Here is a 55932-nt window from a genome sequence, read left to right on the forward strand (position 1 = left end):
GCGACCGCGCCGGCGCGGGCGGCCACGTCGTCCGGCAGGACCGCGAGCGTCTTCCGGGCAGCGGTCCTGGCTGCCTGCCGGAACGGACTGCGCTGCAGCGCGCTGAGGCCGATCAGCACGGCGACGGCCTCCTCCACCGTGAATCCGGCCGGCCCGAGGGTCGCGGACGCGTCGATGACGTAGCCGCCCGTGCGGCCGGGCTCCGCCCAGATCGGCAGACCCGCCTGCTGCAGCGCGGACAGGTCCCGCTCGATGGTCCGCACCGACACCTCGAACCGCTCGGCGAGACGGCGCGCGCTCCGCGGCCGGGGCGAGACCGCCCGCAGCTCCTCGACGAGCCCGTACAGACGATCGGTGCGGTTCACCCGACCATCATCCGCCCGGGCCTTCGGGGTGGCGTCCGTCGCCGGACTCACTGCGGCGAGATCTCCGCGGCAGCGGCCGCCGCGGGGCGGCTGCGGGAGGAGCCGTCATGACGGTGGGCCGCCCCTGGGAGTCGCCCGTCTACTCCGCGAGCGCGCGCAGGTGCACCGCCGCCCAGGAGCGGAACGGCGTCCACGTCTCGGAGATCTCGTCGATCGACCGGTCGTCGCCGTAGCGCTTCGCGACTTCGTCGCTCAGCCTGCCCTCGTTGCGCGGCAGGACGTCGGGGAAGTTCGCGCCGCGGATCACGACGAGCTCGGCCGAGAAAGGCCCCATCCCCCGGATGCTCTGCACCTGGACGAAGGCCTCGGCCGGCTGGAGCGAGCGCAGGTGGGAGCCGGAGAGCTGTCCGTCGAGGGCGGCCTCGGCGATCGCCTGCAGGTACTCCGCCTTGCGGTCGGGCAGGTCGAGGGACGCCGCACGCAGGACGGCCGGGGACGGGAAGGCTCCGTCATCACCGAGCTGCTGCGCGAGACGCGTCCTGACCGCCGCCGCCTGCCGGATCTGCAGCCGACGCGACAGGACCGTCCAGACCGCCGCCTCGTAGGGCGAGAAGAAGCCGCACGGCCGGAACCCGGGGAGCCGAGCCTGCACGTCCGCGATGACCTCGTCGCGCGCCGCGACCCCGGGCCAGCCGCGCCCGTCGCTGGCGAGGGCCAGCAGCCGCCGGCCCTGCTCGGTCGCGGCGTCCAGGTCGCCCGGGCCCTCGACCACGATGCGGGCGGACGGCCCGTCCTGGGTGACCGCGACGTCCACTCGCTGCCAGTCGGCATCGCAGAGGAGGGCGGAGCGGATGCCCGCGGCCTGCGGCTGCGACGCGAGCCGGTTCGGGGTGAAGCCCTCCCAGAACCGCTGGGTGGTGGCCAACGACCAGGGCCCGAGGATCTCGTGAACGGTCTCGAGTCGAGTCACGGTCGGGCCTCGGGGCTCTGAGCGGCGGCAGGACCGTCGGTCCCGGAGGGGGTGGACGAGCCGTCGGGCGGTTCATCGGCGGGTGCCGCATCGGTCGACCGTTCTCCGAAGAGGAAGGCCTCGCCGTCGGAGTAATGGCTGTTCACGCTCACGTGCTCGGCGAAGCGCTCGTCCCCGAACGCCGCTGTCAGGTCGTCGGCCGAGCGCCACTGCACCTACTCGATGATCCGATCGCTCCGGAGGTCGCGGAAGAAGCTCGTCGAGACGAAGCCCTCGAGCGTTCTGATGTGACCGCGCGTCTCGCTCTCGTTGTACTCGGCCATCCATGCCTGCTTGCCCGCGACGGGCGCCAGTCGGATGATCTCGTGGGCCGCCGTCGGGGCAGCGCGCACCGGATCGACGGGAGTCGCGTCGTCCGGGCTCGCCGTCGCCGAGGTGGTGAACCGGTAGATCCCCTCGTCCACGACCCACGACGGTTCAGCGCGGCTCAGTTCCGCCGCGAAATCCTCGGCGTCGCGGCGGCTGCGCCAGAAGAGCAGCCCTAAGAGGAGCTCGGTGCCGGGGAAGGAGGGCGGGCCGAGCACGCGGCCCTGCGCCAGCCGGATCGCTCCGCCGTACCCCGTCCTCGGACGTGCGAGCGCTGCCGGCAAGGTGACCGGATCGGACCGTTCCGACCCCGCGCCGCTCGGGTGCACTTCTGCGCTGACCACGACGACGAAGGGGGACGCGTCACCGTCGACGGTGGTGCTTCGTGGGGACACTGACATGGGAGGACCTCCGGGCTTCGAGGACGCCGGAGGTTTTCAGCCCCGGATCGACACCGCCGGTGAGACGGGTCGACCACTCCGATGAGAATCGGTCAGGCGATGACGGTACACCACTTCCCTCCCGCCGCCCCGATCCCGGACGCCCGATTCGCATCCCTCGGGTGAAGCGGTCGGTCCCGCTCGGCGGTGACGGGGACAGCCGCCCGACCGGCGACCGCGGCTCAGTACTGCGCCGGCTCGTGCACCTCGACGGAGCCGTAGAGGGGGGCGCGGCGGGCGTACCGCACGGCGTCGTCCCGGGTCGGGCAGTCGAGCAGGTAGTAGCCGACGAGGGCTGACCGCTCCTCCGCTCGGGAGGGGGCCGGAGTGCCGCTTCCTCTTCGCGCCGCGGTCAGATCCGTCTCGACGGAGACGTCCCCGGAGGCGTCGGCGAAGCGTCCGGAGTCGACGAGGACGCCGTCCGCCTTCAGCGACGCGTCGTAGTCCGCCCAGGCCGCGTAGTCCTCGGGCGCATCGCCCCCGGCGTAGCTGCCGTCCGACCGCATCACGAGCATGATCTTCATCGCGCCTCCTGGTTCATCCGACCACCGTTCCCCCGGCGGCCGCCTCCGCGGTCGGATCGCCCCCGGGAACCGGCACGCCGAGCCTCCGACCATTCCGGGTCGAGGCGACCGTGCAGGGAAGGGATCGCTACGGAGCGGGATCGTCCGCGTCGAGGGCCTGCTGGAGGAGCCGGAGCGCCTTCGGCCCGACTCCGTGGAGGGTTGCGAGACGGTTGAGGCCCACCCGCCTCACGTCGTCCACATCGTGCACGCCCGCGTCCTCGAGCGCACGGGTGGCCGGGGCGCCGACGGCGGGAAGCGGTCGCGGATCCATACGTCCGACACTACGAACCGGACGACCGTGCGCCGTCACGACAGCAGCGGCGGCGAAGGCGACCATCGTGCCCAGCCCGTCGAGCAGCGCTCCGAGCCCCACTGCGCCCACGGCCTGTCCGGCGATCAGCACCACGAAGAGCAGGGCCGTGCCGGTCGCCGCGCGGTCCGAGTCGAGAGCGGCGGTCCAGGCGATGAGCGACCCGGTGGCGGCGGTGCATCCCCATCCGAAGAGCAGGCAGGCCGCGAGGGCGGACGGCGTGCCGGCGGCGAGCGCCAGGCCCAGGGTTCCCGCGGCGGCGGTCGCGGTGGTGATGGTCCACGCGGTGCGAGGCGACAGGGTACTGGTCCAGCGGGCGGTGGCGATCGTGACGGCGGAGCGCGAGCCGCTGCGTCGAGCGAGACCTGTCGTCCGCCCGGCCCGTGCTCGTGGTGCCGGAAGGCCGTCGACCGTTCCGCCGATCGGAGGTCGGCACGACGCTCCGGAGGGACTCGAGAACGAGGGACGGAGAAGACCACTGTCTCGATAGCCTCTGGATCGAGACGCCCGGTCTCACGCCCTCCTCCTGCCACCGAGGCAGGGCCCTGCAGCCCCGAGAGGACCGCTATGAGCTTCCCGCCTGTCGACTACGCCACGTACCAGGCCCTGCGTGACGAGGACATCAGCCATCCCGATGTCGAGGGAGGGGGCTGGAAGCTCGGGCACGCGACGTCCTGGGCGAGGTGGGGCGAGCGCGGTGACCTGGCCGGCCCCGTCACGGCGAGCAGTCCCGAGGAGTTCGTCGAGCTGCAGCCCATGACGACATCCGTCGTGCTGTTCGCGATCAACTGGGGCGGGAAGAACCCTCCCTCCGACCCGACGTTCTGGCAGACCTTCCATTCGCCCGGTCATCGGGGCGACGGCGCACTCCGGAACAGTGTGCGCGCCGCCTACGACGAGGTCCTCGACTCGAGTGCGCCTGTCGCCTACATGTCGGACGTCTTCAAACTGGTTCCGACCCGTGACGCGGGGGCTCTTCGGACGACTCTGCGCGACGAGCAGCAGGCGGGCAGGGACCACGTCGAACGCTGCGCCGAGCTGCTGACCTGGGAGCTGACCACCTGTCGCGAAGGAGCCGACGGCCGGACGCCGGTGGTGGTCGGCATGGGCGACGCCGCGTTCGAATGGCTGTCGGGCACAGGACCGGACACCCGGATCGCCGAAGCACTGGAGAAGGCTCTCGGACCCGACGCCCGGTCGTTCGTGAGGAGGATGCCCCACTACACGTTCGGATCGGCCACCAACCACGAGAGGACGACAGCGCTGACCCGCATCCTTCGGGAGGTTCTCGACGACCTCTGAATCCGCGGCTGATGCTCTCGCTGGTCGCGACTGCTGCCGGACTCCGGGGTCCCGACGCCCTCCTGCGGTCCGGTGCCGACGCCTCGTGGTCGTGGTCCCGGGTGGAGGGAGAGGGCGCCCGGGCGAGGTCGTCCGCTCAGGCCGCGGGAGTCGGACGCGGAGGCGCCGTACTGCCGCGTTCGACGATCTCAGGGCCGAGGAGGCGCACGACGTACGCCTCCTCGGTGTCGGTCGCGCCTTCGATCCGGCGGACGAGCTGACGCACCGCCATGCTCCCGAGCCGGTCGGGTGCGCTCTCCACGAAGGAGTAGGGGAGCGAGAAGGTGCGCGCGAACTCCTCCGAGAACCGGCCGAGCACGGAGACGTCCTCCGGGCTCCTCGTGCTCCGTGCTCCCAAAACGCTCGGAAGTGCCGCTGCGGCCGCCTCGTTGTTGACGAGCAGGCCCGTCGCCCGCGGGTGCGCGTCGAGCAGGTCTCCGAGCGCTCGGCCGACGTCCGGCTGGGTGGAGGGCGCGAACGACGTGTGCAGTCGGATGCCGTGGGCGTCGGCGGCCTCGAGAGCGGCGTCCTGCAGGCGCCAGACGTAGGCACCGCCGCGATCGACGACGTGCTGGGGCGGGGACACGAGCACGAGCTCCCGATGCCCGAGGGCGTGGAAGTGCTCGATCATCGCGCGACCGGTCTCCTCGAAGTCGAGGTCGAAGACGTCGACGCCGGAGCAGTCCCTCGGCAGGCCGACGAGGGCGCCCGGCTGCCGGGCGTTGCGCAGGATGTCCAGCCGCGGATCGTCCACGGCGACGTTGAGCAGGACGATCCCGTCGACCATGCGGGAGTCGCTGATGCGTCGCAGTGCGCTCGTGCCGTCCGCGTCGGTGACCAGCAGGATGTCGTATCCGAGCTCGCGGGCCATGTTCGAGACGCCGAGGGTGTACTGCAGCATCGCGGGGGCGAACTCGTCCTCGAGGAACTGTGCCAGCAGGCCGATGACCCGGGTCTGCGAGGTCGCCAGCGATCGCGCGCCCGCGTTGGGCGTGAACTCCAGGCGACGAGCCGCAGCGAGCACTCGCCGGCGCACTTCGGCCGAGATCGGGCGGTTGCCCGAGAACGCGTAGGACGCGGTGCTGCGGGAGACGCCCGCTTCGCGGGCGACGTCTGCGATGGTGGCCACTGTCGTTCTCCTCGGAGGCTGTCGGACGGCGAGGACCGGTCGGACTGCTGCCGGCTCTCCGCTCAGGTGCAGGAGAGCACGCGGCGGTCGCACCTCATGCTCCTGCATCCAGGGGCCGCTGCCGGTCCGGGTGGGGGGCGCCCCAGCTGCGCCCAGCCTGCCGTGGCATGCCCCGCACACGCTCGAGGCGCCCCGTACGGATACGGGGCGCCTCGAGGTCCGGGTCAGTTCAGGGTGAACTGGACGGTGGTGGTGTTCCCGGCGACGTCGTGGACGACCATGGTGTTGGCACCCTTGACCGCGCCGAAGACGCCCGGCTTGATGAAGTTCACGTCGGACCACGCGTTGTCGGTGAGATCCTTCACGCGACCGTTGATGACCGCCCTGTCGATCCTGCCCGCGTCGTACAGCTTGAAGCTCACCTGGTCGTAGACGCCCTTCTCACCGGTGGTGAAGGAGGGCTCGGTCTTGACCGTGGCCGTCGGCGCCGTGCTGTCCAGCGTCACCGCGAAGGTCTTCGTGGGCGCGATGTTGCCCGCGAGATCCTCCGCGTTGTACTTGACGGTGTAGTTCCCGTCGGGCAGCTGCACCGTGGCCGAGTGCGATCCGGTCCTCGCTCCACCGGCGACCGGGGACTGCGTGCTCGTGACGAGCTTGCCGTCCTTGTAGATGTTGGCCACGATGCGCTTCAGTCCGCGGTCGTCCGTCGCGTCGACCTGGACGGCCAGTGCGGAGAAGGGGCCCGCCGTGGTGGGCGACACCAGCGTGACCGCCGGCTTGGTCGTGTCGGCGACGGCGACCGGCGTGAGCGTCCAGAACCGGTCGGCGGTCTGGGCGTCGGTCGCGGTGCTGGTGGTGGCTCCGTCGGTTCCGAGCACGATGGTCCCGTTCCGGTTGTTCCCCGAGGAGTCCTGGAGCGCGGCTCCGGACGCCTCGTCGAACGCGTACTGCGCGACGGTGCCCGCCGCCGCCCGGCCGCCGGCCAGAGCGGCCACGTCGGCCGCGGACAGTGCCCGGTCGTAGACGGCGAAGTCGTCGATCGCGCCGTCGTAGGCCGGGTCCCCGTACTGCGACTTGCCCAGGTAGTTCCGGTTGGTGTTCCCGAGAGCCGACGGCTTCACCGTCATGTTCGGGTTCGTGGCGACGACCGTGCCGTTGAGGTACATCGTGCCCTGCGTGCCCGAGACGGTGACGACCACGTTCGACCACTGGTTGAGCGGGAAGTTCTGACCGCCGTAGGTCAGTCGCTGCTCGCCTCCGGCGCCGGTGTTCGTGATGGCGAACCGCGGTCCGGCACCCCCGGCGTTGAGAGTGAGGAACATGTTGACGTTCTGGCCCGTGCCGAAGTCGAAGACGCGGGAGTAGTTCGTCAGCGACGCCGGCTTGATCCAGGTCGAGACGGACCAGTCGCCGGTGAGTCCGCTGACGATTCCGCTGGGGAGCGACCCGTACGACGCCGTCTTGCAGAAGTCCAGTGCCGTGCCGAACCTGCCCGGCTGGCGGGCTCCGCTGACCTGGCAGTTGGAGGTCGGTGCGCCGTCGGACCACTGGATGACCGCAGCGCCCGCGTCCTTGCTCAGGTTGAGGACCCCGAGCGTCTTGCCCGTCGCGTAGTTCGCGAGGCGGACCTTCCCCTTCCCGTCGGGGATGAGCTGCCACAGCTGCTCGTCTCCGCCGTTCGCGTCGGCGATCACCGCGGCTGCTCCGTTGGACGCTGCGGCGCCGGCGATGGTCAGGGCGCGTCCGCTGGGGGTGTGGACGACGCGGTAGAGGCCCTGGCCCGCTGCCGTGATCCTCCACGCCTGTCCGGTCGCGGTCGCGGAGTCGGCCTGGACGACCGGCGTCCCGTTCGCGGTCGCGCCGCCCTGCGTGGCGAGCTGCAGACCGGAGTTCGCGTTGCCCACGGTGTAGTCGCCCGCCAGGCTGGTCGGGCTCTTCTCCGGGGTGACGATCACCTGGTAGCCGTAGGTCGGATTCATCACGATGGGCACCGTGATCGATCCGTCGGCGGCGACCTCGTAGGTCGTGTTCGAGATGGTGACCGGGCCGTCGGTCTTCACCGTGCGGCCGTAGGAGGCGGTGAAGTCCACCTGGACGTCGACCTTCGAGCCGAGCGACAGCTCGTCGAGCCCGTTGACCTTGATGGACGTGGCTCCGGTGTTGCCGCCGGCGATGACGCGCACTTCGTCGCCCTCGTCGCTGACGGAGGCGGCGCCGTCGAGCGGGCTCTCGTTCGACGGCGGCGTGGTGGTCACCATCTGGCCGGTCATCTGGGCGTACCAGGTGTAGAGCCAGTACGCGCCGTTGGGGTCGCCGTTCCGTCCGGTGAGGAGGTCGCCCAGGGCGCCCGACTGGTTCCAGAACGGGAGCTCGGCGCGGGTGATCCCGTAGCGCTCGAGCTTCGCGATGTACCCGACCAGCGGGCCGGACAGGCCGACCTCGGCGGGTGCCGCGTACTCGGTGATGTCGATGGGCGGCTCGGGGAGGTCGAGGTCGTCGAGGATGGCCCGGACCTTCTCGACGTCGCCCTTGATCTTCGAGGAGCGGATCAGCTCGTGCCACTCGAGGACGTCCGGGAGGGTGTCGGTCGCCTTCGCGTGCTCGTAGAACGCGCGCATGTTCGTGATGTTGTCGGAGTAGGCGGGGCCCTGGATCGGCATCTCGGGGTCGAGGGTGCGGATCAGACGGTAGGTCTCGGTCCAGAGATCGAAGAAGGAGCCGTTCGACGCCTGCCAGGTGATGTCGGGCTCGTTCCAGATGGCATAGGCGACGATGTTCGTCTTGCCGGATGCCTGCGTGTCCTCGACCATTTTCTCGACGGCCGGGAGCCAGGAGGCCTTGTCGTATCGATAGGGCCAGCCGGGCAGGTAGTCCACCAGGCGGACGACGACGCCCGCACCGGCCGACTTCGCGGTGTCGGCGACCGACAGGGCGTCACCGGTCGGCTGCTGGGTGCCCCCCTCGGGCTTCTGCACGAAGGTGTGCGGCTTGATGGGAAGGATCTTGTCGAGGGACGGGACGCCGGCGCTCGCCAGTCCGTACAGGGACCCGCTGGCCATGTGAGTGACGGGACGGAAGGGCTGGTCGGCCTCCACGACGAGCGTGGCTGCGGCTCCGGGTGCCGCTTCCGCGGGAGCGCCTACGGCGAGGACGCTCCCCGCTGCGACGACCGCCGCTGAGACGACTGCTGCGAGGACACGACGCCCGCGGATCCGACGGCGCTGTCGCCGGTCGGCATCCGTGGGAGGCGTCTCGCGTAGAGCGATGGATCTGTTCATCTGCTGTATCTCCATTGATCGAGCGATTGGTCGAACCTGTCCGCCCAGTGCTGCATAGATCATCGAACCGGTTCGATGTGGATTAAAGCATTAACTGGCCGAGGCCTCAATACCTCTGAGCTCTTCGAGCCTTTTGCGCCTGATGCGACATGATGCGTTCGTATCTTTCCGACACCTCTGCACCAGAAGTTGCGAAAGCTTATGCGGACCGTCGAGTGACGCAGGAAAGAGCTGTTGACGGCGTCTCGTCCTGGGCGCGTCTCACGGGGAGGACCGTGCGGGAGCGGATCCTGGCTGTGCCGCATCGTCGAAGGTCTCGACCCGGTCCGTTCACCGGGGCGGGGTCGAGGGAGAAGCCCCTCCGCCGCGACGAGCGGCAGAGCAGCGACCCTCAAGCGGTTCGGACCTCTACCGTTGCACCCGTGCCTCTCCTTCTCGCCGACCTGCTGTCGTGAGAGCGCTCGTCGCCTGGCTCGAGCGCCGCCAGATCCCGCTCTACCTCGCCGCGATCGCCGCCGGCGCCGCTCTCGGACTGCTGCTGCCCGCCGCGCACCACCTCGAGGTCGCGATCGAACCGGTGCTCGCGCTGCTGCTGTTCGCCACGTTCCTCGGGGTCCCGTTCGCCGCGATCGGACGATCTCTGCGCGACGGCCGCTTCCTCGCCGCGGTCGGGGTGCTGAACTTCGTCGTCGTGCCGCTCGTCGCCTACGGGCTGTCCCGATTCGTCGCCGACACTCCGGTGCTGCTGTTCGGGGTCCTCCTGGTGCTCCTGACGCCGTGCATCGACTACGTGATCGTGTTCGCCGGGCTCGCCGGAGGGGCGTCCGACCGACTGCTCGCCGCCGCACCGCTGCTGATGCTCGCGCAGATCCTCCTCCTCCCCGTGTATCTGCTGCTCTTCATCGGTCCTGCGGGGGTGGCGGTGGTCGACGCCGGTCCGTTCGCGCGGGCGTTCCTGCTGCTGATCGTGGTGCCGTTGTCCGCGGCCGGGCTGGTGCAGGCCCTCGCGCGCCGACACGTGTCCGGCCGGATCGTCGAGTCCACGATGCTCGGGCTCATGGTGCCGCTCATGACGGCCACGCTCTTCACCGTCGTCGCCTCCCAGGCCGGCGCCGTGGGCGCCTCGGCCGGCCGGCTTCTCGTCCTCGTCCCGCTCTACGCGGGATTCCTCGTGGTCATGACCGCTCTGGGGCTGGGTGCTGGACGCGTCTTCCGACTCGACGTGACCGCGACGCGCGCCCTCGTGTTCAGCGGCGCGACCCGCAACTCGCTCGTCGTGCTGCCCCTCGCACTCGCGCTCCCGGCACCGCTGTCGCTCGCGCCCGTCGTCGTCGTCACGCAGACCCTCGTGGAACTCGTCGGCATGGTCGTCCTCGTCCGACTGCTCCCTCGGCTCGCCCGAGACCGAGCAGTGCGGGCCGGCCCGGTCTGACGCGGACTCACCAGCACCCGAGACGACTCGGGCCTGCAGAAGGGCCGCCCGGGGAGTCGCCCGGGACGTGCTCGCTGGTCAGTCCTTCTCCGGTCTGCCCGCAGTCCCCGCGTCAGCGGGCTCATCGGCCGGGGCGACAGGAGCTGCGGACTCGACCGCGGTGGGCTGGACCTCGGCTGATCTCGCATTCCTGGCGGCGAGGCGCTTCTTCTGGGACTTGCCGGTGCTGAACGGGCTCACCCACAGCCAGGAGAAGCGCCGCAGCGACTGGAAGATGAACAGCGACGCCCAGAGGGAGAACACCGTCAGGGCGACCGGGAAGACCGTCGCCGGAAGGGGTGGGACATTCGTCTCGCCGAGCAGGGGGACGAATGCGACGACGACCGCGATCACGAAGAGGTGCAGGAGGTAGATCTGGAAGCTCTGCTGCCCCATGGTGACGAAGATCTTCAGTGCGCGGACCTTGACGAGGTACTGGGAGCCGGCGATGCCCGCGATGATCGCGACCGAACTGGCGATCAGGATGACGCCCGGAATGCGGTTGGCGTCGAAGGCGACGATCACCGCGATGATGCCGAGGTAGGCCACCGCGAGCGCGAGCGCCTGCCAGAGCTTCACGCGAGCGGCGAAGCGGTAGAACGTGCGGGGGATGAACATCGCCACGAGGAAGAAGATGAAGTTCTGGAGCACCCGGTCCCAGCCGATGTTGTCGGTGTCCAGCAGGCCGGTGGTCGTCGCCGCGACGGCCAGCAGCCCGGCCACCGAGAGCTGGATCCACCGGGGCACCTTGCGGATCAGCCAGGCGAGGATGCTGAAGATCGCGAGAGCCCAGATGAACCAGTAGCTGCTCGACGGCAGGATGGGGAGCACCAGCACGTTGAGCGGGTCCGTCGGCGACGTCGCCTCCGACCGTGAGAACGGGACGATGAGGTAGAAGACGACCCGGATGAACGACCACAGCAGGTAGAGGTACACCAGCGCGAGAACTCGGCGGCGCCACAGTTCGGCGAACGTCCACGTCAGCATCCGGGCGGCCGTGAGGCCCGCGATGAAGAAGAACACGGGCATGGGGAAGTAGAGGAGCACGGTCCGGAGCTTCGGGACGTACCCCGCGAGGTCGAAGAATCCGAGGAACAACGACGAGTGGTAGAGCACGACGAGGCTGATCGCGACGCCCTTGGCGAAGTCGATCCACTCCCGCGACTCGGGGCGCTTCACCACGGCGCCGGTCGCACTCGACCCGGTCATCCGCCGCTCCTCGCGTGGGCGCACACGGCGCGATCACTGTTCACCGATTGCTGCGGATCCATTGCGCCCCCAAGATGTCGAATTCGAACCGGATGCGGATGAGCCCCCGGTTCATTCCCCGTACGGGTCCTGAGAGTACGGGAAAGTTTCCGATCACGGACGAGTCGATGGAGTATCGAGGCGGCAAGGGAAGTCCGGACGCCTCGCCGCCGCCTGTCCGCGGAGATCGCCCGTCCGATCCCGGAGTCGCTCGGTGGATCGGGACGGGCGGCGGAGGATCGCAGACGAATGGACCGTCGAGAGACCCGCAGACGGCGCTTTCGTCCAGCCCCGGGGGTCGCGGACCCGAAGAACGAGACGAAACCGGCGTGCGGCCAGGACACCTCGACCTCTCCGGCATACTCCATGACGTGAACGACGCCACCACCGCCCCCAGTCTCGACGGCCGCGAGTTCGTGATGACCTCCTCGACCAACAGTGCGGTCGACCCGGAGTCGCCGTCGCGGTTCCACTACTCCGAGCGCGACGGAGTGGTCTGGGGCGACTACGTCGGCGACACCGTGACCTTCGGCCGGTTCGTGGGCACGCGCACCGGCGACGCCCTGCAGGTCTCGTTCGTGCACCAGCTGATCGACGGCGGGACCGTGGTCAGCGGCACCGGCGGCAGCCGCGTCGAGCTCGACGGGGAGGGCCTGCTGCGGCTCGTCGAGGAGTTCGAGATCGACGGCGACGACCACGTCAGCATCTGCGTCGAGGTCTGACGCTCAACGCGCCGCGTCGCGGCCGTTCCCCGCGGTGGTGAACCGCGTCATGCCGAGCCGGTTCGTCGATCCGGAGCGGTCGGGGATGTCGGAGGGCAGCAGGTAGGCCTTGCGCACCACCTCGTCGAGCACGACGACCGAGACCACCGACTTCACCTCGGGCCGGGCCGCGACCACGCCGGTGACGAAGTCGTGCACGCCGCCGATGTCGAGCGAGCGGACCAGGAGCATCGCGTCGTGCTCGCCGGTCGTGATGCAGCAGTACTCCACGTCGGGCATCTGGAGGATGCCCTCGCGGAACCGGTGCCACGACTGCGGATGCACCGTCACGAACACCAGGGCGCAGACGTCGAGCCCCACCTTTCCCGGATCGACCAGGGCCGAGAATCCAGTGATGACGCCGGATGCGGTCAGCTGCTCGACCCGGTTGTAGACGCTCGCCCGCGAGACGTTCACCCGCTCGGCCAGGGCGGACATCGAGATGCGCCCGTTCTCGCGCAGGACGGCGAGGATGCGCAGATTGAGGTCGTCGAGCCCGCCCGCGCTTTGTCCAGCGACCGCACCGGCGGCCGGATCGGTGATCGACATAATCCACTCCTTCGTCGCTGCCGGTGGCAGTTCGTCCACGATAGCGGCCCTCTGGAAACGGAGTGCGTCGCGATGTGCCATCGTTTCGCAACACGTCCAGCCGAACCCTCGCCAGGAGGCCTCCATGGTTGTCCGCTCCACCCGCACCCCGCGCTCCGCCCCGACGCGAGTGGTGATCGCCGCTGCGGCGGTCTCCCTCGCCCTTCTGGTGGCGGGCTGCTCCTCGGGCCGCGTCGACACCGCCGACGGCAGCAGCGCGACGCTCACCATCAACAAGGCGTTCGACCTCAAGACCGCCGACCCGGGCCGCATGTACGAGCCGACCGGCCAGATGGTCGACAAGGCGCTCTACGAGACCCTCCTCACCTTCGAGGGCGGCGACGTCTCGCAGGTCGTCGACGGCCTCGCGAGCCTCGAGCAGGCCGACGACGCGAAGACCTTCACCCTCACCCTGAACGGCGAGCACACCTTCTCGGACGGCACCGCGATGACCGCCGACGACGTGGTGTTCTCGCTGCAGCGCGTGATCGGCCTCAAGGGCAACCCCTCGTTCCTCCTCGACGGCGTCACCGTCACGAAGAAGGACGACACGACGGTGGTGCTGACCACCGAGAACCCCACGCCCGCCCTGCCGGCGATCCTGGCGAACCCGGCGCTCGGCATCCTGAACTCGAAGGTCGTGAAGGAGAACGGCGGCACCACCGACGAGACCGACACCGCCGAGACGTTCCTCAACACCACCTCCGCCGGCTCCGGCCCGTACGTGCTCGACACGCTCGACCTCGCCTCGCAGGTCGTGCTGACCGCGAACGAGAACTACGACGGCGACGCCCCGGGCTACGGCCGCGTGGTCATCCAGAACGTCGAGGGTGCGACCCAGAAGATCAACGTCGAGGGCGGCAGCGCCGATGTGGCGCTGGACCTCTCGGGCACTCAGGCGGAGGCGCTCGGCGACTCGGTCGCGGTGACCAGCGACCCGTCGGCGAACGTGATCTTCCTGCTGCTCAACCAGAACCCGAGCGTCTCGGCGATCACGTCGAACCCCGACTTCGTGAAGGCTGTGAAGGAGGCCGTCGACTACGACGACCTCGTCTCGATCGCAGGCAACGGCACCGCCCAGGCGTCCGGCGTCATCCCGAGCATGCTGCTCGGCGCCCTGCCCGAGAGCGGCGCGCTCACCCAGGACCTCGACGCCGCGAAGGCTGACCTCGCGAAGAGCGGCTACGCCGGCGAGTCCGTGACGCTCAACTTCCCGAGCGACATCAGCCTGAACGGCATCGACTTCCCGACCATCGCGCAGCGCATCCAGTCGCAGCTGAAGGACGCCGGCATCACCGTCGAGCTCGCCCCGGCCCCCGTCGCCACCGAGCTCGACGCCTACCGCAACGGCACCGAGACCATGGGCCTCTGGTACTGGGGCCCGGACTACCCGGACCCGAGCGACTACCTCGTCTTCACCCCGGGCGACGTCGTGGGTCTCCGCTCCGGCTGGACCGACGGTGCGGCCCCCGCGATCTCGGCGCTGGCCGACGCCGCGGCCACCGGCGGCAGCGACGACGAGCGCCAGTCGCGCTTCGAGGAGCTGCAGACCGCGCTGAACGCCGACGGCCCCTTCATCCCGCTGCTCCAGCCCGGCAACAACATCGCCGCGGCGAAGGACGTCTCGGGTGTCGTCTACAACGCGGTGTGGACCATCGACATCGCGGCCCTCACCGCGCAGTAGCCCGTGTCCACCACCACGACGGCCGTCCGGACCCCGCGTCAGCGCGGGGGCCGGGCGGCCCACCCGTTCCTCCGCTACGCGCTCCGCCGCGTGCTCACCTCGCTGCTGCTGGTGGTGGGCGTGACCCTCGTCACCTTCATCCTGACCAACCTCGTGCCGGGCGACCCCGTGGCGGCCGCTCTCGGCCAGCGCGCTGCGGAGGATCCGGAGATCGTCGCGCAGTTCCGCGCCCAGTACGGTCTCGACCAGCCGCTCGTCGTGCAGTACTTCACCTATCTCGGCAACCTGCTGCACGGCGACCTCGGCGTCTCCACCACCACGCACAACCCGGTGGTCGCCGACCTGGCGAAGGCGCTGCCGGCCAACCTCGAGATCGCCTTCGGCGCCATCGTGCTCAGCGTGATCGTCGGCGTGCTGTTCGGCACCGTCGCCGCCTACCGGCGCGGCAGGGCCTCCGACCACGTTCTGCGCGTCGTGTCGCTGGCCGGCCTCAGCGTGCCGACCTTCTGGCTCGCGCTGGTCCTCTACTACGTCCTCTACTTCCAGCTCCGGATCGCGCCGGGATCCGGCCGGCTGAGCAGCGACTTCACCACGCCGCCGACGGTGACGGGCCTCTACACGGTCGACGCCCTGCTCGCCGGCCAGCTCGACACCTTCCTCGACGCGGCGTCGCACCTCTTCCTCCCCGTCCTCGTCCTGACGCTCTACACGGTGGGCCTGCTGACCCGGTTCGTGCGCACCGCGGTGCTCGAGATCCTCGACCAGGACTACGTGCGGGCCGCCCGCGCGAAGGGGCTGCCGAACCGCGCGGTCACCTTCTCCTACGTGCTGCGCGGGGCGAGCATCCCGATCCTCACCGTCGTGGGCCTCGCCTTCGGCAGCCTGCTCAGCGGCACCGTGCTCGTCGAGGCGGTCTTCGGCTGGCCCGGGATCGGCTCCTACGCCTACCAGGCCGCGTCGCACCTCGACCTGCGCGGCATCATGGGCGTCGGCCTGCTCATCGGCGTGATGTACCTGCTCGTGAACCTGATCGTCGACCTGCTGTACGGCGTGCTCGACCCGAGAGTGAGGCTGGCCTCGTGACGGATCCGCGAACCACCCGGTCCGATCCGCGCGACGGCGCTCCGGCCGGTCCGCGCGACGGCGTCGGTGCCGGAGTGCTCGACCCGGTCGCCGCCCCCGGCCTCCGCCTGCGCCGCCCCCGCCTGCGCCTGGGCCGCTGGTCGGCGCCGCTCGGACTCCTCGGCGCCGCCGTCGGCGTGCTCTGGATCCTCATCGCCGTGCTCGCCCCCGTCATCGCCCCGCACGATCCGCTCGCGCAGGACCTGCCCCTCCTCCAGGCGCCCGGCGAGGGCACGCTGATGGGGACCGACGCGCTCGGCCGGGACGTGTTCTCGCGGGTGATCTGGGGTGCCCGGGTCACGATCCCGCTCGCCCTGCTGCTCGTCGTGATGTCGGTGCTGATCGGCGCGATCGTCGGATCCGTCGCCGGATTCCTCGGCCGTGCGGTCGACGAGGTCGCGATGCGCATCACCGATCTCGTGATGGCGTTCCCCACGGTCATCCTGGCGATGGTGATAGCGGCCGCGCTCGGAGCGTCGCTCCTGAACGCGGTGCTCGCGGCGCTGATCGTGTCATGGCCGTCCTACGCCCGGCTGACCCGCGGTCTCGTCCTCGGCCTCCGCTCGTCGAACTACGTCGTGTCCGGCCAGCTGCTCGGCTTCTCGCCGCTGCGCTCCCTCGTCCGCGACATCGCGCCCAACATCGTCGGCCCGGTGCTCGTCCTCGCGAGCCTCGACATCGGCACGGCCATCCTCCTGCTGTCGGGGCTGTCGTTCCTCGGGCTCGGCGCGAAGCCGCCGACCGCCGAGTGGGGCTCGATGGTGTCGGACGCCATCCAGAACTTCGATGCGTGGTGGATCGGGGTCTTCCCGGGCCTGGCCATCCTCACCGTCGTCATCGCGTTCAACTTCGTCGGCGACGCCCTGCGCGACGCCCTGGACCCGCGGTCGCAGACGATCCGCGGAGGAGGCGCCACGCTGTGAGCGACGCACTGACCATCAGCGGGCTGCGCATCCGCACCCGCAGCCACGCCGTCGTGGACGGCATCGATCTGGCGCTGCGCCGCGGCGGCATCCACGGTCTCGCCGGCGAGTCGGGCTCGGGCAAGACCATGACCGCCCTGGCGGTGCTCGGACTGCTGCCCGGATCGATGACGGCCAGCGGGAGCATCCGCCTCGCCGACGACACCGGCGACGGCACGACGGAGCTCGTCGGCGCGTCCCGGCAGGTGCTCGGCACGGTGCGCGGACGCCGGGTCGCCATGGTCTTCCAGGACCCGTCGACGAGCCTGCACCCGCAGCTCACCGTGGGCCGCCAGCTCACCGACCACCTGCGCCACCACCTCGGTCTCGGCAAGGAGGCCGCGCGGTCCAGGGCCGAGGCCCTGCTCGAGCGGGTGCGGGTGCCGGACGCCCGGGCCTCCCTCGGGCGCTACCCCCACCAGTTCTCCGGCGGTCAGCGGCAGCGCATCGCGATCGCGGTGGCGCTCGCGTGCGAGCCCTCGGTGCTGCTGGCCGACGAGCCGACGACCGCGCTCGACGTGACCGTGCAGGCCGGAGTGCTGCAGCTGCTGCGGGAGCTGGTCGACGACGGCGGGCTGAGCATCCTGCTCGTCACCCACGATCTCGGCGTGATGAGCGCCGTGGCCGACGAGGTGACGGTGATGCGCCGGGGGCTCGTCGTCGAGTCGGCTCCGCGGGAGCGGCTGTTCACCGCGCCCGAGGACGAGTACACGCGGGCGCTGCTCGCGGCTCTGCCCGGCTCGAGCTTCGAGGAGAGCCCGGAGGAGCTGGTCGCCGAGCTCGTCGAGGGGCACGAGAGGGCCGCCGCCGCGGACGATCCGGGCGCGGCCACGGCAGGCGACGTCGAGAGGGGTGCGCGATGAGCGCGGGAGTGGTTCTCGAGGCCGACGGCATCGTCGTCGAGTACGAGCGGAGACCGCCGCTGCGTGCCGTCGACGGGGTCGGCTTCCGGGTGGCGGCCGGCGAGGTCGTGGCGCTGGTCGGCGAGAGCGGCTGCGGAAAGTCGAGCCTCGCGCGCGCCGTCGTCGGCATCGAGAAGCGCCGCGGTGGCGACGTGCGCCTGAACGGCGTCGACGTGCCCGCGCTCGGACTCCGTCGGCGCAGTCCGGTGATGACCGGCATGCAGATGGTCTTCCAGGATCCGAACTCCTCGCTCAACCCCCGTCGCCGCATCGGCGAGCAGATCGGCGACGGCGTCCGGGCGGCGCTCGCCCGGGGCGCCGAGGGCTCGGATCCGGCCGACTGGCTGCGCCGCGTCGGGCTCGACCCGGCGATGGCGAGCCGGTTCCCGCACGAGTTCTCCGGCGGCCAGAAGCAGCGCATCGCCATCGCGCGGGCCCTCGCGGCGCGGCCGCGGATGCTCGTGGCCGACGAGCCGATCTCGGCCCTCGACGCCTCGACCCAGACGAGCGTCGCCGCGCTGATGCGCTCGCTCAGCGTCGAGGCCGGCGCGGGCATGCTGTTCATCTCGCACGACCTCTCGGTGGTCCGGCGCATCGCCGACCGGGTGCTCGTGATGTACCGCGGCCGGGTCGTGGAGTCGGGGGACACCGAGACGGTGTGGCAGAGCCCGCTGCACCCGTACACGCGAGCGCTGCTCGCGGCGATCCCGCTGCCGGACGGCCTGGGGCGGCTGCCGCTGGCTCCACTCGACGCCGACCGGGCGGCCTGGCTCGAGGAGCTGCCCGACGCGCTGGAGCGGACGGGCGCGTGAGCGCGGTGGAGGAGGCCCGGGCAGAGGAGTCCGCACTCTGGAGCATGCCGAGGGCCGTGAACCGCAGCCCGCTCCCCGGGGACGGCGCGTTCATGACCGCCGGCTGGGCCGATCCGGAGCCGGTGATCGACCCCGACGACCCGGTGCTCGCCTACACCGCGGAGCGCCGGTCGCGACTGGCGCAGGCGCTGCCCGCCGAGCTGCTGATCATCCCCGCCGGCCTGCCGCGGGTGCGCTCGAACGACAGCGACCACCGCTTCCGCCCGGGCACCGACCACGTGTGGCTGACGGGCAACGGAGTCGCCGAGAGCGTGCTCGTCGTCGACACGACGGGAGGGGAGGCCGGCTCGATCCTGTACCTGCGTGCTCCCTCCGGCCGCGACGGAGACGAGTTCTGGCAGAACGACGCGCTCGGCGACCTCTGGGTCGGGCCGCGGCCGTCGCTCGCCGAGACGCAGGCGGCGCTGGGCATCGAGACCCGGCCGCTGGCCGACTTCACCCGCGACGTGGAGCGGGCCGCGCGGCGGGCCCGGCGCATCCGGGTCCTGCCCACCCTCGACGAGAGCGTCGACGAGCTGGTGCGGAGCATCTGCGGGCCGGAGCTCGGACCGCACCTCGTGCTCAAGGCGACGCTCGACGAGCTGCGCCTGATCAAGAACGACTGGGAGATCGGACGGCTGCAGCTCGCCGTCGACGGCACGGCGCGGGGCTTCGACGACTGCCTCGAGGCGTGGCCGGTCGCCCGCGCGATGCCCCGCGGCGAGCGCTACCTCGAGGGCACCTTCGCCCGCCGCGCCCTGGTCGAGGGACAGGGGCCGGCCTACGGATCGGTCGTCGCCTCGGGAGCGCACGCCACGACCCTGCACTACACGCGGAACACCGGGCCCCTCGCCGAGGGCGATCTCGTCCTGATGGACATGGGGGTCGAGCTGCACTCGCTCTACGCCGCCGACATCACCCGGACCTTCCCGGTCAGCGGGGAGTTCACCCCGCTGCAGCGGGACGTGTACTCGATCGTGCTGCGCGCGCAGCAGGCCGGCATCGACTCCCTGCGCGCGGGAGTGCGCTTCCAGGACTACCAGGACGCGTGCGGGCGAGCCCTCACCGAGGGGCTGATCGACCTCGGCCTGATCCGCTGCTCCGTCGACGAGGCCATGGCCCCGTCCGCGTCGTACCACCGCCGGTGGAGCATCTCCCGCGCCGGGCACATGCTCGGGATGGACGTGCACGACTGCAACCACGCTCCGCACGAGACGTACCTCGGCGGAGTGCTCGCGGCCGGCCACACGCTCACCGTGGAACCGGGCCTCTACTTCCAGCCGGGCGACCTGACGGTCCCCGCCGAGCTGCGGGGGCTGGGCATCCGGATCGAGGACGACCTCGTGGTCACGGAGACGTCGTCGATCCTGCTCTCGGCGGCGATGCCGCGCACGCCCGACGCGGTGGAGGAGTGGATGGCGAGGTTGGCGGGCTGAGAGATCGGGCCCTCGACGCGATCGGCCGACGCGGCCTACGGGAGCTGCGGGGGCGCGATCAGTTCGAGGAATCCGCCGAGGGCACCTTCGAGGTAGATGATGCGCGTGCCGGCTCGGGCGCCAGCGGTCATCCGGTGAGGTGTCCCGACCGGTCTCCAACCGTGTCCAGCGCAGAGCTCGAGGACACGATCGAGGTCCGAGACCGTGAGCGCGATGTGCACCGTGCCGACCTGTGCGGGCGAGCCGGCGGACTCGAGCTGTCGGGGCGGGTCGTACTGCAGCAGCTCCACACGGTGGGGGCCGAGGGTCACCGTCGCTGCGCGGATCACGGCTCCACGGACGCCGGTGGTCGCCGCCGTGACCTCCACGTCGAGCGTGAAGGTGCGCTCGAGCACGAACCCGAGACCGGAGCACCACAGCACCAGCGCGTCGTCGAGGTCGGCCACGGTGAGACCGGAGTGAGCGACGTCGGAGACGAGCGGTGATGCCATGACATCAGTATCGAGCTCCGACACTCCTGCCTGCGGATGTGCGGCGATCCTCACCCTCCCTGGGTGAGGCCGGTGATGAGGTTGATGGCGACGGCGACGACGAAGGTGCCGAAGAAGTAGGACAGCAGGGCGTGGGCCAGGGCTACGCGGCGTGAGGGGGTGGAGGACTGGGTGATGCTGCTCGCGCTGTAGGCCATCCCGATCGAGAACGCGGTGTAGGCGAAGTCGCTGTAGGACGGGTCCTCGTCCTGGTCGAAGTCGAAGCGGTGGCGGTCGTCGAGGTAGTACATGCGCGCGTACTTGAAGGCGTAGACGGTGTTGACGAGCGCCCAGGCCGCGACGACCCCGACGACCGCGAGGATCGCGGCCGCGGATCCGACGGGGTCCTTCTGCTGGCTGCGGAGGAGTGCGACGACCACGAGGACGAGGCTGAAGAAGGTGGCGGCGATGATGAGCGAGTCGACCAGCTTCCGGGACCGGTCCTCGTGGCGGGCGAGGTCGCGGGTGCGTTCCGGGCCGGCCGGCCACGCCGTCGACCAGGCCCAGACGAGGAACACCGCCGCGGCGATCGCCCAGCGGAGCAGAGGCGACAGATCGGGGACCGCAGTGGACCCTGAGCGCTCGGGCCGGAGATCCTTCAGACGGGCACGATCGGCCCCAGCACATTGAGCGCGACGACGGCCACCAGCTGGACGACGCCCGCGGTGACCAGTCGACCACCGAGGTGCGACGTGTCAGCGGGCCGCTCGGTCACCGAGCCGATCCGTACTGCTCCCGACGTCGTCCGGCACGTGAGTCAGGATGTCGCCCACCTGGCAGCCGAGGACCTCGCAGATGGCGTCGAGTGCTGAGGAACTCACACCATCCTCCTGCGAAGAGGGGGCGGTGTCAGCCGGAGAGGGCAGTGCCCGAGATCGGGTGGGTCAGTCGTCGTCGCTATCGGGCGCGGGTGCCTGATCGGTGCTGGTGCTCGAGGTGGAGTCGGACCAGACTGCTTGTGCGCCGGAGTCGCCGATGCGGATGACGTCGATGGTCGCTCCGACGGAGATGGCGATCGCTGCGACGGCGAGCACGATTCCGACGAGGGGGCGGCGGGTGGTGGCGGCTCGGTCCTCGGTTCGTCGCGTGCGGCGGAACCAGAGCCACTGGACCAGGGCGACGAGGAACAGGCCGGCAGCACAGGGGAGCAGGTGGTAGCCGAGCTCGGTGTGCTTCTCGAGGATCGCGGACGGCTCCGTCTGTCGTTCGAGCGCTTCACCGGCCTGCGGGGTGAGCCGGACGGCGATAAGCGCGGCGAGGGCGATGATCGGGGTGAGGATCCCGAACTTGCGGCGGGCGGCCGGCCAGAGGCTGCCGAGGATGAGCATCAGTGCGGCGAGGGGGAGCAGAACCACGACGGCGTGCACGAGGAGCGGGTGGAGGGGGAGGCCGTTGATCTGCCAGTCGTTCATCGGGGGCGCCTTCGGTCGAGAGGGGGGCTGTCCTCGTGACGCTAACGCGCCCCGCCCTGCGCGCTCTGCCGTTGGACGTGTTCGTGTGAGCCCTCGAACGATCACTCGCCCGTCCTCCGAGCCGACTCCCCGCTTCACCGCCGATATGCGAGGAGCCGACCGAGCGGAGTCAGGACGTGTGCCGGCTCGCCGGTGCGATCAGGCGGCGGAGCCGGTCGGTCACGAGAAGGGCACCGGCGGCGTCGATGGTGAGGACGTCGACGTCGAAGCGGTCGGTGACGGTGTCGAGCGTCCCGACGCCGCCGGCGAGGATCGCGGTCGCGAGGACGTCGGCGGTGACGAAGTCCTCGGCGATCACGGACACCTGCACGAAGGGGACGTCACCGGGCTCGGCAGGTCGGCGCCAGACGTGCTCTCCGCGTTCGGCGGTCCCGGAGGTGGCGATCGCGCGGCGACCGTCGCCGAGGGGGACGATGCAGAGCAGCGCCTGCCGGTCGCCGGGATCCACGATCCCGATCGTCCAGCTGTCGGCGGGCGAGGTGAGGACGTCTCCCCCGACATCGAGGAGCCATTCGCCGTCGCCGAGCAGCCGGGCCGCGTGCGCCATGGTGGTCGCTTTGACGGTTCCGGCGAGGTCGATGACCCCGTCGGGCCGGTGCGGGGTGAAGGCGCCGTCCGTCGCCGTTCGCCAGTGCAGCGATTCGGTGTAGGCGGTCCGCATCTGCTCGGACGCGGCCGTCAGCGCGAGCTCGCCGCGGGCGATCCGGGACGCCTCCGACTCCGGCCGGTACAGGCTGAAGCGGGCGTCGGCGTCGGCGAAGACGGCTTCGACGTCGCCGACCGGGGTGTCGTCGGCGGCGCGCAGGCTGACGACGGTGCCCATCGTCGTGAACGTGTGCACGGTCAGAGTCCGGCCTGGTCGATCGCCGATTGCAGGGAGGTGAGGTACCCGTCGCTGGTGTAGGTCGCTCCGCTGACCGCCTGCACGTTCGCGGACTGGGCGGCGAGGACTTCTTGACGCAGGATCGGCGCGGCCCGGTGCGAGATCGACACGGACCGGCCGTCCTTGTCCGTGAGGTGCACGGCCGTGACGTCGGTGATCTGCCCGCCGGCGACGGTGATCGCGACCTGCACAGCGCCGAAGCGAGTCGGAACAGATGAGCCGGTCCACGTGCCGTCGGCCGAGGCGGACGGGCTCGCAGTGGCCGTCGAGCTCGTACCGGCCGACGGGTCGGTGGGCGCGCCGGCGGAGGGCGTCGTCGAGGCGGGGGCGCCGGCCGGGGTCGGCGTGGTCACCGCGGGAGCCGCTCCTTCCGTGGCTGTGGTGTCGCTCGTCCCGGTGGCGAGCGGGGACCCGGTGGCGCCGGCGGATCCCATCTGCCAGCCGACGACGAGGACGGCGAGGGAGGCGAGGACGCTGGCGACTGCTGCTCGTGTTCTCACCAGTCGAACCTCTCCACGTGGATCTGCCGGTCGGGCAGGCCTGCCGCTCGCGCGTCGCGGACGACGAGGTCGGCCCAGGCGGTCGGACCGCAGACGAACAGGTCGGAGTCGAGCAGGCCCGGCAGTGCCGAGGTGATCGTCACACCTCGGGCGACGGACTCGGCGGACATCCACGTCGCCAGCCCTGCGGGCCGCCGGCCGATCATCCCGAACAGCGCGCCGCGGCTGCTGCGGACCAGTGTCCGAGTCTCGTCCCAGAGGTAGGTCTGGGAGTCGTCGGTGGCGCGCAGCAGGACGGTGGCCTCGCCGGGTCGGAGGCCGCCGTGCTCGAGGAGCGCTCGGGCGGGGGTGATGCCGATGCCGGCGGCGATGATCGCGAGCCGCGGGGCGGTGCGGGCGACGTCGGTGAAGATCCCGTAGGGCCCCTTGATCGAGACCGCGGTCCCGGGGCGCAGTCGTGCGAGACGGTCGGTCCCGGCTCCGAGTGCGCGGACGGTGATCCGAGCGCGGGTGTCGGTCGGGACGGCGGAGAAGGAGATCGGGTGCGCATGCCACCAGGTGCCGCGGCTCCAGAACCGCCAGATCGCGTACTGCCCGCCGATCACGCCGAGGCGGGAGAGGTCGCGGCCGGAGAGGTGGAGCGAGAAGACGCCGGGGGCGATCGTCTCGACGGCCTCGACCCGGATCCGGTGCCGCAGGGTGGCGAGTACGGGCACCGCGAACCGGAACCCGGCGATCGCTCCGAACGCCAGGACGTAGAGGGCGAGCCAGTAGACGCGCTGCGGGGTGCTCCCGGCGAGGACCTGGCCGGCGGAGAGCTGGTGGGGGACGGCGACGAGGACCGCCGCGTAGCTGAGGAGGTGGATCGCGTGCCACGCCTCGTACGCGAAGCGGCGGCGCACGGCGACGAGGGAGGTGACGACGACGAGCACCAGCAGGGTGCTGCCGAGCAGCGCCAGGAGCATGTCGGCGCCGGAGTACAGAGCGAGTGTCTCGTTCCACAGCGTCAGCCCGTCGGTGAGGGCGTAGCCGACGGTGAGCAGGGCACCGTGCCCGAGGATCAGAGACAGGGCGGGCTTGCCGAGGCGACGGTGCAGCGCCATCGCGGTGTCCTGGCCGAAGGTGCGATCGATCCAGGGGATCCGGGCGGCGAGGACGAGCATGACCAGGATCAGGTCGGTGCCGACGAGGCCGGCGACGATCCCTGCGGCCGTGAGAGCTCCGGCGATATCGGTGGCCTCCGCGGGCCCGCCGGCTGCGAGGTAGAGCGCGATGGCGAGGGCGACCGAGACCCAGCCGGCGGTGACGAGCGCGTCCGCGGAACGCAGGCGCCGACGCAGGGATCGCTCGCGGTCGGCCTGCGACCGCCGCAGCGTGGTCGGCGCGTGGGGTGCGGGTGCGTTGGTCGGTCGGATCGTGGTGCTCACGGCGGCGCCCTCCGGTCGGTGTCGCATGCGCCGACCTCGGGTTTCCGGGGGCGCGCTCCTACCGTCGCGGGGGAGTCTTGGTGTCGACTATGAGGGATGCGTGCCGATTCCCCGCCGGAGTCCGATTCGTGTTCGAGGTCTCACATGTCACCGCTCGGGCAGCACGACCGTCACCCTCACTCCGGCGGGTCGACAGTTCTCGATGGTGACCGATCCGTCCGCGGTGTCAACGAGAGCTGCGACGAGGGCGAGCCCGAGCCCGCTGCCGCCGTCGCGGCTGGTGCGCGCCTCGTCGGGTCGAGAGAAGCGCTCGAACGCGTGCGGCACGAACTCCTCCGGGATGCCGTGCCCAGTGTCCCGGACGCTCAGCTCGAGGGTGGAATCGTGCTGCTCGAGGAGGAGGGTGATGCGTCCGGCAGGAGGCGTCGCGGCGATCGCATTCGCGCCGAGATTGTCGAGGATCCGCGAGAACGCGCTCACCGAGAGCGGGTAGGGCGCGTCGGCGCGCTCGATCGCGGTATCGAGCTCGATGTCGGGGCCGGTGCCGCCGGTGATCGTCCTCAGCCGGTCGACGGAGTCCATCAGCTCGGTCTCCAGCTCGCTCGCCGTCGCGCGCGCGGTGACGGGCGGGGCGGCGTCCAGCCGGGAGAGCTCCAGGAGGTTCGTCGCCAGGCGGGACAGGCGGGCGAGGGACCCCTCGGCGGCGCGGATCTCTTCTTCGAGGGCGTCCGCGTCGCCGAAGTGCCGGTGCGCGAGTTCGAGCTGGGTGATGACGACTGCCAGCGGCGTGCGGATCTCGTGGCTGGCCGCGGACACCATCTGCCGCTCCCGATCGGCGGTGTCCCGCGTCCGGGCGATGAACGCGTTCAACGTCTCCGCCAGATCCGACAGCTCATCAGTCGCCGGGCCTACGGGAAGCTCGCCGCCGTGCCGGTCGCCGAGCGACGCGGCGGTGCGGCGCATCCGCTCGACCGGACGCAGGGCGGCGCCGGTGAGCAGCCATGCGGCGAGGGCGGACAGGATCACGAGGGCCGCGGCGCTGACGAGCAGCGTCCGGTCCAGGGCCGCGACGGTCAGGTCGCTGCCGGCGCCGCTGCGAGCCGCCCACAGCTCCCACGTGCCCGCACTCGTGTCCAGGGTCCGGGAGACGATCGTGAACCGGACGTCCTCGTCGGTCATCACCGTCGAGGTGCCGTCGCTGCCGGTGCTGCGCTCCAGAACCTCGTGGACGTCGTGCGGCATCGTATCGACGGGGACCGCTCCGCCGGGAGCGCGCGCGAAGATCAGGATCCCCTCGGCCGGAGGGTCGGGGGTCTCGGTCGGGTCCGATCCCAGATCGGCGAGATACGGGGCGAGGTCGCCCTCGGCGAGGGTCACCTCGGACGCGACGACGATGCTGCGGAACTGCCCGTGCAGCACGAGGGTGATCACGCCGACCCCGATCAGCGCGACGAGGAGGCTGCCGAGGGTGATCCGGGAGCTGATCGACAGGGAGCGCAGCAACCTCACTCGGCGCGCTCCAGCCGGTATCCGGCGCCGCGGACGGTCGTGATCCGGAGGCCTGTGTCGGCGAGGGCGAGCTTCTTGCGGAGGTAGCTGACGTACTGATCCACGAGGGTCGGCTCGAACGTCTCCGTAGACCCCCACACTTCGGCGAGGATCTCCGTCCGGGTCAGTACCTCATCGAGATGCACGGCGAAGAAGCGCAGCAGCGTGAGCTCCTTGACACTCAGCGCGAAGGGACGCTCTCGGACCGTCGCGCGCACGGACAGGGCATCCAGGCGCAGCGCTCCGATCTGGACCACTGGCTGCGGGCCGCTGGCTCGGCGCCGGATCTGTGCGCGGATCCGGGCGCTCAGCTCGCCGAAGTGGAACGGCTTGGTGACGTAGTCGTCGGCGCCCGAGTCCAGCCCGAAGATCCGGTCCTCGACGGCGTCCCGCGCCGTGATCAGCACGACCGGGACGGTGCTGCCCGACTCCCGCATCCGTCGGCAGACCTCGAACCCGGTCATCCCTGGCAGCATCACGTCGACGACGGCGACATCGACGTCTCCCGCGGTGAAGGCGATCAGCGCGTCGACGCCGTTGTCGACGAGCTGCACGTCGTAGCCGTCCTCCCGCAGTCCCCGCTCGACGAGGGCACCCATCTGCGGGTCGTCCTCGACGACGAGGATCCGGGACATCAGACTGCGCCGGACGTGCCGAGCAGCAGGCCGATCAGGAACGTCGCCGCGAGGGCCAGAGCGCCGCCGACGACGATGCGGATCATCGGGCGCAGAGCCGGGCTGCCGCCGACCCGTGCGCTGATGTATCCGGTCGCGGCGAGGGCGATCAGCACCACGGCGAAGGTCACCGGAACCCTCCAGTCCGGCGGAGGGAGCAGGATCGCCAGCAGCGGCAGCACGGCTCCCAGGAGGAACGCCAGCGCCGAGGCGCCGGCGGCGGCGAGCGGGCTGGCGACCGCTTCCTCGTTCAATCCGAGCTCCGCTTCCAGATGTGCGGTCAGAGCGTCGTTCTCGGTCAGCTCGCGGGCGACCTGATGCGCTGTCTCCGGGGTCAGGCCACGCGCTCGATAGAGCCAGGCGAGTTCTTCGAGCTCCCCGTCGGGATCCTCGGCCAGCTCGACCCGCTCCTTCGCGATCAGTGCGCGCTGGCTGTCGCTCTGGCTGCTCACCGACACGTACTCGCCGAGCGCCATCGAGATCGCACCGCCGACGACCCCTGCGACGCCCGCCGTCAGGATCGGTGCCGTGGCGGTCGTCGCTCCGGCGACACCCACGACGAGAGCGGCGACCGAGACGATGCCGTCGTTCGCGCCGAGCACGCCCGCTCGCAACCAGTTCAGCCGCCCTGAAATCGCGCTGTCGTGCGGTTCCGCGCGGGGCGAGGAGGGCTGAGGCGTGAATGGGGTCGACATGAGGGCCATGCAAGCACCCACCCCTCGGTAGCGCTAGCCAGGCGAGCCTGCCCGATCCCGTCAGTGCTGCACCGGCTGGGAAGAGACGAAGGGGAGAGGCAGAGCCCAGCGCCGGCCGGGAGTTAACCCATGCAGTCAGGGTGACACGGACCCCCGTCATTCGCACTCGGACAGAGTCATCGATGGTGCAGAGCCCCAGTCGAAGCGGCGATCTGCACACCTCGGTGGGCGAGGAGATGCGGACGGTGCCGGCGGGCTGACCGCTGTCAGCCGGTCTGCTGCGGGTCATCAGGAAGCCCGACGGCTCCTAGGCTGACCCGATGAGTTCCCCGGCACCGACCCGCCCATTCGTGGGTGTAGCGCGCATCGCCGTCGGTGCAGCCGCCGTCGCGGTGATCCTCCACACCTACGCGCTGAGCATTGCGGTCGGCGACCCGAATCCGTTCGACTACTTCGGCTACTTCACGAACCAGACCAGCCTGCTCGCGAGCGCGGTGCTGATCGTCGCCGGATCGGTCGCGCTCGCCCGCCGTCCGACGCCCGTGTGGCTGAGCTACGTCCGCGGCGCGGCGACGGCCTACTCGATCGTCGTCGCCGTGATCTACAACACCCTCGTTCCCGGTACCGGGACGGCCCCGCCCTGGGTCAGCGCCGTCCTGCACGTGGTGCTCCCCGCGCTCGTCCTCCTCGACTGGATCGTCGTCAACGACCGCGGGCCGCTCTCCTGGCGCCGGCTGTGGGTGGTCCTGCCCTACCCGATCGTCTGGGTCGTCGTCGTGCTCGTCCGCGGAGCGACCGACGGGTGGGTGCCCTACGGCTTCCTGCTCCCCGAGAACGGGACGCTCTCGCTCGTCCTGCACGTCGCCGGGCTGACCTGCGCGGTGCTCCTTGCGGGCGCGCTCGTCTGGGCACTGAGCCGACGCCGCAGATCAGCCCGTTGATGTCCTGTTCTCCCTCACCGTGAATCATGAGGCGTGCTGATTCCCGACGTCGGGCGCGTCACCTCTCGTGCGCCGCGGCTCGGCCGCAGCGGGCTCTGATCACGCGCGACACGAGATCGATGACCAGCAACCCCGACATCAGTTCAGTCTCGCGAACCCGAGCGCCTTGTGCGCGTCCCGTATGGGGATGGTCCAGCGGGCGTCCGGCAGGGCGTCTCCATGCCGGACGACGAGCGGCCCGCTCGCAGGGGGGGCTTAGCGACGCGCGGATAGTGTGCACTGCGTGGTTGACGTCGCTCGGAAGGGACCCCTGAGTCCGGTGATCGCCGCGATCGCCGTCCTCGGGATGATCGTCGCGCCCGTCATGCTGACCTACCTCTCCATCAGTGAGAGAGGAATCGGCATGGGATTGATGCCCACCGACGAGGAGGCCGCAGCAGGGAAAGCCTTCCTCCTCGCGGCTGGCATCGTCGCCCTCACCAGCGCTATCAGCGTCTGGGTCCTCACCGTCATTCGCGCGACAAGCGGGGCCCATGCTCACCACGGGTGGGAAATCGTCTGGTGCATCCTGGCGTTGCCGACCGCACTCGTCGGCTTCGCCCTCGCGGCCATCGCCTCCCACATGCCTTAAGGCCGTCCCTCGACTCCCGAGCGATGATCACGGCGGCGCGATGCCAGGCCGACCGTCGCGCGCGGATGATGATCTGGCGGGCGTCCGGTAGGGGATAGGTCACAGAGGCACTGTCGAACCGACAAAGTTCGTTAATGACGCCTGAGACGAAACCGTGCTCTGAGGGCATTCACTACTGAGGGGGTGATGTCGGATGGTCGGTGCTGCTGAGGTGACGCTGGTAAATCGTCTTCGCGGCGGTGACCCGTCGGCGCTGGACGTTCTCTTCCGGATGCACGGCCGCGCGGTCTACCGCGCCGCGGGAAGCTTCCTCGCGGACGCCGGTCATGCCGAGGACGTCGTGCAGGAGAGCTTCTTCCTGCTCTGGCAGCGCCGCTCGGGCGTGCGCATCGTGGGGGAGTCGGTGCTGCCCTGGCTGCTGGTCACGGTACGCAACCTCAGCTTCTCGACCAACCGCCGCGAGCAGCGCCGACGCCACCTGCCCCTCTCCGACGACACCGCCTCTCGCGGCGTCGACGCGGAGACGAGCGACCGGCTGCTCGACGTGCGGCGTCTGGTCGAGCAGATGAGCGCGACGGACCGGGCGATCTGGACGGCGTGCATCGAGGACGACCTCAGCTACAGCGATGCCGCTCGCTCCCTCGGCCTGTCCCACGGGACTGTCCGCAACCGCCTCTCGCGGGTGCGGACATCACTGGCGAGAACCCTGACGGAACGGACAGAAGACCATGGACGATCCTGACCTGAGCGACGAGCAGCTCGAGCGCATCAGCGCACGCCTCGCGCACCGCATCCGCCGCCGCCGACGTCTCGGCCAGGCCGCGGCGGTGACCCTCGCCGGCATCGCGGGCGCGATTCTCAGCGTCGCTGTCCTCACGGCGGTGACGACGGAGCGCGGCACTCCGGTCGCAGCGCCCGTCACCTGCTGGGAACAGGACGGGCAGGGCGTCGCCCTGTCGGGCGAGATTCAGACGCCCGCGAAGCAGTCCACTGCGTCGCTCGCAGCGGCGTGTGCTGCGCTCGCTGGGACCGACGCAGACGGGACGGACGCCGCCTTGTTCTCCCTCGCAGGAACGCAGGTGTGCCAAAAGGGCGGCCGGATCGAGATATTCACGGGACTGACCACCGCGGTCGACTGCACCAACCCGCCCGCGACGCAGACCGGAGTGGACCAGTGACCGTCAGGCGGGCGAGAGTCCTCCCCCTCATAATCCTCTGCCTCTCCGCGGCGCTCCTCGCCAGTGGATGCGCGACGAGCGCCAGCAGCCCCGGGTCGCCGTCGACGGCGCAGGTGCCGGGTGAACTGCTCGGCGCCGAAGTCGCGACCAGGCTCGTCTACGAGACCACTTCGGTCGTCGGTGACCAGGGATCGGGCGGATGGCTGCTCGATCACCCCGTCAGCCTTCGCATCACCGGCACCGACGGCCGGTCGCAGCTCAGCGTCGACGGTCCCTGCAACACGCTCACCTACGACCTCCAGTCCGCCGGCCTGCAGACCTCCGTGTGGGTGGTCACCGGAGGCCCCGCGACGACGTACGTCGGCTGCCTCGACGCCGCCGACGAACGAGAGCAGTGGCTCATGGACGTGCTGGGCGCCGAGGACGTCAGCCTCACCCAGACCTCCACGACGATGCGCATCCGCTCCGGCCCCGTCACCATCGACGCCACCGCCAGCACGACCCCCATCACCACCGAGACCCCTGCCGAACCAACAGAGATGACGGAGTCCCTGACACCCACCGTTCCGCCAGAGGGTCCGCCGGGCACCCCCATTGCCACCGCCGCCTCTGAGGGACCGATCATCGACGTCCAGCAGCTGACGAACCCGGCGCTCGACCTGGCTAACGGCACCGGAGTCCAGCTCTCGACGCTCAGTGCGGAGGAGAAGAAGCAGTACCCGATCTACGCGGTCGGAACCACGTACGAGGAGCTCGCCGCTTATGACCCCGCTCTCGCGGACCACTACTGGGTCGCACAGGACGAGCCGGTCTGGGCGCTGACCGTGCACGCGCCCGCGGAGAGAACAGACGTGCCCTATGGCTTCGACCTCCATCGGGTGGACGTCTTCACCGCCGTCTACGACGGGATCAGCGGAAAGCTCCTGACGTCACAGGGCGATGTCGACCTCGCGTCTCTCGGTGCGCCCGGCGAGCTGATCACCGCCGGATAGATCCTTAGTTACCGTCCGTATGGGAATCCCCAAACGGGACGCCAGAGGCGATGCGTATGAGGCGAAGCGCGCGATTGCTTGGTGGCGCGCTCGCTACGCTCACGTGATGGTCGGCCTCTCGCAGTGGCGAACGGCGAGCTGACGCTCGCCGTTCGCGCCGCGCCCGGTTCCGGGTTCTGCTCGCTGAGGTCTGTGGTGAGTGCTCGCACCCCTGGGTGGAGCACCTCGCGGACGCCGGCCTGGTCGGCAGCCCCGTGTTCTCGGAGTGCGTCTACGAGCTCGAGCATGGGTTCAGTAGCGGACCGATTTGTCACCGACCGGTTCCGATCGATGTGTTGAGTCGCGCTGATGCCGATGCGGCGGCGGCAGGGCAGGGCGGCAGTGATCAATTGGTCGGAGGAGGCCAGATTCGGGTCGCAAAAGAAGACCTTGACGCCTCATGTCAGCGTCCGGCGAGAGTGGTCAGCAGGTCCTGGATGCTCGTTTTCTCGACAACCGGGTCGGGGCTGCCGGCGCGGACGGAGGAGAGAACGGGGTCGATCTGCTGGTCGACGTAGGTCCACGTCTGGCAGTTCGCGGCGCTCAGTGCGGGCTCCGCGTCGTCCCAGGCGGTCTCAAGGTCGGTGGCGCGGGCTTTCGCGCCGGCCTGATCGCCGCTGGTGACGAGGGCGAGGGTGTCGGCGGTGATCGTCTGGAAGTTCTGCACGTCGGCGGAGGGGAAGTCGGTCTGAACGGATGCCTTCGCGTCAGCTGCGGACAGCGTTCCCGACGCATCGCAGGCCGGGGCTGCGCCTTCCGGTGCCGGACTGGTGTGCGGCTGGCTGTTGGTGAAGGCGAGCAGCCCGACGACGGCGACGGCGAGGACCGCGAAGGCGACGAGTGAACGGCGTTCGCGGGCGACTGGCGTGGTGTAGTGCTCGGATGCGCCCTTGTCGACATCGGCCTTGCTGAGGGAGAGGTAGACGACGGTGGCGAGGATCGCGAGCAGGAAGATGATGCTGGTGACGAAGGTGCCGAGCCCGAGGCCCTGCTCGTCGGGGGACAGGCCGAGCCAGTCGCCGATGTTGGCGCCGAGGGGGCGGGTGAGGATTTAGGCGATCCAGAACGCGAGGACGGGGTTCGCTCCGTAGCGCCAGAGGCCCGTGACGATGGCGATCAGGGCGAGGGGCAAGAGGATCGAGACGCCGGGGCCCCAGCCGGTGAGCTCGAGGGTCCAGTCGCCGAGGGCGGTGCCGAGCGCGAAGGTGACGAGGACGGTGAGCCAGTAGAACGCCTCGCGCGGGGTGGTGTCGATGCTGTGGATGGAGAGGGTGCGCTCCTTCGAGTACCAGACGCTGAACACGATCGCGAGCAGCACGGAGAAGACGAGGGAGCTGGCCCAGAGGGGGACGCCGAGCTGGTCGGTGAGGATGTCGGTGAGCAGGGTGCCGGTGACGCTCATGACGACGACGGTCAGCCAGTACGCGGCGGGCAGGTAGCGGCGCAGCCGCATCTGGATCGCGAGCACGACTGCGGTGACGATGATGAAGATCACGGCGGTCGCGATGAGGCCGACGCCGAGGACCATGTTGATCCAGTCGGCGAAGCTCTCGCCGACGGTGGTGCAGAGGATCTTGATGATCCAGAACCAGATCGTGACCTCGGGGACCTTGCTGAGCAGCCGCCGGCCGCGGGACGGTGCTGCCGTCGTTGAGATGTCCATGCCCGCAGAGTCTCAGTCGGGACGTGGGCGGCGGCTCGGGATGCGCCGTGCTGCGTTGTGTTTGCTCACAACGACCCGAAGTACCCGAACGCGATCAGGTCGGTACCGAGCTGATGGGGTCGAGGCTCTGTGCTTTCACAACGGATGCAGGGGAATCCGCCGCCGCCACAGACGGCTCGTTCATAGCGTGGACTTCTGCGGCGTGCTTCGCGTCGAGAGACGAGGACGACACTGATGCCGAACCGGGAACCCCTACCGGACGGTGCGATCGCCTATCGGGCGGCGCGACGCTGGCCGCTGATCTCGGCGGGCCTCGCGGTGCTGCTCACGGGACTTCTGGCCGCGCTGATCTTCTACCGCGAGCACGACAAGCCGTTCGGGTTCGACACCGCGTGGATGAACGAGATCATCGAGCACCGGTCGACGTTCTGGCTGGTGCCGTTGCTGGTGATGAACAGCCTCGGCGGCGGGATCGTCGGCACGATCGTGGTCCCGCTCGTCGTGTTCGTGGCGCTGCTGGTCTGGCGGGGTCGCTGGGCGGCGACGTACTTCGCGATCGCCGCGCCGCTGAGCGGGCTGCTGGTGCAGATCCTCAAGAACGCGGTGGGGCGTCCGCGGCCGCTGGAGATCCTCGTGAACGCCGACTTCGGCTCGTTCCCCTCCGGCCACAGCGCGAACGCCGCCACGACCGCGATGGTCCTCGCGATCGTCTTCCCGCTGTGGTGGGTCCGCATCGCCGGAGCCCTTTACACGGTGGCGATGATGCTCAGCCGCACGTACCTCGGTGCGCACTGGATCTCCGACACCGTCGGCGGGCTGCTCCTGGGCGCCGGGGTGGCGTTGATCGTCTGGGCGCCGCTCGCGGTCAGGCTGCACACCGAACGTGCTGCATCACCGTCGTTCCGTTGGCGGCGCTTCTCCGGGCACCGTCCGACCAGATGACGGCGGAAGGCAGCGGGCAGCGCTGCCGGTGAGCGGGTCGCTGTGCGCTTGTTCAACGGACCCGGCGAAGCCCCCAGGCCCGGGTGCCGCAGGCTGCCCGAGCATGGCGGCATGACGCACCTCACCGATCAGCGCCGCCCTCCGCTCCCTCGGATCCGCTCACATCTCGTCGCCGGCCGGTACGCCGCCTCGACGGTGCCCGAGGCGACGGCGCTGTTCTGGATCCTCAAGGTGCTGACGACGGGGATGGGCGAGACGGCGTCGGACTTCCTCGCGACCGCGTTCGACCCGGTGATCGTGGTCGGCGCGACAGGGCTCGCGTTCCTCGCGGCACTCGCGCTGCAGTTCGCGGCCCGCCGGTACGTCCCCTGGGTGTACTGGCTGGCGGTGCTGATGGTGAGTGTCTTCGGCACGATGGCCGCCGACGTGCTGCACGTGGTCGCCGAGGTCCCGTACCTCGTCTCGACTCTCGGGTTCGCGGTGGCGCTCGCGGCGGTCTTTGTCGTGTGGTGGCGGGTGGAGCGGACGCTGTCCATCCACTCGATCACGACACCGCGCCGCTCCGCGTTCTACTGGCTCACCGTCTCCGGGACCTTCGCGCTCGGCACGGCCGCCGGGGACCTGACCGCGTCGACGCTCGGGTTCGGCTACCTGCCGTCCGCGGTCCTGTTCGCGGCGGTCATCGCGGTGCCGGCGCTCGCGCACCGGTTCACGGGGCGGAACGCGGTCCTCGCGTTCTGGGCCGCCTACGTCGTCACGCGACCGCTCGGCGCCTCGGTCTGCGACTGGCTCGCGGATCCGGTCGACCGGAAGGGCCTGGGCCTGGGCACCGGCCCGGTCACGCTCGCGGCCCTCGCGGTGTTCATGCTGCTGGTAGCGGTGATCGCGCTCCGCCGACCGCGCGCGGCCGTCACGGCGACCCCCTGAGCGCTGGGCTCAGGCGTCGCGTCCGGCGCGGTTCTTCTGCCGCCAGTAGGTGAGGGCGATGCCGGCGAGGCTGAGAACGACGATGCCGACGAGGACGATGTCGATGTACTTCCCCACGAAGTCCGCGACGCCGGGGATCTGCCCGAGGAAGAAGCCGAGGAGGATCACGCCGGTGGACCAGACGGCGGCGCCGAGGGCGTTGAAGCCGACGAAGTGGCCGTAGTGCATCTTCCCGACGCCGGCGGCGACGGGGGCGAAGGTGCGCACGACCGGCACGAAGCGGGCGATGGTGACCGCCCAGCCGCCGAACCGGTCGAAGAACGACTGGGTGCGGGCGACGCTCGAGCGGCTGAAGAGCCCGCTGTCCTTGCGCTCGAAGGTCCGCGGCCCGCTCGCGCGGCCGATGACGAACCGGAGCTGGTCGCCGAGGAACGCGGCGGCGGCGACCATCAGGATCAACAGCGGCACCGGCAGGGAGATCACGCCGGTCGCGACGAAGACACCGGTGAAGAAGAGGAGGGTGTCACCGGGGAGGAAGAACCCGATCAGCAGGCCCGTCTCGACGAAGGCGATCAGGCAGACCAGGGCGATCGCCCAGGGGCCGGCGCCGTCGAGGAGGGATTGGGGGTCGATCATCGGTTCTCCTTGCGAGAGGTCGGGTGGGGCTGCGTGGCGGGGATGCGGACGTCGACACCGAGGCCGTGGGGGGCGAGGTTGCGGAGTCGGAGCTCGCCGCCGGCGGCGCGGCTGAGACCGGCGACGATCGCGAGCCCGAGGCCGGCGCCGCCGTCGCGGGAGCGGGCGGCATCCGGGCGGGTGAAACGGTCAGTCGCGACCGCGAGGAACGCGTCAGGAACGCCCGGGCCGTCGTCGTCGACGGAGAGGACGATCTCTTCGGCGCGCTCGACGAGGGTCGCGCTGACGCTGCCGCCGTCGGGCGTCGCAGTGACGGCGTTCGCGAGCAGGTTGTCCAGGATCCGGCCGAAATCGGTCGGGGAGATCGGGTACCGGGCGGCGACGATCGAGGCGGGGGCGACGAAGTCGATCGCGAGGTCCCGCTCGCGGGCGAGCATCCGGGCGCGGTCGACGCTGTCGGCTACCTCCTCCCGCAGAGCCGCCGAGGAGGCGTCGCCGGTAGCGATGCCCGCGTCGATCCTCGACAGGATCAGCAGCCCGTCCGTCAGGGACTGCAGGCGGTCGATCGAGCGGCGCGCGTCGACGACATCGGCGTAGAGAGCCGCCGGATCGTCGCGGACCCGCTCAGCGAGCTCGAGCCGGGTGCGCAGCGCGGCGAGCGGGGTGCGCAGCTCGTGGCTCGCGTCGGCGACGAGCCGCCGCTCCCGGTCCGCCGACTCCCGCAGGTCCGCGATCAGCGCGTTCAGGGTCGAGGCGAGGTCGGAGAGCTCGTCGCGGGCGGGCCCGACCGGGAGCAGCTCGGTGGAGCGTCCCTGGCGCAGCCGGTCGGCGATCGCGCGCATCCTGCCGACGGGGCGCAGCGCGAGGCCGACGAGGACCCAGGACGTCACAGCGAACACGACGAAGAGGATCGCCAGGGCGAGGAGGAGTGTCCTGCTGACGCCGCCGACGACCGCATCGGCGGAGTCGCGGCTCTCCTCGATCAGCGCCCGCAACGCTCCCGAGCGGACCAGCTCGATGGTGGAGGCGTCGAGGATGTGGTCCAGCTGCTCGCGGACGACGATCGCGACGATCCCGAAGAACAGCATCGCGACCAGCAGGCTCGACACCGTGATCCGCACCCGGATCGACAGGGACCGCCAGCTCACGGCTTCCCCCCGAGCCGGTAGCCCGCACCCCGACGGGTGACGATCTCGACCGACGCGGCACCGGCGACGAGCTTGCGGCGGAGGTAGCTGACGTACTGCTCCGCGATGTTGTGGTCCACGAAGTCCGCCGACCCCCACACTTCGAGCAGGATCTCCTCCCGCGGCACGAAGTCCCCGGCACGCGCCGCGAGCGCGCGGAGGACTCCGAACTCCTTGGGACTCAGCGGCAGGACGGCGCCGTCGATCGTCGCGGCGTGCGCGTAGGGGTCGACGCGCAGATTTCCCAGCACGACCGGTGCCCGGTTCGTGAGGTGCTCTCTGCGGATCATCGCTCGGAGGCGGGCGGAGAGCTCCTCGAAGTGGAACGGTTTCGCGAGGTAGTCGTCGGCGCCCGCGTCGAGGCCGAACACGCGGTCCTGCAGGGCGTCGCGGGCGGTGAGCATGATCACCGGGAGCGTGGCACCGCTCGCGCGCAGGTGCCGGCAGATCTCGAAGCCACTCATCCCCGGGAGCATCACGTCGAGGATCGCCGCGGAGTAGTCCGCTTCGCGCGCCGAATTGAGCGCGTCGACCCCGTTCGAGAACAGGTCGACGTCGTAGCCGTCGCCGGTGAGGCCCCGCTTGATGAGCTCGCCCATCTCGACGTCGTCTTCGACGACCATCACCGCGTCACGCATCCAGGCCTCCTACGGTCATGCTCGCACCCGTGGCGCGGCGGAACCGGCCTACTCCGCGGAGATATGCGGCTTCTCAGCGGTACGCACTGCATACAAAGGCAGCACGTGCGGCCCGATGGAGCAGCACGCCCCTGGTGCGCAGACGATCTCGGACGCGGGCACCGACATGGACGCCGACCTCCGGTCGACGCGGTGCTGTGCGCTGTGCGCATTTTTGCCTGGAAGCCTTCGGCAACGTACGGGCCTGCGGCGTCCACGCAAGCCGCTGCGCGGCCGGCTCCTCCGACGTTCTCGGCACGCGGTCGCTGCGCTCCCTCACATCGCGCCGACAACCTCTCCTCCTCCGCCTTCCGGGTTGCGCTCCCACCTCCGACCCTGCTCGGCACTACGTGCCTTCCAGGCAAAAAAACGCTGGGAGAGAAGGAAGAACAACCGAGCCAGACCACCCCCGCTGGCTTGACAAACCTGATTGAGAATCTTCACCTCTCCGCGGTTCCAACCTATTTCGCTCCACCGGCTGCGTGCCACCGATCCCGGACGCGCCCTACGGGCTTATTTCGCCCGTGATCGGTGTCACTCCGCCGGCTCCACTCAAACGGTTTTCCCCGCCGGAGAGGCAAAGAAAAACGATCAGCCAGGAGCAGGAGCAACACACATGGACACCCTCGAAGCGATCCTCCGTGACCAGACGGTCACCTACCTCGTCAGCAAGAACATCCTCTGCCCGCGCACCGGGGCCGTTCTCGACTCGCGCACCTGTGTCGTCTTCAACGACGCGGACGGGGATCCCGCGGTCGTCATCTCGCCCGAGGGCTGGCAGCAGATCGCGAAGGAGCCCGCCACCCTCGACCGCCTCGCGGAGCGCGGGATCACCGTCGACATCAACACCGCGCTGGCCGCAACCCGCTGAGAGGAACAGACCATGTACCGCACCGACACCGACACCGGCCTCGCGACCCCCGATCAGGTCGCCCTCATCATCACCGACCAGCGCGCTCACTGGGACCAGAACGCCGACGACAGCGACGACGTGCTGCTCGCCGCTGTCCGCAACGCCCACGCCCTGCCGGGCGCCGAGCCCGTCGAGGACGACAGCCCCGCCCTCGCCGCCGCACTGATCGCGTTCCTCACCCCGGACCCCGCCCGCACCGCACCGGTCATCGACGCCGACACCGGATGCGCGACGCCCGAGCAGATCGGCCTCATCGTCGCGTTCGAGCGCAACTACTACGAGGAGCACGAGAGCTACAGCACCGAACGGCTGCTCGCGGGCGTCCGCAGCACGCTCACCCTCCCCGGGGTGTGGGTGCTCGGAGGGTTCCCCGTCCGGGAGGACGGCACCGACCACGCCGCCGCGCTGATCGCGTTCCTCATCCCGGCGGTGACTACGTGATCGAGCGCAGCCGTGTCGATGAGCGGCCCGGGGCCGCGCGCGCGGCTCATCAGCTCTCGCGCCTGTCCAGCGGCCGACTCCAGCAGGAGGCCGACCGTGTGCGCCTGCACGGCGAGCGGCTGACGGGGCTGAGTCGGAAGACGAGCCGCCGCCTGATCGAGCAGGAGGAGGCGATCCGAGCGAACCGGATCGCCGCGGCGGACAGCGCCGCTGAGCGGCGGCTCATCGTCGGAGTCGTCATCGCGACGGGCGCTCTTCTCGCGGTCGGGCTGCGGCTGATCCTCACCTCAGGGCAGCTCCCTCCTCTGTTCTGACGAGCGGGCCGCGCTGACTTGTTGTCATGCTTACAAGTCGGACCTCGCCCACCGTCCCGCCTCCGCCCGCGCATCCCGTCAGGGCGAGCAGCAGTGCTCCTGCCAGTGCGATCCCTGCGGTCGTCCGCCTCATCGTGTCCCCCGATCACTCCGCCGCGGCACGTCGCCGGGCGCGTCACCTCGACGCCAACAGCAGCCGCCCGCCCGGACGGAGTCGTCCTGGCGGGCGGGCAGCCCCCGTCCCGGTCACGCGCGCGGGATGACCACCGAGACGCTCGCGCGCGAGGCGCCCGAGACGGCCGTGACCGTGCCGGTGCCGGCGGCGATCGAGCTCTTGCCCGTGCGGAACACCTTGGTCACCGTGGCGCCCGGGGCGACCGCGGCCGAGGACGCCGTGCCGTAGAGCGTCACGACGGTCAGATCGGCGGCCGCGCGGCCGGTGTTCGTCGCCGTCACCGTGACGACGACCTTCCCGAGGATCAGCCGCGAGGTCGCCTTCGCGGTGACGGAGGCGCCGGGCGCAACGCTCGCTCCGGCCAGCGCCGTCGTCACGCCGTCGACGCGCGCGGTGATCGAGACGGTGCCGGCGGAGGAGCCGGTGCGGATCCGGGGGAGCGCGGCGACGCCGTCGGCGCCCGACAGCACCGCGGCGGTCGTCGCTCCGCTCTCGAAGGCCGCCGGCCCGGTGATCGCGAAGCCCACCGAGCGGCCCGCGAGGGCGCGACCGGAGGAGTCGCGCACCAGCACGGACTGCGCGAGGTCGCGCGTCGTCGCGGTCGTCACGCTCTGCAGCGTCCCGCGCGCCTCCGCCGAGGCCGCGAGGGCGATGCCGTTCACCTCGATCTCGGCCACGCCCGTGGACCCGCCGTACTCGCCGGCTCCCCACGCCGTGAACACGAGCCGCAGCGCCGTCGTGGTCACCGGAGCGAACGTCGCGCGGTTCAGCACGTCGCGCTCGCGGCCGGGAGCCGCTCCGCTCACGGGAGTCCAGACGTCGCCGACCAGGTGCTCGACCCGCCACGACCGCGCGGGGATCAGCCCGCGTCCGTCGGCGTCGGCCGCGTCGCTCGCGAACAGCACCGAGGCGCTGTCGACGGTCACGGCGCTCGGCCAGCGCAGCTCGACGTGCTGCTCTCCGACCCGGGGCCAGGAGCCCCAGATCGTCGAGGCGGCGCCGTCGGCGACCGCTCCGACCGAGGTCCACGGCGAGGTGTACGAAGCGCTCGTCGACGAGGCGAGCGGAGCGATGTCGCCGACGTAGTCGGTGCACGGCACGGTCACGGTGACCGTCGCGGTCCGGGTGAGCTCGTCGATCCGGTCGACCCGCACGGACATGCCGGAGTTGAGCGCTGCGCTCTCTCCGGCGAGCACGAACTCGTTCGCCTCGCTCGCGTCGCCCGGACGCTCGAGCAGGTCGCCGGCGTACGGCTGGCCCGGGTTCGAGCGCAGGATCTGCACGCCCGAGACGTCGCGGCGCACCTGGAAGGGACTCGTGTACGCGCCGCCGTCGGACGTCGTGTCGGCGCGGTCGTTGTACTGCGCCCAGTAGCGGATGCCCGTGTCCTGCGGGTCGTTCCAGGTGAGCGCACGCCGGCCGGCGGGTCCGGCTCCGAGGGTGTCGAGCGTCGTGGTGCGGGGTGCGCCGCAGACCGGCTGGCGGGTGTTCGGCAGCGTGCCCAGGCGCGCCAGCGACGGGGACGACAGCGGCAGGAACGACCAGGCGCCGCCCATCACGTCGGTCCGGTTGCCGTACTCCTCGCGGCGGCAGTCCGCGGGCAGCGGGGTGGAGGCGTAGTCGCGGGTCGTGGCGCAGTTCACGCTGTAGGCGTGCGGCAGCGAGAGGTTGTGGCCGAGCTCGTGCGCGAGGAAGTACGCGTCCGGTCCGGGCTGGAACGCGCGTCCGCCGTCATCGGGATCGCCGGACTGCTCGCCGTTGGCCCAGTTCGGGCACGGGTCACCCTCAGGCACCATGGCGACCAGGTGCTTGCCCGGTCCGCGCTGCCAGCCGGTCCTCTGCGCGATCCAGTCCTGCAGTCCGCCCGTGTTCGTGCAGCCGATCGGCTGGTCGACGACCTGCCAGTCGACGACCTGGTCGAGCTCGAAGCGGATCGCCCCGCTGGTCTCGCGGGAGTAGAACCGGTCGACGAGGTCGAGGGCGCGGACGGCGTCGGCGGTCGTGTACCCGCCCGGGACGGTGCCCTGCGGAGCGACGAGCGCGATCGTCACGCGGTGCGTCTGCACCTGGGCGCGCGCCGGGATCTCGACGTCGACGAAGTCGGCGTCGAGGGCGAGGGCGGCCTGCTGCGTCGTCGCGTCCGCCTCCGGCTCGATCACGGTGGGCTCGGCGTCCGGAGCCGCGACGGGGCGGTCCGGAGCGGGAGCGGCGGGAGCGGGGGCCACCGGAGCGGCCGCCGCTGGAGCCGCGGCGGGCCCTCCGGCGACGAGCCCGGAGGCCAGCAGCAGTCCGGTGAGCGCTCCAGGGAGCAGGGCGTGTCGTCGTCGCATGGTCGTCCTCTGGGTCGGTCCTCGCTGAGTGCCCCGAGCGGCAGCAGGCGGGGGCACGAGCTCCCGCCGACCGCCTCGCGGCTGAGGAGTCGGCTGACGTTCCCGTGAACATCCGTGCAGGAACGGGCAGATGTCCCTCCGCGGCGGCCCCTTTCCGGGTGGGGACCAGAAATGACGAAGGCCGGGAGCGGGACCCCGGCCTTCAGCGACGATCAGATCTCGGTGTGCCCCAGATCCGCCGCGTCCAGCAGTCGGATCTCGGTCTCACATGCAGGGGTCGCAGGTGGGGGAGGGCCGGCCTTCCAGCCGGCCCGCGAGGGGCGATCCCCTCACACTCCCCGGCATCCCCGTTCCGGGGGCGCGAGCTGCACTCGCGCAGCGGCGACGGAGCGCCGCCCAGAGGTTCGGCCGGCGGTGCCGGCCGCTGATGTTCGCCCGTTGGGCTCACGCTTCTTTGCCGTGAAGCCTTCGGCGGCTCCCTCCGCTTCGCTGCGCTCGTAGCTACCTACGGGCTCCGTTCAAGTGGCTGCGCCACCGGCTCCTCCGAGACTTTCGGCACGCGGTCGCGGCGCTCCCTCACATCGCGCCGAAACTCTCTCCACCGCCGCCCTCCGGGTTGCACTGCGCCCTTCGGTTGCTCAGGCGGAGAACCGCCTTCCTTACCGTTATTTCCGTGGATCCGGGGCAGTTGTAGGCTCCGGAACGCGCCAGGGATCCCGGGTACGGCTGACCGCCTTCAGCCGACTGATGGCACGCCGTGATTAGCCGCCCGGGATCCCGCAACGGCAGGACCGCTCATTGAGAAACGCGACCAGATCGCCCCGTAAGGACATGCCGGCAAGGTCGTTCATGGCGCACCGCACCCCTCAACGGAAGGACCCTGCGTGCCCCAACTCTGGGCCGGTATCGACGCCGGCAAGACCGAACATCACTGTGTCGTCATTGATGGCAACGGAACGAAGCTGCTGTCGCAGCGGTTTAAGAACCGGGAATCGGCGATCCTGACCTTGATGGGTGACGTCGCGTCTCTGCCGGGTGGGACGGACGTCGCGTGGGCGACGGATCTGAACCACGGCGGGACAGGGCTGCTGCAGTAGCTCCCATGCTCAGCCCCTGTTCTACATTTCGGGACGCGTGATCCACCACGCGTCGGGCGCCTACAGGGGCGAGGCGAAGACCGACGCGAAGGACGCGGTCATCATCGCCGACCAGGCGCGGACCCGGCGAGACGTGACGCTCATGCGCCAGGCCGACGAGGTCACGGCGGATCTGCGCCTGCTGTCGGCCCGGCGGGAGGACCTGGTGCACGATCGCACCCGCGCCGTGAACCGGCTGCGCGCGATCCTGGTCCACTACTTTCCGTCGCTGGAGTCAGCGTTCAACTTCGCAACGACCAGGGGGCCACTGGTGCTGCTCACTCGGTACGCGACGCCCGCAGCGATCCGGCGAATGGGAGAGAGCCGTCTCGCGTCGTGGCTGAGGGGGCAGGGGTGCTGGAAGTCTGCGGTCGTCGCGAAAACAGCGATCGAGGCCGCTCGTGAACAGACCTCCGTTGTCGTGGGGGAAGCTGCCGCAGCTCGGCTGATCAGCCGGTCCGCGCATGACCTTCTCCGCATCCGGGACGAGCTCGCCGAGTTGGAGGCAGAGATTGAAGCAGCGCTCGAGGGAAGCACTTCGGCGGAATTGCTGGTGTCGATCCCGGGATTCGGGCGCAGGATCGCCGCGGACTTCCTTGCCGCGACCGGTGCTGATCTCGCCGCGTTCGAGAGTCCCGATCGGCTGGCCAGCTTCGCCGGCCTCGCGCCGGTACCTCGCGACTCAGGGAAGATCTCCGGCAACCACCACCGGCCCAGGCGCTACGACCGGCGCCTGCTGAACGCCTGCTTCCAGGCGGCCTTCATCGCTTCCAGAACTTGCCCCGTCTCGCGCTCGTTCTACGAACGGAAGCGACGTGAAGGCAAGTCGCATAAGCAGGCGCTGATCGCTCTCGCTCGACGCCGCATCAACGTGATCTGGGCGATCTTCCGGGACCAGACCAGGTACTCAATCACGTCGATAGACCCTGCCGGATTCGCGTCCGGAGCCGTTGTGGATGTGTCAGCGGTCCATACTTTCGATGCCGGTGCTTGAAACGCGGAGTCGATCAGACCCGTGCGTGGGTAGGTTGCCAGGTTCGGGACGGCCGCCCGTACACGGCCGATGAATGCGCTGGCCACACTGCGCGTGGTCCATTGGCCAAAGTGGCGTCTCTGTTCTTGGAGGCGGCGCGGGAAGCTAGCTGGTGCGTGAAGCTGACGTGTACCCCGGGTCAGAGGTACAGGATTGCGCCGTCGGCAACGTTTTGTGCACCATCGGTGCCTCCCCAGACGAGGACCGCGCCCCCTCCGACGACTACCGTCTGACCGAGGCGGGTGCCACGTGGCGGTTCTGGAATCCGGCTCCAGGTGCGCTCCGACAGATTGAGGAGCGAGTCATCGAGGAGTGCCAGGTTGCTGCTGACTGCTCCGCGTGCAGACGTCCACAGACCGTGCTGAGCAGGGTCCGGCCTGCCCGCCGGTAGCGTCTTCCATTCTCCAGTCGAGGCATTCCAGATTCCGCCGAGGTCGTAGAAGCGGCCCCAGTTCCCCACCTCACCACCGTCCGCGCTTCCCCGCTCGGGGAAGATGACGTCGTCCCCGACAGCGAGTGGGCTGCCGCCGATGATCGGACTGTCCGACAGCAGCGTCCATGTCGTCAGGTCTGCGTTGAGCTCGGCCATCCGCGTCAGCGAGGGAGCTTCCGCGCCCGGGTTGTCGATGAGTTGCTGACCAGAGAGCAGGAGGCGATCGCCGAGCCAGACCGCGCTCCGATTGAAGCTGTCGCCGAGCGGATCCGGCGGTAACGGGGTCCACGCTCCGGTCGTGGGTGAGAAGAAGGCATCCTCGGTAGGACCGAACTCGTTCGTCCCGGCGATCGCGAGGATCTGCGTATCGGTGGCGATGATGCTGCTGCCGGTGGTCGGTGGGTCCGGCAAGGGCTGCCACTCCTCTGCGCCGAGATCCTAGCGGAGGAACCCCTCGCCGCCCGTCGACAGATCCGCTGCGCCAAGCAGGTAGAGACTGTCATCGATTGCCGCGGTCCTGAAGAAGCTCACCTGAACGGGCGCCTCCGCGATCCGCTGCCAGGTTCTCGTGTCCGGATCGTAGACAGCCCCATCGCTCCGGTAGCCGGTAAGGGACGGCACGCAGCTCGCAGTCGGAGGACATGCCAGGTCGGTGGATCCACCGATCAGAACGAAGCGTGTGCCGACTACCTGGGCGCTGACGCCCTGGCGGGCGGATAGCGGCGACTCTGGCAACTCCACCCATTCGCCGGCCACTCTGTCGGAGTCGGTTTCGCCGGTGGTTGCTGGTCCTTCGTTTGCCCGTGGCGTGGCCGCGCATGAGGTGAGGAGGAGCAGGCTCAAGAGAGCCGCTGCGACATTCCTGGGCTGCACTGAGACTCCCCTTCGTCCACATTCCTCACAGCGTGTCCGCCGTCGTCGGTTGTCCAGGCGACCTTGAGCATCTGAATGTTCACGGTCGTCTGCACGAGTGCCGGGGTGGCGCGACGCGTTGTGCAGGCGTCTACGAGGAACGACAGCCCAGTCCGCTCGCCGAAGTGGCGCGGTGAACGACCCCCTACCGGACGCCCTCCAGACCGCTCCCCCCACCGTTCGGCAGAGATCCCCATACGGACGCAGGCCGCGCAACGAGCAGAGATACTCTTTCCGGATGTCGTCCCCGTCCATGCCCCACGAAACCGTCGATGCTGCCGAGGATCGATTGCTAGAGGCGATGCGCGCAAGTGACGTCGATGCGCTTGGTCAACTGCTCGCACCCGAGCTGATCTTCACGACACCCGAAGGCTCGATCATCAACCGGAACGAAGATCTCGAAGCACATTCGTCGGGCACAACGAAGTTCGAGTCGATTGCTGAAATCAGTCGCAGCACGCTGGCCGTTGCCGGCGGCGTCCAGACCAGGTCCGTCGTAGACGTCGTTGTGATCGACCACAGCACACGGATCGAGGCTCGGCTTCACTACGTCCGCGCATGGCAACGAATCGCCGGGCGCTGGATGGTTGTCTCCGGAAGCGCAACACTCGCACCCGCACCGACCGCCTGATCGATCCGCTATAAAGAATCCCCATACGGGACGGGCGCGTCGCCTCCCATACCGGCAGTAATGTGACGCTTTGACAGCATGTTGACGTACCGTGGTCGAATGTACCCTCCCCGGCTGGCCGAGCACGATCCTCCCTTCCAGGATCTGGTGCTCAGCGTCCTGCACCTGAGCAACGGCCGGGTCGGCGGGCGCCCGTTCACCATGACGCCCGCCAAGGTGCGACTCGCAATGGCATCGATGGGCAAGCCGGAAACGAACATCGGCGCCCTGTGCAAAGAACTGGGCATCTCGCGCCAGACGCTCTACCGTCACGTCTCGCCCACGGGTGAGGTGCGACCAGATGGCCTTCTCGTCCTCGGGCGCAAGAGCACCTAGACGTAGCTCCCCGATGCCGGCGTACGCTCCGAATGACAGCTCCGGTAGTTGGAGTGGGCTGCCTACGAGATGCTGGTCGCATGCGTTTCACTCACGAACTCGGCGGTGGATTCCGGCTCGCGTTACGCACCCTCGATACCGTCGAGGAGATGCACGCTCTGACGCTCGCCAATCTTGAGCGTTTACGGCGGTGGGAGCCGTGGGCGCTCTACGACCAAACACTCGAAGGCACCGCTGCCTTCACTCGTGCTGAGCTGGCGGACTTCGCCGCGGGATCCGTGCTGCCGACCGTCATCATGTCCGGCGACGCCCTCGTCGGTTCCGCCTCTCTTCGAACGAACTCCTACACGCAGACAGCGGAACTCGGGTACTGGATCGACGCTGCGGCCGAGGGTCGTGGCGCCGTGACTCGTGCCTGCGTTGCGTTGCTGACGGAGGTCCGAAGCCGAGGAATCCGTCGAGTTGAGATTCGGACGGCGGTGGAGAACAAGCGCAGCTCGCGCGTTGCTGAGCGGCTCGGGTTCACTTGTGAAGGTGTCCTCGCCTCTGCGTTGCCGCTCGGAGACGAACGACTGGACGTGGCGGTCTACGGGCGCACGTTCGCCCGCTGACGTTATATCTCTCGCCCGCCCTCCAGAGTGCAGCGGCATGAGCATTTCCTTAGAAGCCGCCGTGTGCCGCCTTTCGCGACGGGCCGCCCAAAGCGTCGTGCAGAGGACCTTGCGAACTTGTGCAGAGGACCTCGAAAACTGACACCGGCCGCGGGTGTGGAGTTGCACGCTCGGTGGCGGTGTTCTGTGATTGCTCCGTGTCGCGGGTCAGTTGCCGATGACGAGGACGCTGGCGGCGGCTTCGATGACGTCGTCGGTGATCGTTTCGAGCTCATTGATCTTGAGGACGCGGCTGATCTGGGGGAAGAGCCGCTCGAGGAGGCGGAAGTTCCCTCGGGTGATGCGTTCGATGGCGGCGATGGCTTGGGCGTCGGTGAAGTCGTCGGGGTTGAGGGTGCGGCCCAGGTGTTTCCAGTGTCGGTCGAGGACGAAGAGGAGTTCGTCGCGGCCGAGGGCGCGGTAGCGGTGGGAGAAGCCGAGTCGGCTATAGAGCTGGGGGTAGTGGCGGAAGCGCTGGTCGATGCCGGGCATGCCGATCAGGATCATCGCGAGGTGGGTGCGGTCGTGTTCATCGCGGAGCAGCTCGAGCGCGGTCGGGGTGAGGCGTTCGGCTTCGTCGACGATGAGCAGCTCAACCCGTCGGTAGGCGTCTCCGTTGCGGGTGCCGGTGACTTTCCCGATCGTACGGAGGTGCTCGTCGATACAGATGCCGAGGTCGATCTGCCACTTGCCGATCTCCCGCATGAGGTCCTTGGGTCGCGGCAGCACCTCGGGTGTGTAGAAGACGGTGCGGGAGCGGTTGGCGAGCGCGTTGTGCTTCGCGTCGTCCTCGCTGCGCGGGCCCCACGCGGTGACGTAGGGCTCGAGCACGTCCCAGTTGGCGTAGCGGCGGGCGGAGTTGGTCTTCCCGACGCCGGCGTCGCCGTGGCAGATACCGATGGTGCGTTCCTTCTTGACGGCGTTCGCGAACTCGGCGAACCGGCGGTGTTCCTTGGTGACGATGAAGCTCTGGCTCATCACTCCTCCTCGTAGGTGCGGAGACGTCTCTTGCGCGGGGTGGGGTCCGTGAGGTGGGGTTCTTCGCGGTGGGCGACGGTGGGGATGCGGTCATGGATCGCGCGGCGGAGTTCCTGGCGGCGGGCGCGTCGGGCGGCTTCGATGTCGCGGAGGCTGAGGCGGATGTTGGGGTGGGCTTCGTCGACGGCGACGCAGAGGAAGGTGTCGTGGTCGTAGACGCGGATCTCGGAGACGTCGCGGGGGTCGTAGCGGATGGTGACGGTGTGTCCGACGAACGGGGCGAGGGTGGGCGCGAGATAGCGCTGGCCCTGAAAGTGGATGCCGTCTCGTTGCACAGTGCGATGGGTCGGGACGGTGAGTAGCAGGCCGTCGAGCTCGTCGAGGGTGTCGGGCATGCGGGGTATCCAGCCGTCCGCGACCCACGCGTCGCGCGGGGAAATACCGAGCTCCTGATGGGTGCGCTGGTTGTAAGTGGCGATGAAGGCGCCGATCGCCCGGTCCACGCCCGGGAGATCGAGCACGGGCTGCGGGCTGCGGTTCCCGGGGCCGAGGTGGCCGGGGAGGGTCGGGAGGACTTCGGTGTTGATGGTGCCAAAGAAGCGCTCGATCTTGCCGCGCCCCTGGGGTCGGCCGACGGTCGAGAAGATGAGCCGGAGGTGCAGCTCGACGGCGGTGCGTTCGAGGTGGTGGCTGGTGAAGTCGGAGCCGTGGTCGACGTGCAGCACGTCGGGGATCCCGCACATCGCCCATGCCGGGTCGGTCTTCCGCCAGATCGCCTGCCGCAAGGCGAGAGCGGTGTTCAGCGACGAGGGTGCCCCGGTGAAGAGCATGTAGCCGCAGATCGCGCGGGAGTGATCATCCATGACGGTCGTCAGCCAGGGGCGGTCGGGCTTGCCGTTCGCTCCGACGATGAGGATGTCGAGTTCGGTGTGGTCAGCCTGCCAGATATGGTTCGGCCGTTCCGCCCGACGGCGGAACACCAGCTCGTGCCGGTCGCGATAGGAAGCGGGACCCTCCAACGCGAGGGTGACGAGCGCTGGGTCGAGGGCCTGCACGATCTGACGGTCCGTCGCGTAGCTGGGCGCTGGCCGGCCGTCGCGCAGGCACTCCTCAATGGTGAGGCGATGCAACGTCGCGATCGACGGACGAGGCCGGGTCAGGGCGAGCCGCTCGATGGCGGTGACGGTCGCCGGATCCGTGCGCCGGCCGCCCTTGTCCGTCCTCGCAGCGTCATCGAGCCCAGCGAGCCCGTCCCTCTTATAGAGCTGATGCCAGCGCTGCAGCGTCCGCGTGCCGATGCCGCTCTCGCGGGCGATGGCCGCGAGGGGGACCTGATCTTCGACGTGAAGTCGAAGGATCCGCCACCGCTCGAGGCCGTCCATCAGTCGCTACATCGCTGCACTCTCGCGGACCGCTCGGGCCTGCTGATGGCGATAGAGCGTCGCGCGACTCCACCCGACGAGACGAGCAGCGTCCTCAGCGGTGCGACCGCGCGCTCGCGCATCTGCGGCGATCTCGAGCTTGTCCGCAATCACGACCGGATCCGACAGAGGCCGACCGAACCGGGTGCCGTTCGCGCGGGCGGCCGCGATGCCGGCGTTGACCCGCTCCACGATGAGCTCCCGCTCGTACTCCGCGAGCGTGGCCAGCATGTTCAGCATCAGCCGGCCCGTCGACGTCGACGGATCGATGCCGTCCGAGATCGAGCGGACCTGCACACCGCGCTCGCGCAGCAGGTTCACCGTGTTCAGCACGTCGATCAGGGAGCGGCCGAGCCGGTCGACTCGCCAGACGACGACGGTGTCGCCGTCCTCGGCGTACTCGAGGAGCTTTTTCATCCCGGTCCGCTCGATCGCGGTCTTGCTCCCCGCGCTGACGTCCGCGAAGACGCCGCGCTTCTGCACGCCGGCCGCGACAAGCGCGTCGAGCTTCCGCTGCGCGTCCTGACTCGACGTACTTACACGCGTTTAACCCAGAAGCCTCACGACCTCATTCTGACTCGGAAACACCCTCCGCGTCCCCTCCTGAGACGAAACGCGACAAGACGTCTTTCCGAGACAGCCGACGTCCCGATAATCCAGATCCGTTGAACGTGGCGCGACCGCCGGAAGGCACGTCTCAAAAAGCTACTGTTTTCCGGTCATTCGAACCACGTATCAGACTCGTGCGATCACCAAAATCGGATGCGTCGGCCTCGAGCGAAGAGCCTGAATCATCTCATTCGACCGTGGTTCAATGTTTGGCCGCGGTTTCTTCCAAGGAAGAACCAGGCGACCGAACCGAGGAAGGGGGCGATGATGACTACGGCCACCCACATGGCCTTCAAGATTAGTTCGTTCGGTGAGCGAAGAATTTGCACGAGAGCGAGTATCGCAATCGCAACATAGGCGGCCCCAATGAGGGCAACCAGGATACTTGTGAGCAATGCCGACATGTCCATAGCCCGACCATACTCGCATCAAGTGCGTCTCGCATCCCCCACGAGACGGAGGGCCTCGCGCCTGAATGGGCAGTTGCGAGGCGCCTAATCCCGACGTTCGGTGGAACCGAGGTTTCTAATGTGACCCGCTTTGACTGCGCGATGGCCTGCGTCACGAGACGCAATTTCATGCGTCGGTCGTAGTATCAGACCAAACGATTCGGGGGAATCTATGAGAAAGTATCTTTCACTCATCGGCGCTGGGGCGATGGTCCTCGGCACAGCTCTCGCAGCAACACCTGCGTCCGCGGCAGTCAGTGAGACAGAGACGACCTACGTTCAGGAATGCGTCGATCAGGTCCAGTCGCTACAGGCGTCAGGTGAGGCGTCGGGCCTTACCGCCGAAGACTGCGTCGTTGAGACCACCACCACCGCGGGCGAGCCATACGTGGTGAGTGTCGAAGAGGCGAAGGCCGCCGACCTGCCCGCGGAGGAGAAGGACCGCCTCGTTGCCGCGGCTGCGGCCCAAGCGGTCACAGGCCGCCACTACAGCCAATTCACCAACGGAGCTGCCTACAGCCGTACGCAGAACGGTACTTGGTACTTCGACGGTACCTACTCGTGGGTCACTCAGGCTCGATACGGCTTCACTGGTTCACACAGTTGCTTCACGAATTACTCTGTGAATGTCACGGTCACTGGCGTCTCCTGCTCTGACGCTGGAACGGAGACCGAACGGTACGTCGAGGACCAGTACCAGGTCCAGGCCGGTATCGTCACCTACGGCTACTCGATGAAGGCGACTCTTTTCGCAGACGGAAATATCTCCGGATTCGGGGCAACGACCGGCTGAAGGATGAAGTTGACCTTCGCTCTACGATGAAGGCTCTCTGTCTAGGACTCCGGTCCGCTCGGAGCGAAGGCGCTAACATCTGATTTTGGGGCTACCCGTGCTCCGACCGGGTAGCCCCAAATTGGCCCTTGGCTCTAATTGACGAACCGATCATCCTTCGTTCGACCCTGTCCGTCGAAACGTTATCGCCATATCGCGCTCTGACATCCCGTTTTCGCGCTGCTGAGAACCGATTTAGCTCTGAGATTTGGGTCGGTCGAAGTCAACCGAAACGACTCGGCCTTAGTCAGACGCGACACTCAACTCCGTCACAAGGTCGCTAGACAACGCGGCGATCCACAAGCTGTTGCGTTGAGGGGGTACTCCAGACGGTCACTCGATGCCGCCATGATGTGACCGCAGAACACCGCCACAAAGCGATCAACTCCACATCGCGGCGCTCGGTGTCGCGTCTGCGTGTACCGGTGAACGATCCCCTAACGGAACAGTCAACTGCTCCGGGCGAGCCTCGATGACCACAAGCAGCCGACCGTGCGTCCGTTCGAGCTGAAGGGCGGTCAACTTTGCTCCGTCGTCTCAGCTCATCAGACGAGCCGAACCTGGTCGGCATGGAGGACACTTCGAGCATGTGGTTAGAGGGCGCGGCGCTTGAACGCCGGTTACGCGAGATGGATGACCCTGCGGCTCCCGAGCGGCCGATCGATTTCGACGGACAACGACTGGCCGCAAAGGTGGACGCGCTTGCAGCGCTCCTCGAGAAGAGCTTTCCCGGCGCGGTGTCGGTAGACGATCCGTGGAGTTGGCAGGACTCCGCAACGTTTACTCAGGTGACAGTGAACGGTGCAGCCACACGCACGACGGCAGACCTCGTCGTCGCCATCAGCCAGCACGGGGACCTCTGCTTCATCGCCCTCGAGAGGCCGGGAGCGTACTCGCGAGAGGAGTTCGACGCGCTGGTCGAACCGGAGGACCTGCAACCGATAACCGCAGCTCTCGAAGCCTTAGACTTCGCGGTCGCTGCCGAGGAATCCCTCTGGGGCCAGTACGACGGGCCGATCGTGATGAGCAATCCGAGCTGGCAAGAACGTTACTTCGGATACCCGCTGTGAGCGCATCCAACCTGAAAGCGGGACCGATCCCTAACGGAACGCTCTCGGTCGCGAGTCGGTTGCTCCTCGTGGTGAGAGCCGTGTCATGCCTACTGTTTTCCCGTGGGAAAACTCAAGGGAACGAGCGCGGCAGTCGAGGCCGTTCTTCGTCGCGCTGAGGGGTGGAGGCGCCGTGGTTGAACGTCTGGACAGTTGGGATCCGAGTGGACTCTCGCCGGACCGGCAGACACCACCCCGCCAACGACGGTTGGTGAGACTGTCGATCGCGCTGGGAGCTCTAGCCGTCGTGGCGGCCGCGGTTCTGTGGGTGGGTGATCTGCTGTTCGGAGTGCATGGCCCTTCCCACTACGTCAGCATCACCAACGACACCGGAGCCTCACTCACCTGGTCCTGCTCCTGGTCCGATCTTCACCTCGCCGCCGGGGAGACGGGTCAGCTGCGAATCCTCGACCAGCCCGACCAGGACTACGGCTGCGTCCCACAAGCAGCGACCCCCTTCGTAGCGGCGGCGCACAACAACGACATCTGCCCGTCACTGACCTCTATGACCGAGGGAAGGCAGTTCACGGCAACCGACTTCGCGAAGACCTACCGCTGCCCGTAGCTGGATACGCGACCGGTGAACGATCCCCTAACGGGACGACCCAAGTCCGATCGAAGGTCAGTAGGCGACGTCAGCGGGCGCTGGCTTCCCGACTCGGCTGTGATCGGGCCGACGGGCTCGGTAGGAAGATCCGGCCAGGAGGACACCTGCAGTCACAGCAGCTAGCGACGTGGCGACGCCGGTAAAGGGCAAGGTGTCCGCGACATCCCACGGGAGAAAGAACGCTCCAGGGTCGGTGAGGGGGTTGATGACCATGAGGAGCCCAACACCAATCAGCGTGACGGGTCGTCCTGGCGAGAGTACGAAGGCGCCGAATATCACGAGCGGGAAGGCGACGGCCCAGACGATCGTTGTGGCGATCCACGTGAAGTCTGACTGTGTGGCGCTGTAGCAACCCTCGTTCAGGCCACCGAGGCACGAGCTCCAGTGCACCAGGAACGCGGCGGCACCAGCAGCCCCGAGCAAGGCGATTGTCCATCCAACCAACTGGCCTGACGTCGCGAGTCGCTTCATGGGCTCAACATAGAACTCGAAGGTGAACCTGAGCTAGATCCACACGGTCGAAGCGAAGGCCACCGCCCCCTCGCCCCGATGAACGATCTCCATACGGAACAAGCGGTCGTTCGACCGTGCCGTGGGCTGCTCAACCGATGATCATGGCGGTACGCAGAGCGAGAACCCAGCTGGTGACGGCGCCGACCACGCCCAAGGCGAGCAACAGCCACCTCCATCGAGCGTGAGAGCGCCTGCTGGCGCGCATCGCTACGACCAGGAGAACAAGGGTCGCGAGGGCGACAGAGCACAGAGCCGGCCACGCGACGTCAAACCCCGTGCACTGAGGCGGAAGGGACTCGTTGCACGCGAACGAGAATCCGTCGAGGAAGACGCCCGCGACGAGGGCGAGGAGAGTGATTGCGCCCGCGATCGCTGCGGAAGCCTTGAGCGACAGCGTCTGCACAACATCACTATCGGACCAACGGGTGAACGGCAGGAGCGCGCTGGACCACTCGGGTCAGATCCGCATCGGTGAACGATCCTCTTACGGGACGGCCATTGCGCTGACCGGGAGACTCTCCGGCTAACGTGGCTACATGCGGCAGATCGTCCATCTTCATCGGAGGGCCGCTCTCTGTGCTGTACCCGTCGGCGTGGTGCTGGGTGCGCTGCTCGGTCTGGGATTGGTCCTTACGGGTAACTCCGACTTCCGCGAACAGGGCGGGTGGGGCGCCTTCGCCTACTTGATTATGGTGGGCGCCATTATCGGTGGGGTCAGTGCCCTGGCTGCCGTCGCCGGAGGATTCGTGGCGATTCTGATCACTCTGCGGTCGGGACGAGCCACCGAGTCGTCCCCGCTGATCAGCCCTATTGGGCCGGCCGTAGGGTCGAGCGTTCCGTGGGTTGTTGCGGCCGGCGTAGCTGCCGTCGTGGGTGATCCGATGACGGCGGGGATCGCTGTCGGTCTCGGTGTCGTGGCGGCTGTAGTCGGCGGGGTGAGTGCTGCACTACTTCTTCGAGGGGTGAAGTACTCGAGCATCACTACTGCGGCTGACGATTCCGGCGCGCTCACGTCGGTTGTGCAGACGAACTCGAAGACCTGAACGTTCACGGTCATCTGCACGAGGTTTGGGACGCAGCGACGAGCTGTGCAGGCGACCGTGAGGAACGACAGGCGCTCGGTGTCGCGTCTGCGTGCACCGATGAACGATCGTCCACCGGGACGGTCGGCGGACTAGCATTTTCAGCATGGGGCGACGCCAGCACACTAAGGCTCTAGTCCGGTTGGCGTGCGCGGGTACGCTCATGGGCATCTCACTGTGGGTGACCTGGACGACGTCGTCCTACTGGCAGCCATGCACAGGCGCTAGATGGAATGAAATGAACCCGTCCTGCGCTGAGGCCATGTCGTCATACGACCTCATGCCCCTTCTGTATCTCTGGGGCGCCCTCGCTCTCGTCGTTGTAGCTCTGGTGGTCGCACGCCTCGTTCCCTGGGTTCCCGCAGGGGTAGCGACGGTTGCAGCAGTTGTTATCGCCTGCCCTGTGGCAGACCCAGGATTCTTCTGGGTCGAATGGGGCAGCGCCGACAGCACTCCCGGACACGGCCTCTGGACAGCGTGCTGGATTGCAGCAGCCGGTCTAGCCCTCGTCTACCCGTCACGCACCCGGAACCCGAGTATTCGCACAAACACGCCGGATGGAGCAGCTACTACACCGTCCGTCGCTATCTGATCGTTCGGCCCGGTGCACTCCGGGCTGAACACTGCGACGCGATTCGCTTGCGGTGACGCGCTTGCCAGTGGGTCAGGGCAGGCAGCGGAAGGGACGGCGACGGCGCGCGAGAACGAGCAGTGGCCCAAAACGTCGGACCGTCGAACGATTCCCGCACGAGACGTCTCCCGTAGCGATGCCGGTGAGAGCGGCACACCTAGACTCCTCGCATGACCGCTCCGTCATCCGTGGACGTGCCGCGGCGCCGGCGCCGTCCGGCCCGTCGACGCCTGTCCTTCTTCGGTGTCCTAGGCGAGCTGCTGATGACCGCAGGGGTGCTCGTTCTGCTGTTCCTCGCCTGGCAGCTGTGGTGGAACGACGCCGTAATCGCAGGCCGGCAGACCGATCAAGCGGCTGAGCTGCGCCAGAGCTGGGGCGATGGCGCGCCGTCCGCTGAGGTGCCGTCACAGCCGAGCGCTGAGCCGGCCGCGCCTGTTGACCCGGTGATCGCGCCGGTCGCGGCTCTGGACACGACGTTCGGGAACCTCTACATCCCCCGGTACGGCGAGGGGTGGGTGCGCACGATCGCTGAGGGCGTCGACGCGGAGAACGTGCTCGACGTGGGCAGCATCGGCCACTACCCGGGAACGCAGATGCCCGGCGAAGTGGGGAACTTCGCGATCGCCGCGCACCGCTCCGCCGCCGGCGGAGGAATGCACCTCATCGATGAGCTGCAACTGGGTGATGCGATCTACATCGAGACCGCCGACGGCTGGTACACCTACCGGTTCCGGAACCTCGAATACGTGCAGCCCTCCGAAGTGCAGGTCATCGATCCGGTCCCCTGGACGAGCGACGTCGCTCCGACCGACCGCCTCATCACGATGACGAGCTGCAATCCGCTGCTGTCGACCGCGGAGCGGATCATCGCCTACGGCGTCTTCGAGTCGTGGCAGCCCCGCTCCGCCGGAGCGCCCGCCGAGCTCGCCGCGTCCCTCGCGACCTGACGTCCGGCGTGGTCGCCGGCGCCCTGACGAGGGCGGCGAGCCGATTTCGTGCTGCGGCAGACGTTTGCGGGTCGGGTGG

58 protein-coding genes and 4 pseudogenes are annotated in these 55932 nt (G+C 69.2%); 28 read left to right on the plus strand and 34 right to left on the minus strand.

From position 1 onward, the window contains the following. The 6 genes from C5C33_RS01650 to C5C33_RS18765 form a co-directional block, all read right to left on the minus strand. On the minus strand, window positions 1–365 hold a 365-nt coding region (locus C5C33_RS01650; protein WP_146079673.1), incomplete at its 3' end, for a YafY family protein. Window positions 366–504: 139 nt separating this feature from the next. After that, window positions 505–1335: a DNA-3-methyladenine glycosylase gene (locus C5C33_RS01655; RefSeq protein ID WP_104260239.1), complete on the minus strand. Its 831-nt coding sequence runs from the start codon at window positions 1333–1335 to the stop codon at window positions 505–507. After that, window positions 1332–1550 (minus strand): hypothetical protein, encoded by a 219-nt coding sequence (locus C5C33_RS01660; protein WP_104260240.1) that lies wholly within the window; start codon window positions 1548–1550, stop codon window positions 1332–1334. The genes C5C33_RS01655 and C5C33_RS01660 overlap by 4 nt, the downstream gene beginning before the upstream one ends. Next, window positions 1551–2096 carry a hypothetical protein gene (locus C5C33_RS01665; protein ID WP_181136169.1) on the minus strand — a complete coding sequence of 182 codons (546 nt, stop codon included), beginning with the start codon at window positions 2094–2096 and terminating at the stop codon, window positions 1551–1553. A gap of 227 nt (window positions 2097–2323) precedes the next feature. After that, window positions 2324–2665: a YciI family protein gene (locus C5C33_RS01670; protein WP_181136170.1), complete on the minus strand. Its 342-nt coding sequence runs from the start codon at window positions 2663–2665 to the stop codon at window positions 2324–2326. 127 nt (window positions 2666–2792) lie between these two features. After that, window positions 2793–3110, minus strand: coding sequence for a hypothetical protein (locus tag C5C33_RS18765; protein WP_219814930.1), 318 nt, complete (start codon window positions 3108–3110; stop codon window positions 2793–2795). A 474-nt stretch (window positions 3111–3584) separates the two neighbouring features. Between C5C33_RS18765 and C5C33_RS01680 the strand changes: the two genes are divergently transcribed. Beyond that, window positions 3585–4319, plus strand: coding sequence for a hypothetical protein (locus tag C5C33_RS01680; protein ID WP_104223263.1), 735 nt, complete (start codon window positions 3585–3587; stop codon window positions 4317–4319). 136 nt (window positions 4320–4455) lie between these two features. Here the strand turns inward: C5C33_RS01680 and C5C33_RS01685 are convergent, their stop codons facing one another. Then, window positions 4456–5487, minus strand: coding sequence for a LacI family DNA-binding transcriptional regulator (locus C5C33_RS01685; RefSeq protein ID WP_104260243.1), 1032 nt, complete (start codon window positions 5485–5487; stop codon window positions 4456–4458). A 224-nt stretch (window positions 5488–5711) separates the two neighbouring features. Continuing rightward, window positions 5712–8546: a LamG-like jellyroll fold domain-containing protein gene (locus C5C33_RS01690; protein ID WP_219814931.1), complete on the minus strand. Its 2835-nt coding sequence runs from the start codon at window positions 8544–8546 to the stop codon at window positions 5712–5714. Between the two features lie 670 nt (window positions 8547–9216). Here C5C33_RS01690 and C5C33_RS01695 point away from each other — a divergent pair. Next, on the plus strand, window positions 9217–10197 hold the full coding sequence (locus C5C33_RS01695; protein WP_104260245.1) for an arsenic resistance protein: 981 nt from the start codon (window positions 9217–9219) through the stop codon (window positions 10195–10197). 78 nt (window positions 10198–10275) lie between these two features. Here the strand turns inward: C5C33_RS01695 and C5C33_RS01700 are convergent, their stop codons facing one another. Further along, window positions 10276–11445 (minus strand): acyltransferase, encoded by a 1170-nt coding sequence (locus C5C33_RS01700; protein ID WP_104260246.1) that lies wholly within the window; start codon window positions 11443–11445, stop codon window positions 10276–10278. A gap of 410 nt (window positions 11446–11855) precedes the next feature. Between C5C33_RS01700 and C5C33_RS01705 the strand changes: the two genes are divergently transcribed. After that, window positions 11856–12206: a hypothetical protein gene (locus C5C33_RS01705; RefSeq protein ID WP_258060307.1), complete on the plus strand. Its 351-nt coding sequence runs from the start codon at window positions 11856–11858 to the stop codon at window positions 12204–12206. A 3-nt stretch (window positions 12207–12209) separates the two neighbouring features. Here the strand turns inward: C5C33_RS01705 and C5C33_RS01710 are convergent, their stop codons facing one another. Then, window positions 12210–12794, minus strand: a complete 585-nt coding sequence (locus C5C33_RS01710; protein WP_104223259.1) for an Lrp/AsnC family transcriptional regulator — start codon at window positions 12792–12794, stop codon at window positions 12210–12212. Window positions 12795–12918: 124 nt separating this feature from the next. On the opposite strand from C5C33_RS01710, the gene C5C33_RS01715 reads away from it, so the two are divergent. The 6 genes from C5C33_RS01715 to C5C33_RS01740 are packed head-to-tail and all read left to right on the plus strand — an operon-like array spanning window position 12919 to window position 19790. Then, window positions 12919–14517 (plus strand): ABC transporter substrate-binding protein, encoded by a 1599-nt coding sequence (locus C5C33_RS01715; protein ID WP_104260247.1) that lies wholly within the window; start codon window positions 12919–12921, stop codon window positions 14515–14517. A gap of 3 nt (window positions 14518–14520) precedes the next feature. Continuing rightward, a complete protein-coding gene (locus C5C33_RS01720; RefSeq protein ID WP_104260248.1) occupies window positions 14521–15600 on the plus strand; it encodes an ABC transporter permease in 1080 nt (359 codons plus the stop codon). Then, a complete protein-coding gene (locus C5C33_RS01725) occupies window positions 15597–16562 on the plus strand; it encodes an ABC transporter permease (protein ID WP_258063303.1) in 966 nt (321 codons plus the stop codon). The genes C5C33_RS01720 and C5C33_RS01725 overlap by 4 nt, the downstream gene beginning before the upstream one ends. Then, window positions 16559–17464 carry an ABC transporter ATP-binding protein gene (locus C5C33_RS01730; RefSeq protein ID WP_104260249.1) on the plus strand — a complete coding sequence of 302 codons (906 nt, stop codon included), beginning with the start codon at window positions 16559–16561 and terminating at the stop codon, window positions 17462–17464. The genes C5C33_RS01725 and C5C33_RS01730 overlap by 4 nt, the downstream gene beginning before the upstream one ends. Beyond that, a complete protein-coding gene (locus C5C33_RS01735) occupies window positions 17461–18315 on the plus strand; it encodes an ATP-binding cassette domain-containing protein (RefSeq protein ID WP_104260250.1) in 855 nt (284 codons plus the stop codon). The genes C5C33_RS01730 and C5C33_RS01735 overlap by 4 nt, the downstream gene beginning before the upstream one ends. A 56-nt stretch (window positions 18316–18371) precedes the next feature. Then, window positions 18372–19790: an aminopeptidase P family protein gene (locus tag C5C33_RS01740; protein ID WP_219812914.1), complete on the plus strand. Its 1419-nt coding sequence runs from the start codon at window positions 18372–18374 to the stop codon at window positions 19788–19790. Between the two features lie 35 nt (window positions 19791–19825). Here the strand turns inward: C5C33_RS01740 and C5C33_RS01745 are convergent, their stop codons facing one another. From C5C33_RS01745 to C5C33_RS01790, 10 genes are all read right to left on the minus strand, one after another. Then, window positions 19826–20281 (minus strand): VOC family protein, encoded by a 456-nt coding sequence (locus C5C33_RS01745; RefSeq protein ID WP_104223254.1) that lies wholly within the window; start codon window positions 20279–20281, stop codon window positions 19826–19828. 50 nt (window positions 20282–20331) lie between these two features. Further along, a complete protein-coding gene (locus tag C5C33_RS01750) occupies window positions 20332–20922 on the minus strand; it encodes a DUF1345 domain-containing protein (protein ID WP_104260251.1) in 591 nt (196 codons plus the stop codon). A 93-nt stretch (window positions 20923–21015) separates the two neighbouring features. Beyond that, window positions 21016–21141, minus strand: coding sequence for a helix-turn-helix transcriptional regulator (locus C5C33_RS19185; protein WP_181127398.1), 126 nt, complete (start codon window positions 21139–21141; stop codon window positions 21016–21018). A gap of 63 nt (window positions 21142–21204) precedes the next feature. Next, complete coding sequence (locus C5C33_RS01760; protein ID WP_104260253.1) at window positions 21205–21732, minus strand: DUF2231 domain-containing protein; 528 nt, start codon at window positions 21730–21732, stop codon at window positions 21205–21207. Between the two features lie 169 nt (window positions 21733–21901). After that, the gene (locus C5C33_RS01765) at window positions 21902–22633 is read right to left on the minus strand and encodes an FAD:protein FMN transferase (RefSeq protein ID WP_258069152.1); all 732 of its coding nucleotides are present in this window, start codon (window positions 22631–22633) and stop codon (window positions 21902–21904) included. 2 nt (window positions 22634–22635) lie between these two features. Next, a complete protein-coding gene (locus C5C33_RS01770; protein ID WP_258063405.1) occupies window positions 22636–23175 on the minus strand; it encodes an FMN-binding protein in 540 nt (179 codons plus the stop codon). Beyond that, window positions 23172–24602, minus strand: a complete 1431-nt coding sequence (locus tag C5C33_RS01775; RefSeq protein WP_258069153.1) for a ferredoxin reductase family protein — start codon at window positions 24600–24602, stop codon at window positions 23172–23174. The genes C5C33_RS01770 and C5C33_RS01775 overlap by 4 nt, the downstream gene beginning before the upstream one ends. Window positions 24603–24749: 147 nt before the next feature. After that, on the minus strand, window positions 24750–26111 hold the full coding sequence (locus C5C33_RS01780) for a cell wall metabolism sensor histidine kinase WalK (protein ID WP_146085730.1): 1362 nt from the start codon (window positions 26109–26111) through the stop codon (window positions 24750–24752). Then, window positions 26108–26785: a response regulator transcription factor gene (locus C5C33_RS01785; protein WP_104226516.1), complete on the minus strand. Its 678-nt coding sequence runs from the start codon at window positions 26783–26785 to the stop codon at window positions 26108–26110. Before C5C33_RS01785 ends, C5C33_RS01780 begins: the two co-directional genes overlap by 4 nt. Then, on the minus strand, window positions 26785–27519 hold the full coding sequence (locus tag C5C33_RS01790; protein WP_258063407.1) for a VIT1/CCC1 transporter family protein: 735 nt from the start codon (window positions 27517–27519) through the stop codon (window positions 26785–26787). The genes C5C33_RS01785 and C5C33_RS01790 overlap by 1 nt, the downstream gene beginning before the upstream one ends. 350 nt (window positions 27520–27869) lie before the next feature. On the opposite strand from C5C33_RS01790, the gene C5C33_RS01795 reads away from it, so the two are divergent. From C5C33_RS01795 to C5C33_RS01815, 5 genes are all read left to right on the plus strand, one after another. After that, on the plus strand, window positions 27870–28460 hold the full coding sequence (locus C5C33_RS01795; RefSeq protein ID WP_258069154.1) for a Pr6Pr family membrane protein: 591 nt from the start codon (window positions 27870–27872) through the stop codon (window positions 28458–28460). A 283-nt stretch (window positions 28461–28743) separates the two neighbouring features. Continuing rightward, window positions 28744–29091 (plus strand): hypothetical protein, encoded by a 348-nt coding sequence (locus tag C5C33_RS01800; protein WP_146081505.1) that lies wholly within the window; start codon window positions 28744–28746, stop codon window positions 29089–29091. A gap of 193 nt (window positions 29092–29284) precedes the next feature. Further along, the gene (locus C5C33_RS01805; protein ID WP_104260258.1) at window positions 29285–29833 is read left to right on the plus strand and encodes an RNA polymerase sigma factor; all 549 of its coding nucleotides are present in this window, start codon (window positions 29285–29287) and stop codon (window positions 29831–29833) included. Next, window positions 29820–30269: a hypothetical protein gene (locus tag C5C33_RS01810; protein ID WP_104260259.1), complete on the plus strand. Its 450-nt coding sequence runs from the start codon at window positions 29820–29822 to the stop codon at window positions 30267–30269. Before C5C33_RS01805 ends, C5C33_RS01810 begins: the two co-directional genes overlap by 14 nt. Before the next feature lie 113 nt (window positions 30270–30382). Further along, entirely contained in the window at window positions 30383–31261 is an 879-nt protein-coding gene (locus C5C33_RS01815) for a hypothetical protein (protein WP_146085731.1), read from the plus strand. A 442-nt stretch (window positions 31262–31703) separates the two neighbouring features. On the opposite strand, the gene C5C33_RS18860 is transcribed toward C5C33_RS01815, so the two are convergent. The 3 genes and pseudogenes from C5C33_RS18860 to C5C33_RS18870 all read right to left on the minus strand — a co-directional run bounded on the left by C5C33_RS18860 (window position 31704) and on the right by C5C33_RS18870 (window position 32963). After that, entirely contained in the window at window positions 31704–31967 is a 264-nt protein-coding gene (locus C5C33_RS18860; protein ID WP_258069155.1) for a hypothetical protein, read from the minus strand. Between the two features lie 249 nt (window positions 31968–32216). Next, window positions 32217–32351, minus strand: a pseudogene (locus C5C33_RS18865) (hypothetical protein); the annotation flags it as partial. Beyond that, on the minus strand, window positions 32352–32963 hold the full coding sequence (locus C5C33_RS18870; RefSeq protein ID WP_258069156.1) for a hypothetical protein: 612 nt from the start codon (window positions 32961–32963) through the stop codon (window positions 32352–32354). It lies immediately after the preceding pseudogene. Window positions 32964–33197: 234 nt separating this feature from the next. Here C5C33_RS18870 and C5C33_RS01825 point away from each other — a divergent pair, with 234 nt between their 5' ends. Continuing rightward, the gene (locus C5C33_RS01825) at window positions 33198–33905 is read left to right on the plus strand and encodes a phosphatase PAP2 family protein (protein ID WP_181136171.1); all 708 of its coding nucleotides are present in this window, start codon (window positions 33198–33200) and stop codon (window positions 33903–33905) included. A gap of 111 nt (window positions 33906–34016) precedes the next feature. After that, a complete protein-coding gene (locus C5C33_RS01830) occupies window positions 34017–34832 on the plus strand; it encodes a hypothetical protein (RefSeq protein ID WP_104260261.1) in 816 nt (271 codons plus the stop codon). A gap of 9 nt (window positions 34833–34841) precedes the next feature. On the opposite strand, the gene C5C33_RS01835 is transcribed toward C5C33_RS01830, so the two are convergent. Genes C5C33_RS01835 through C5C33_RS01845 form a run of 3 tightly spaced genes read right to left on the minus strand, consistent with a single transcriptional unit; the run spans window position 34842 to window position 37293 of the window. Then, complete coding sequence (locus tag C5C33_RS01835; protein ID WP_104260262.1) at window positions 34842–35468, minus strand: DedA family protein; 627 nt, start codon at window positions 35466–35468, stop codon at window positions 34842–34844. Continuing rightward, the gene (locus tag C5C33_RS01840) at window positions 35465–36616 is read right to left on the minus strand and encodes a HAMP domain-containing sensor histidine kinase (protein WP_104260263.1); all 1152 of its coding nucleotides are present in this window, start codon (window positions 36614–36616) and stop codon (window positions 35465–35467) included. The genes C5C33_RS01835 and C5C33_RS01840 overlap by 4 nt, the downstream gene beginning before the upstream one ends. Beyond that, window positions 36613–37293 (minus strand): response regulator transcription factor, encoded by a 681-nt coding sequence (locus C5C33_RS01845; RefSeq protein WP_104260264.1) that lies wholly within the window; start codon window positions 37291–37293, stop codon window positions 36613–36615. The genes C5C33_RS01840 and C5C33_RS01845 overlap by 4 nt, the downstream gene beginning before the upstream one ends. Before the next feature lie 655 nt (window positions 37294–37948). Between C5C33_RS01845 and C5C33_RS01850 the strand changes: the two genes are divergently transcribed. From C5C33_RS01850 to C5C33_RS01860, 3 genes are read left to right on the plus strand one after another with little or no spacing between them, the layout of a single operon-like run. Continuing rightward, window positions 37949–38203, plus strand: a complete 255-nt coding sequence (locus C5C33_RS01850) for a hypothetical protein (RefSeq protein ID WP_104223237.1) — start codon at window positions 37949–37951, stop codon at window positions 38201–38203. A gap of 12 nt (window positions 38204–38215) precedes the next feature. Further along, window positions 38216–38686 (plus strand): hypothetical protein, encoded by a 471-nt coding sequence (locus C5C33_RS01855; protein WP_104260265.1) that lies wholly within the window; start codon window positions 38216–38218, stop codon window positions 38684–38686. Next, window positions 38683–39000, plus strand: coding sequence for a hypothetical protein (locus C5C33_RS01860; protein WP_104260266.1), 318 nt, complete (start codon window positions 38683–38685; stop codon window positions 38998–39000). The genes C5C33_RS01855 and C5C33_RS01860 overlap by 4 nt, the downstream gene beginning before the upstream one ends. Window positions 39001–39246: 246 nt before the next feature. On the opposite strand, the gene C5C33_RS01865 is transcribed toward C5C33_RS01860, so the two are convergent. Beyond that, window positions 39247–41505, minus strand: coding sequence for a hypothetical protein (locus C5C33_RS01865; RefSeq protein WP_104260267.1), 2259 nt, complete (start codon window positions 41503–41505; stop codon window positions 39247–39249). Window positions 41506–42389: 884 nt separating this feature from the next. Here C5C33_RS01865 and C5C33_RS01870 point away from each other — a divergent pair. After that, window positions 42390–43635 (plus strand): annotated as a pseudogene (locus C5C33_RS01870) (IS110 family transposase). Window positions 43636–43813: 178 nt separating this feature from the next. Here the strand turns inward: C5C33_RS01870 and C5C33_RS01875 are convergent. Next, on the minus strand, window positions 43814–44518 hold the full coding sequence (locus C5C33_RS01875) for a hypothetical protein (protein WP_104260268.1): 705 nt from the start codon (window positions 44516–44518) through the stop codon (window positions 43814–43816). A 739-nt stretch (window positions 44519–45257) separates the two neighbouring features. Here C5C33_RS01875 and C5C33_RS01885 point away from each other — a divergent pair. From C5C33_RS01885 to C5C33_RS01895, 3 genes and pseudogenes are all read left to right on the plus strand, one after another. Next, window positions 45258–45650 (plus strand): nuclear transport factor 2 family protein, encoded by a 393-nt coding sequence (locus C5C33_RS01885; protein ID WP_104260270.1) that lies wholly within the window; start codon window positions 45258–45260, stop codon window positions 45648–45650. A 168-nt stretch (window positions 45651–45818) separates the two neighbouring features. Beyond that, window positions 45819–46025: pseudogene (locus tag C5C33_RS01890) on the plus strand (helix-turn-helix domain-containing protein); the annotation flags it as partial. 80 nt (window positions 46026–46105) lie between these two features. Continuing rightward, window positions 46106–46636: a GNAT family N-acetyltransferase gene (locus tag C5C33_RS01895; protein ID WP_181136172.1), complete on the plus strand. Its 531-nt coding sequence runs from the start codon at window positions 46106–46108 to the stop codon at window positions 46634–46636. 207 nt (window positions 46637–46843) lie between these two features. Here C5C33_RS01895 and C5C33_RS01900 read toward each other — a convergent pair whose 3' ends face one another. The 4 genes and pseudogenes from C5C33_RS01900 to C5C33_RS19190 all read right to left on the minus strand — a co-directional run bounded on the left by C5C33_RS01900 (window position 46844) and on the right by C5C33_RS19190 (window position 50093). Further along, on the minus strand, window positions 46844–47653 hold the full coding sequence (locus C5C33_RS01900; protein ID WP_104260272.1) for an AAA family ATPase: 810 nt from the start codon (window positions 47651–47653) through the stop codon (window positions 46844–46846). Then, complete coding sequence (locus tag C5C33_RS01905) at window positions 47653–49035, minus strand: Mu transposase C-terminal domain-containing protein (protein WP_104260273.1); 1383 nt, start codon at window positions 49033–49035, stop codon at window positions 47653–47655. The genes C5C33_RS01900 and C5C33_RS01905 overlap by 1 nt, the downstream gene beginning before the upstream one ends. Before the next feature lie 6 nt (window positions 49036–49041). Further along, window positions 49042–49638, minus strand: a pseudogene (locus C5C33_RS01910) (recombinase family protein). Between the two features lie 227 nt (window positions 49639–49865). After that, window positions 49866–50093, minus strand: a complete 228-nt coding sequence (locus C5C33_RS19190; RefSeq protein ID WP_104260274.1) for a PLD nuclease N-terminal domain-containing protein — start codon at window positions 50091–50093, stop codon at window positions 49866–49868. A gap of 211 nt (window positions 50094–50304) precedes the next feature. Between C5C33_RS19190 and C5C33_RS01920 the strand changes: the two genes are divergently transcribed. From C5C33_RS01920 to C5C33_RS01930, 3 genes are all read left to right on the plus strand, one after another. Continuing rightward, on the plus strand, window positions 50305–50925 hold the full coding sequence (locus tag C5C33_RS01920) for a hypothetical protein (protein WP_104260275.1): 621 nt from the start codon (window positions 50305–50307) through the stop codon (window positions 50923–50925). Between the two features lie 608 nt (window positions 50926–51533). Beyond that, window positions 51534–52034 (plus strand): hypothetical protein, encoded by a 501-nt coding sequence (locus C5C33_RS01925; protein WP_104260276.1) that lies wholly within the window; start codon window positions 51534–51536, stop codon window positions 52032–52034. Between the two features lie 307 nt (window positions 52035–52341). Beyond that, on the plus strand, window positions 52342–52638 hold the full coding sequence (locus C5C33_RS01930) for a hypothetical protein (RefSeq protein ID WP_181136173.1): 297 nt from the start codon (window positions 52342–52344) through the stop codon (window positions 52636–52638). Between the two features lie 57 nt (window positions 52639–52695). Here the strand turns inward: C5C33_RS01930 and C5C33_RS01935 are convergent, their stop codons facing one another. Beyond that, window positions 52696–53151 carry a hypothetical protein gene (locus C5C33_RS01935; protein WP_104224249.1) on the minus strand — a complete coding sequence of 152 codons (456 nt, stop codon included), beginning with the start codon at window positions 53149–53151 and terminating at the stop codon, window positions 52696–52698. Window positions 53152–53281: 130 nt separating this feature from the next. Further along, window positions 53282–53596 (minus strand): hypothetical protein, encoded by a 315-nt coding sequence (locus C5C33_RS01940; RefSeq protein ID WP_104260277.1) that lies wholly within the window; start codon window positions 53594–53596, stop codon window positions 53282–53284. Between the two features lie 133 nt (window positions 53597–53729). Between C5C33_RS01940 and C5C33_RS01945 the strand changes: the two genes are divergently transcribed. Together C5C33_RS01945 and C5C33_RS01950 are read left to right on the plus strand one after the other, a co-directional pair. Further along, window positions 53730–54236, plus strand: a complete 507-nt coding sequence (locus C5C33_RS01945) for a hypothetical protein (protein ID WP_146076974.1) — start codon at window positions 53730–53732, stop codon at window positions 54234–54236. Window positions 54237–55076: 840 nt separating this feature from the next. Continuing rightward, window positions 55077–55853 (plus strand): class E sortase, encoded by a 777-nt coding sequence (locus tag C5C33_RS01950; protein ID WP_104260278.1) that lies wholly within the window; start codon window positions 55077–55079, stop codon window positions 55851–55853. Window positions 55854–55932: the final 79 nt, after the last annotated feature.

This window comes from Rathayibacter sp. AY1H3 (assembly GCF_002932015.1).

What these genes read in the sequence shown, in the direction of transcription:
- C5C33_RS19190 (WP_104260274.1), bottom strand. Translation starts at nt 50,093, where the DNA reads ATGGACATGTCGGCATTGCTCACAAGTATCCTGGTTGCCCTCATTGGG.
- C5C33_RS01920 (WP_104260275.1), top strand. Translation starts at nt 50,305, where the DNA reads ATGAGAAAGTATCTTTCACTCATCGGCGCTGGGGCGATGGTCCTCGGC.
- C5C33_RS01745 (WP_104223254.1), bottom strand. Translation starts at nt 20,281, where the DNA reads ATGGCATCACCGCTCGTCTCCGACGTCGCTCACTCCGGTCTCACCGTG.
- C5C33_RS01760 (WP_104260253.1), bottom strand. Translation starts at nt 21,732, where the DNA reads ATGAACGACTGGCAGATCAACGGCCTCCCCCTCCACCCGCTCCTCGTG.
- C5C33_RS01900 (WP_104260272.1), bottom strand. Translation starts at nt 47,653, where the DNA reads ATGAGCCAGAGCTTCATCGTCACCAAGGAACACCGCCGGTTCGCCGAG.
- C5C33_RS01945 (WP_146076974.1), top strand. Translation starts at nt 53,730, where the DNA reads ATGCGGCAGATCGTCCATCTTCATCGGAGGGCCGCTCTCTGTGCTGTA.
- C5C33_RS01905 (WP_104260273.1), bottom strand. Translation starts at nt 49,035, where the DNA reads ATGGACGGCCTCGAGCGGTGGCGGATCCTTCGACTTCACGTCGAAGAT.
- C5C33_RS18870 (WP_258069156.1), bottom strand. Translation starts at nt 32,963, where the DNA reads ATGGACATCTCAACGACGGCAGCACCGTCCCGCGGCCGGCGGCTGCTC.
- C5C33_RS01950 (WP_104260278.1), top strand. Translation starts at nt 55,077, where the DNA reads ATGACCGCTCCGTCATCCGTGGACGTGCCGCGGCGCCGGCGCCGTCCG.
- C5C33_RS01715 (WP_104260247.1), top strand. Translation starts at nt 12,919, where the DNA reads ATGGTTGTCCGCTCCACCCGCACCCCGCGCTCCGCCCCGACGCGAGTG.
- C5C33_RS01790 (WP_258063407.1), bottom strand. Translation starts at nt 27,519, where the DNA reads ATGTCGACCCCATTCACGCCTCAGCCCTCCTCGCCCCGCGCGGAACCG.
- C5C33_RS01935 (WP_104224249.1), bottom strand. Translation starts at nt 53,151, where the DNA reads ATGAAGCGACTCGCGACGTCAGGCCAGTTGGTTGGATGGACAATCGCC.
- C5C33_RS01785 (WP_104226516.1), bottom strand. Translation starts at nt 26,785, where the DNA reads ATGTCCCGGATCCTCGTCGTCGAGGACGACCCGCAGATGGGTGCCCTC.
- C5C33_RS01670 (WP_181136170.1), bottom strand. Translation starts at nt 2,665, where the DNA reads ATGAAGATCATGCTCGTGATGCGGTCGGACGGCAGCTACGCCGGGGGC.
- C5C33_RS01735 (WP_104260250.1), top strand. Translation starts at nt 17,461, where the DNA reads ATGAGCGCGGGAGTGGTTCTCGAGGCCGACGGCATCGTCGTCGAGTAC.
- C5C33_RS01810 (WP_104260259.1), top strand. Translation starts at nt 29,820, where the DNA reads ATGGACGATCCTGACCTGAGCGACGAGCAGCTCGAGCGCATCAGCGCA.
- C5C33_RS01690 (WP_219814931.1), bottom strand. Translation starts at nt 8,546, where the DNA reads ATGGCCAGCGGGTCCCTGTACGGACTGGCGAGCGCCGGCGTCCCGTCC.
- C5C33_RS01825 (WP_181136171.1), top strand. Translation starts at nt 33,198, where the DNA reads ATGCCGAACCGGGAACCCCTACCGGACGGTGCGATCGCCTATCGGGCG.
- C5C33_RS01700 (WP_104260246.1), bottom strand. Translation starts at nt 11,445, where the DNA reads ATGACCGGGTCGAGTGCGACCGGCGCCGTGGTGAAGCGCCCCGAGTCG.
- C5C33_RS01845 (WP_104260264.1), bottom strand. Translation starts at nt 37,293, where the DNA reads ATGCGTGACGCGGTGATGGTCGTCGAAGACGACGTCGAGATGGGCGAG.
- C5C33_RS01710 (WP_104223259.1), bottom strand. Translation starts at nt 12,794, where the DNA reads ATGTCGATCACCGATCCGGCCGCCGGTGCGGTCGCTGGACAAAGCGCG.
- C5C33_RS01805 (WP_104260258.1), top strand. Translation starts at nt 29,285, where the DNA reads ATGGTCGGTGCTGCTGAGGTGACGCTGGTAAATCGTCTTCGCGGCGGT.
- C5C33_RS01850 (WP_104223237.1), top strand. Translation starts at nt 37,949, where the DNA reads ATGGACACCCTCGAAGCGATCCTCCGTGACCAGACGGTCACCTACCTC.
- C5C33_RS01680 (WP_104223263.1), top strand. Translation starts at nt 3,585, where the DNA reads ATGAGCTTCCCGCCTGTCGACTACGCCACGTACCAGGCCCTGCGTGAC.
- C5C33_RS01885 (WP_104260270.1), top strand. Translation starts at nt 45,258, where the DNA reads ATGTCGTCCCCGTCCATGCCCCACGAAACCGTCGATGCTGCCGAGGAT.
- C5C33_RS01865 (WP_104260267.1), bottom strand. Translation starts at nt 41,505, where the DNA reads ATGCGACGACGACACGCCCTGCTCCCTGGAGCGCTCACCGGACTGCTG.
- C5C33_RS01925 (WP_104260276.1), top strand. Translation starts at nt 51,534, where the DNA reads ATGGAGGACACTTCGAGCATGTGGTTAGAGGGCGCGGCGCTTGAACGC.
- C5C33_RS01895 (WP_181136172.1), top strand. Translation starts at nt 46,106, where the DNA reads ATGCGTTTCACTCACGAACTCGGCGGTGGATTCCGGCTCGCGTTACGC.
- C5C33_RS01855 (WP_104260265.1), top strand. Translation starts at nt 38,216, where the DNA reads ATGTACCGCACCGACACCGACACCGGCCTCGCGACCCCCGATCAGGTC.
- C5C33_RS01835 (WP_104260262.1), bottom strand. Translation starts at nt 35,468, where the DNA reads ATGATCGACCCCCAATCCCTCCTCGACGGCGCCGGCCCCTGGGCGATC.
- C5C33_RS01830 (WP_104260261.1), top strand. Translation starts at nt 34,017, where the DNA reads ATGACGCACCTCACCGATCAGCGCCGCCCTCCGCTCCCTCGGATCCGC.